The sequence below is a fragment of the Streptomyces sp. NPDC057445 genome (assembly GCF_042802855.1).
GTDB lineage: Bacteria > Actinomycetota > Actinomycetes > Streptomycetales > Streptomycetaceae > Streptomyces.
In genome coordinates, this window is record NZ_JBHVDH010000035.1 from 1 (window position 1) to 44,470 (window position 44,470).

A 44,470-nucleotide genomic window follows, 5' to 3' on the forward strand; every position below is an offset into this window, starting at 1 on the left:
GGTACTGCAGGGGGGACCCTGTGGGAGAGTAGGACACCGCCGAACAATCATTCCAGGAAAGCCCCGGACCTTATGGTCCGGGGCTTTCCTGCGTTCAGGAGCGGAATCAGGGTCCAGGGCCCCTTTTCCGAAGCCGCCCTACAGTCGCCCCGCCGCCTTCAGGGCGAGGTAGGCATCTGCCAATGCGGGCGCCAGTTGTTCCGGCGTGGCGTCGACGACGGTCACGCCATGTTGCTGCAGCTGTTCGGCTGTGCGCCGCCGCTGGCTCTGCGCCTGTGTGCCGGCAGCAGCGGCGTACACCCCGTCCAGGGTGCCCCGGTCGTTGGTCATCTCCTCGACGTGAGGGTCGGCCACGGACGCCAGAAGGACTGTGTGGCGCTGGGTGAGCTGCGGGAGGACCGGCAACAGGCCGTCTTCGATCGGAGCAGCGTCAAGACTGGTCAGCAGGACCACGAGCGACCTGCGCGGGGCGTGCTTGAGCGCGGCTGCGCTGAGGCCGCGGGCGTCGGTCTCCACGAGTTCGGGTTCGAGCGGCGCGAGGGCGTTCACCATCGCGGGCAGCACCTCACCGGCGGCGCGGCCCTGGACCTGGGCCCGGGTGCGGCGGTCGTACGCCAGGAGGTCCACGCGGTCTCCCGCGCGCGTTGCGAGGGCGGTGAGAAGCAGTGCGGCGTCCATGGCGGCGTCCAGGCGCGGGACGTCGCCGACGCGGCCGGCGGAGGTGCGGCCCGTGTCGAGCACGATGAGGATGTGGCGGTCGCGCTCCGGCCGCCAGGTGCGCACCGCGACGGTGTTCTGGCGGGCAGTGGCCCGCCAGTCGATCGAACGGGTGTCGTCGCCGGGGACGTACTCACGGAGGCTGTCGAACTCGGTGCCCTGTCCGCGGATCAGCACGCTGGTCCGGCCGTCGAGCTCGCGCAACCGGGCAAGGCGGGACGGGAGATGCTTGCGGCTCGTGAACGGCGGCAGGACGCGCACGGTCCAGGGCACGGTGTGGTTGCCCTGGCGCGCGGCGAGGCCGAGGGGGCCGTACGAGCGGACGGTGATGCGCTCCGCGTGGCGGTCGCCGCGGCGGGTGGGGCGCAGCATGGTCGAGATGCGGCGGCGCTCGCCGGCCGGGACCGTCAGCTTGTGCCGGGAGGCGGCCTGTTCGGTGCCAGGGGCCCAGCTGCTGGGCGGCCAGGCGTCGCGGAGGTGGGCGCGCAGGCGGCGGCTCGAGGGGTTGGTGACTGTGAGCTGGACGTCCGCGCTGTCACCGAGTCGAACTGATGTATCACCGCTTCGGGTGAATCGGAGTCTGTGGACTGGTGCGGCCAGGGCGTAGTCGCACAGAATTGCTACGGAAAGGGGTGCGTTGACGGCAAGGATCCCCGCCCAGCTGGGCGCGAAGACGCCGACGGGGATAGCGCCGAGTGCGGCGAGGAGAGCGGTTCGTCCGGTGAGGGCCACGGTGCACAGCCTCAGCGAGGAACGGGGACGTGGGCCAGGATCGCGGTGATGACGGAGTCCGCGGTGACTCCTTCCATCTCCGCCTCTGGGCGCAGCTGGATGCGGTGCCGGAGGGTGGGAAGGGCCAGGGCTTTCACATCATCCGGGATGACGTAGTCACGGCCGGTGAGCCAGGCCCAGGCCCGTGCTGTGGAGAGCAGCGCGGTGGCGCCCCGGGGGGAGACGCCGAGCGTGAGTGAGGGGGATTCGCGGGTGGCACGGCAGATATCGACGACATAGCCGGCGATCTCGGGTGAGACCGAGGTCTTCGCGACGGCCGCGCGGGCGGCTTCCAGATCGGCCGGTCCGGCGACGGGACCGATTCCGGCGGCCCGCAGGTCACGCGGGTTGAAGCCCTCGGCGTGCCGGGTGAGCACGTTGATCTCGTCCTGACGTGAGGGCAGCGGCACCGTCAGCTTGAGGAGGAAGCGGTCGAGCTGGGCCTCGGGGAGGGGGTACGTGCCTTCGTACTCGACAGGGTTCTGTGTCGCCGCGACCAGGAACGGGTCCGGGAGAGGGCGGGGCGTGCCGTCGACCGTGACCTGACGCTCCTCCATGGCCTCGAGCAGCGACGACTGGGTCTTCGGGGGTGTCCGGTTGATCTCGTCGGCGAGCAGCAGGTTGGTGAACACAGGACCCGGCTGGAAGGAGAACTCCGCGGTCCGAGCGTCGTAGACAAGCGAGCCCGTGACATCGCTGGGCATGAGGTCCGGCGTGAACTGCACCCGCTTGGTGTCGAGTTCGAGGGATGCGGCGAGGGCACGGACGAGGAGCGTCTTGGCGACGCCGGGGACTCCCTCGAGGAGGACGTGACCACGGCAGAGGAGGGCGACGACGAGTCCGGTGACGGCGGAGTCCTGGCCGACCACGGCCTTCGCGATCTCGGTTCGCAGGGCCTCGAGGGAGGCGCGTGCGCTGTCCGAGTTCTCTGGGGTCTCGGGGGTCGGGGCGCTCATGAAGTGCGTACCTCTCTTTCGAGGGCGTCGAGTTGGTCAGCCAGGTGGACAAGCGAGGCGTCGTCGGCGGGTGCCGGGCCGAAGAGCAGGGTCCTGATGTCCCGGTCCCCCGCGTCGAGATGGGCGGACACGGCGTGAAGCAGGACATCGGGGGCGTGGGCGTCTGCCGGGGCGACGCCCAGGAGAGGGGCGAGCCGGGTGCGGGTTGCCGAGCGCAGGACGGAGGCGGCGCGATCGCGGGCGTTGGCCTTGCGATAGAGCCGTGCGCGGCCCTCGGTCGACTCGGAGGCGCGGATGGCGACGGGCAGCCGTTCGGCCACCAGCGGTCCGAGTCTGCGGGCGCGCCAGATGGCGGCGAGTGCCGCGGCGATGAGGAGTTGGAGGGTGCCCCACAGCCAGCCGGAGGGGATCAGCCCGCCGACGCTGCTCGCGCCGCTCTCGTCATCGCCGCCCTCCGGCACGGCCGAGTCATCACTGAGCGAAGGGAGGTACCAGACGAGATGCGGCCGGGATCCGAGAAGTTGAAGCGCGAGGGAGGCGTTGCCCTGCTCCGCGAGGCGCTCGTTGTAGAGGATGTCGGGGGAGCCGAGCAGGACGGTGTCGCCGTCACCCGGGTCGTCGATCCTGACCAGGGTGGGCAGGCCGCCGCTGGGGTAGCAGGCCTCGGCGGGCGTGGTGAGGTCGTCCGTGGTGTAGCGCTCGCCGCCGATGTCTGTCCTGCCCGCGCGCTGTGCGGCGGGGAAGCCGCACTCTGGGGCGCGAGCGGAGACCGAGGTGCGCGACTCCGCCCGTACGCCGGGTGCGAGGACACCGACGGAGGGCGGCCCCGCGGCGACCAGGACCGTGCGGCCGCCCGAGGGGGCCATGGCCGTGCGCAGGGCCTCCTGCTGGCGGTTGGTCAGCAGGTCGGGCGTGACCACAAGGAGGGTGGTGTCGGGGCCGGTGGCGGCGGTGGCCTCGTCGAGGGTGGTGACCACATGTGTGTCGACGCCCTGGGCCTTGAGCAGTTCGGCCACGGCGCGGCTGCCGGCGCGGTCCGCGGAGCGGGGATCGAGGCGCCCGTGCTGTTCGCCGGATTGAAGGGCCGCGATGGCGATCCCGGCGGCCACGAGGATGACGAGTACGAGCAGCACACCTCGGCTGCGCGTCCAGATCTGCCGGGAGGTCAGGGACGTCGACGTGGTGCCGGCCGTGGCCGCGGTCATTCGGCTGCTCCTCGGGCCACGGCGTCGAGTTGGGGCTTGGCGCGTTCCAGTCGGCTGTCGAGGTCTTTGAGGTGCAGATACATCTGTTGGTCGGCCGGGCGTCCCCCGTATGTGACGTCGTCGAAGGTCCGCGCCGCGGTGCGGAGTGCGTCGGCGTGGTCGGGGAGGGGCCGGCCGGCCTCCGCGGCGGCCTCGTCGGCGGTGCGTCCGGGGCGCGGGTCGAGGAGGGCCCGCTCCTCCAGGGAGCGGACGACAGCGCGCATCCGCTCCTGGACCGCCTGGTCGAAACGCCCGGCGGAGGCGTGCGCTTCGGCGTCGGCGCGGTGTTCCGCGGCGCTGCGGGGGCCCTTGTCGAAGAGTGCGTCGCCGCTCGTGGGGGTGCGCCGTGGGGTGCCCAGCCGCCACCAGAGCGCGGTGGCCAGGGCGATGACGATCAGAACGATGACGACGAGTCCGAGTGCTCCGCCAGGTGTTGCCCCGGACGCGCTGCTGAAGATGCCGTCGACCCATTCCCAGAAGCGGTCCAGAGCCCGCTGGAGGAGATTCGGATCGTTCTCGTGGTACATCGGCCGGGACAGTTCCCGCTCGGCCGCCTCCCGGGCGGGGACGCGCGGGATGTCCACCGGTACGTCTGGTTCGTCGGCGTATGCACGGCTCAGTGACCGCGCTGTGATGATGCCCCCCGTGATGGACACGGCATCAGCCCCTGGAGGTGTCGTCGCCGGGTGCTGGGGGGCCGTAGCCGGGGATGCCGGCGGCCCGGGCGAGCTCGAGGTCGAGGGCCTCCCGGCGGATGCGCTGGTCCACGTAGAGGAGGACCGTGACCCCCGCCGAGATCGGGTACGTGATGGACGAGGCGATCACCGCGCCGATACCGGTGATGATCAGGAAGGGCCAGCCGAACGCGGGGTTGTCGCCGCTGAGCAGGCCGCTGAGGCCGCCGCTGTCGGCTATGAGGGCGAGCAGGCTGAACGGGACCGCAATGATCATCGAGACGATGGAGGTGATCACCAGCACCAGGACAAGGATCCCGAAGGTCCGCCACCAGGCGCCGCGGACCAGCTTGGCGGAGCGGCGGAGAGACTGCGCGATGCTCTGACGCTCCAGCATCAGCGCCGGCGAGGAAAGGGCATAGCGGACCCAGAGCCAGACAGCTACGAGGACCCCGGCGAAGCCGCCCAGTATCCGGAGAGCGGCGGAGTCGAACAACACCCCGGGGAGTACGCCCACGACGATCACACCCGCGCACATCAGCACGATCAGCACGGTCAGCCCCAGCAGATGGAGAAGCCGTGGCCGGGCCTCGCTCCAGGCCTCGGAGAGGTTGACCTGGCGTCCCAGCACGGAGCGGCTGATCACGATCGTGAGCAGCGCGGTGATGAAGAGGGTGGCGATCAGTGCGATGGCCACGGCGGGGAGCGCGGCGATCATGCTCGACTGCGTCGATTCGACGACCTGGCGGATGGCCTCCTCGGGGGTGGCGTCCGGGTTCGCGGCCGGGGGCGGCGGGACCAGGTAGCGCTGGATGAGGATGTCGGCGATCTGGGAGATGACGGAGAACGTGATCGTGATGCCGAGCACCGTGCGCCAGTGGGCGCGCAGCGTCGACACGGCGCCGTCCAGGATCTCGCCGACGCCGAGCGGGCGGAGTGGGATGACCCCGGGCTTCGCGGCGGGCGGCGGACCACCCCAGCCGTCGCGCACCGGACCGCCCCAGCCCGGCCGGGCTGGAGGTACGGGCGCGCCCCCGGGCGCGGTGGGCGGTGTCCAGCGACCTGCGGGCGGCTGCTGCTCGGACCACTTCGAGGCGGGCCCGGCCGCGTCGGCGGGCTCGTCGGGCCGCGGCGCTCCGGAGCCCTGGCCGTCGGAGGGCGCGGATCCGGGCGAGGCCCAGCCCGGAGTGTCGTTCACAGTGGTCCACCTCGTGGATTGCTCTCGCGGCCGGCTCGGCAAGCCGGTGCTGTCTCGGGGCCTGGCCGCACGGCGTTGCGGAAGGCTGGCAGCCATCGTGCCACGCGTCGCGTGCCGGTGGGCCTGGCGTTTGATCTCCTTCTCGGCTTCATTGTGGCTGCCGCAGCGGGCAGACTGGGCGGATGGATGATCAGCACCTTCAGGCTCCGTCCGGTCCAAGGCCCGCGTTGTTGCCGTCGCTGCGCTGGGACGACCGGCCCGAAGGCCCCGTACTGGTAGTTCTCGATCAGACCCGGCTCCCCGCGGAGGAGGTCGAGCTGGTCTGTACGGACGTCCCGGCGCTGGTCCAGGCGATCCGGACGCTCGCCGTCCGCGGGGCGCCACTGCTCGGGATCGCGGGCGCCTACGGCGTGGCGCTGGCCGCCGCGCGGGGGTACGACCTCGCCGAGGCGGTGGACCTGCTGGAGGGAGCGAGGCCCACCGCGGTGAATCTCGGATACGGGGTCCGGCTGGCGGCCGGCGCGTACCGGGAGGCGGTCGGCGGCGGTGCGGGTCCGGTAGAGGCGGCAGGCGCCGCGCTCGCCGCGGCGAAGGAGCTGCACCGGGAGGACGCCGAGGCCAGCGCGCGGATGGCGGGCCATGGGCTCGCGCTGCTCGACGAGCTGCTGCCCGGCGGCGGTCACCGGATACTGACGCACTGCAACACGGGGCGGCTGGTCTCGGGCGGCGAGGGAACCGCGTTCGCGGTGGCGCTCGCCGCGCACCGTGCGGGCAGGCTGCGCGAGCTGTGGGTGGACGAGACGCGCCCGTTGCTGCAGGGTGCCCGGCTCACCGCGTACGAGGCGGCCGGGAGCGGAATGCCGTACACCTTGCTCACGGACAATGCAGCGGGTTCGCTGTTCGCGGCGGGGCAGGTGGATGCGGTATTGATCGGGGCGGACCGGATAGCGGCGGACGGCTCCGTGGCGAACAAGGTGGGGAGCTATCCGCTCGCGGTGCTTGCCAAGTACCACCATGTGCCGTTCATAGTCGTGGCGCCGACCACCACGGTGGATCTGCGGAGCGAGGACGGGGCGTCGATCGTCGTGGAGCAGAGGTCGGACCAGGAGGTGACGGAGATGAATGTGCCGCAGCCCGCGGTGCCAGGAGCCGGACCGGCGATCGGGATGCCGGTGGCGCCGCCCGGAACACGGGCGTACAACCCCGCGTTCGATGTCACGCCCCCCGAGCTCGTCACCGCGATCGTCACCGAAGAAGGGACGATTTCCCCGGTCACGGGGGCAGCGATAGTGGATCTGTGTGCCAGCTCACGCCAGGTAACGATTAGCTAATGGGATGATGTCGATTATGAAGGGACGCGTCCTTGTCGTCGATGACGACACCGCACTGGCCGAGATGCTCGGGATTGTGCTGCGTGGTGAAGGGTTCGAGCCGTCGTTCGTAGCGGACGGCGACAAGGCACTTGCCGCATTCCGGGAGGCCAAGCCGGACCTGGTGCTGCTGGATCTCATGCTGCCCGGCCGGGACGGCATCGAGGTGTGCCGGCTCATCAGGGCCGAGTCGGGTGTGCCGATCGTCATGCTCACGGCCAAGAGCGACACCGTCGACGTGGTCGTCGGTCTCGAGTCCGGAGCTGACGACTACATCGTCAAGCCGTTCAAGCCGAAGGAGCTGGTGGCCCGTATCAGGGCACGACTGCGCAGGTCGGAGGAGCCGGCTCCGGAGCAGCTGGCGATCGGGGACCTGGTCATCGACGTGGCGGGCCACTCCGTGAAGCGGGACGGTCAGTCGATCGCGCTGACCCCGCTGGAGTTCGATCTGCTTGTCGCGCTCGCACGTAAGCCGTGGCAGGTGTTCACCCGCGAGGTGCTGCTCGAGCAGGTCTGGGGCTACCGCCACGCCGCCGACACCCGGCTGGTGAACGTCCATGTGCAGCGGCTCCGCTCCAAGGTCGAGAAGGACCCCGAGCGGCCGGAGATCGTCGTGACCGTCCGTGGTGTCGGTTACAAGGCCGGACCGAGCTGACATGGCCGTGGGCAGTGCTGCTCCGAAACCCGGGGGGCCGGGAGTCCGTACGGGGCGGGCTGCCGGACCTGGGCGTGAGCCTTCGCGCGTAGGCAGGGTGTTCCAGGACGGGGCGCCGGGTGGTCCGGTGCTCCGGCTCGTCGTGCGCTGGGTCCGCCGGCCGCTGCTGCCCGCCGTGCGGCTGTGGCGGCGGAACATCCAGCTGCGGGTGGTCGTCAGCACGCTGCTGATGTCGCTCGGTGTGGTGCTGCTGCTCGGGCTCGTCGTCATCGGCCAGGTCCGCAACGGGCTGCTGGACGCCAAGGAGCAGGCGGCTCAGAGCCAGGCCGCCGGCGGATTCGTGGCGGCCCAGGACAAGGCGAGCGGACGGGTCGCCAACGGCGGGCCGGACGGGGACGCGACCGACGGCAGGCCCGGCCGGGGTGCCGTCAACTGGCGGTCCGAGCTGGTGAAGCAGCTGGCCAGTGGCGGCCAGGGCGCCTACCACGTCGTGGCGCTGAGCCCGGACTCGGAGGACGCCGGGACGAGCCGGGGCCCCCGGGCGTCCGGCAACGTGGACGTGACGAGCATTCCCGAGACACTGCGCAGTTCCGTCGCGCAGGGAACGGGGACGTTCCAGACCTACGTCAAGATCAAGTACTCGCCCCCGAAGGAGCCGGAGGCCGGGCTGGTCGTCGGCAAGCGCCTCAACGACGTCGCGGGCAACGCCTACGAGCTGTACTACCTCTTCCCGCTGACGCAGGAGGAGGAGTCGCTGAGCCTGGTCAAGGGAACGCTGGCGACGGCAGGACTGTTCGTGGTCGTTCTCCTCGGGGCGATCGCGTGGCTGGTGGTGCGCCAGGTCGTCACGCCTGTACGGATGGCCGCAGGGATCGCCGAGCGGCTCTCGGCAGGGCGGCTCCAGGAACGGATGAAGGTCACCGGCGAGGACGACATCGCCAGGCTGGGTGAGGCCTTCAACAAGATGGCGCAGAATCTTCAGCACAAGATCCAGCAGCTGGAGGAGCTCTCCAGGATGCAGCGGCGGTTCGTCTCCGATGTCTCGCACGAGCTGCGTACCCCTCTGACGACCGTACGGATGGCGGCCGACGTCATCCACGAGGCGCGGAGCGACTTCGATCCGGTGACCGCGCGCTCCGCGGAACTGCTCGGGGACCAGCTGGACCGGTTCGAGTCACTGCTCGCGGACCTGCTGGAGATCAGCCGGTTCGACGCCGGTGCGGCGGCCCTGGAAGCAGAGCCGATAGATCTGCGTGAGGTGGTACGCCGGGTGATCGGCGGGGCGGAGCCGCTGGCCGAGCGCAAGGGCACCCGGATCCGGGTGGTCGGCGACGAGCAGCCCGTGGTCGCAGAGGCCGACGCCCGGCGCATCGAGCGGGTCCTGCGCAATCTGGTCGTCAACGCCGTCGAGCACGGTGACGGACGCGACGTGGTCGTACGGCTGGCGTCGGCAGGGGGAGCCGTGGCGGTGTCCGTGCGGGACTACGGCGTGGGGCTGAAGCCCGGGGAGGCCACACGGGTGTTCAACCGCTTCTGGCGGGCCGACCCGGCGCGTGCGCGCACCACCGGCGGGACGGGCCTCGGCCTGTCCATCGCCGTCGAGGACGCACGGCTGCACGGCGGCTGGCTCCAGGCATGGGGCGAGCCGGGCGGTGGTTCCCAGTTCCGTCTCACTCTGCCGCGCACCGCCGACGAGCCGCTGCGTGGATCACCGATACCCCTGGAGCCCGAGGACTCCCGTAGCGCACGTGAGCGTGCCGCGGCCGACCAGGCGAACGAGAATGCCCTGCGGCTGGCGACCGTGCCGAAGCAGCCGGGCGCGGACCGGTCACCGATACAGATGCCCGCACGGCCCTCTGTGCCGTCGCACGCCCCGCCCGGGGCGGCGGTGGACCCGGCGGCCCTGCCGGGCAGCGGCGCCCGTGTCGTGGCACGCCAGGCCGGGGAGCGGCTGGGTGCCGGCGAGGCGGCGGGGCGCATCTCGGAGCAGGAGGACACGACTCGTGGGCGCTGAGCGTCGTGGTTACGGCCGTGGGCGCGCGGCGCGGGCGTTCGTGCTGCCCGTCTGCGCGCTGATGCTCCTGGCCGGGTGCGCGTCGATGCCGGATTCCGGGGACGTCGAGCAGGTGAAGGCGACCAAGGGCGCGGACTCGCAGGTGCGGGTTCTCGCGGTGCCACCTCGCGAGGGCGCCGTGCCGGAAGAGATCGTCGTCGGCTTCCTGGAGGCCATGACCAGTGACGACCCCACCTTTGCGACCGCGCGCAAATACCTGACGAAGCATGCTGCCAAGGAGTGGAAGCCGGAGCAGCTCACCACGGTGTTGACCGAGGCGCCCGACCTGGGGCCTGCGGCCTCGGGGGAGAACGAGAACAGCCGCAGCTACCCGCTTTCCGGTGAGCTGATCGCGACGGTGGACAGGCACGCCTATCAGGCGGTGGCACCCACCCAGTACAGCGGGGGGCTGCGTCTGGTCCGGCAGAGCGGACCGGACGGCAAGGGCAAGGAGTGGCGCATCGACTCCGCCCCGCAGGGCCTTGTACTCGGCGAGAGCGACTTCCAGCGCAACTACGTGTCGGTCAACAAGTACTACTTCGCCTCCGGTCAGTCGGTGGTGGCGGACCCGGTCTACATCCGGCAGCGGCAGGATCCGGTGACCAGGATGGACCCGGCCGCGCAGGCGGTGTCGGCGCTCTTCGACGGGCCGACGAACTGGCTCAGGCCGGCCGTCGGCTCGCCGTTCCCCGCGGGTACGGCGCTGAGGAAGGGCACCACGTCCCTGACGCCGGACGATCAGAACGTTCTGAAGGTGCCGCTCAACGGCAAGGCGTCCAACGTCGGGCGGACCGCGTGCCAGAGGATGGCGACTCTGGTGCTGCTCACCTTGCGTGAGCTGACATCGCCCCGTGTGGAGCAGGCGCAGCTGCAGCGCGCCGACGGTTCCCCGCTGTGTGTGCTCAGCGCCGACCAGGCGGAGGCTTCCGCTCCGGTGCGTGCGTCGGCGAGCCCCGACAATGTGTACTTCGTGGACGGCAACGGCCGGATGTCGGTGGTGGGTGCGGAGGCCAAGACCGTGGACAAGACCACGGTGCGCGGGCCGTTCGGCACCGGCGAGCTGCGTCTGGGTACGGTCGCGGTCGCACGCAACGCACAGCGAGCCGCAGCCGTCACCAACGACGGCCAGCACCTCTACACCTCGTCGATCATGTCCGACGAGGAACTCGCCGCCCCCTTGGTGAACAGCGCTGCCAGGAAGCCCGAGGACCGGCTGTCCGCGCCCAGTTGGGACCGGAACGACCTGTGGGTGGCGGATCGCGACCCGGCCCGGCCGAAGCTGATGCGCCTCGCGGGCGGCAAGGGCGACCCCCAGACCGTCGAGGTCGACGGGCTCGACGGGGCCCGGATCGAGTCGCTGAGGGTGTCCGCCGACGGCGTGCGGATAGCGCTGCTGCTGTCCAAGGACGGCAGGAGCTCGCTGAAGATCGGCCGGATCGAGCGGCATGCGAACGCAGAGGGGGCCGTCACGGTCTCGGTGGTTGAGCTGCAGTCCGCGGCGCCCCGCCTGGAGTCGGTGACCGCGGTGTCCTGGGCAGGGCCGAGCCGCCTCGTCGTCGTCGGCAAGGAAGCGGGCGGCGTGCAGCAGGTGCGCTACATCGCCACCGACGGGTCCCTGTCACCGGTCGGCGGCCTGCCGGGCCTGAACAAGGTGACCGCAGTTGCCGCCACGGAGGACCACGAGGAGCGGCCGCTGGTGGCCGTCTCCGACGACGGGCTGGTGCGGCTCGCGCCGTCGGCGAACTGGCAGACGATGATCGACAAGGGTTCCTCCCCCGTCTATCCGGGATAGCACCGGCTCGGTACAGCTCCCGAACCGGGAACAACAGGCGCCCGGGGGCTTTTCCACAGGGGTGGCGGGGCGCCTTCGGCAGCGGCACAGTGGTGCTCATGCGGGGCTGGTGGCACGAGATCGCCGGGCTGGTGCTGCCGGTCGCCTGCGGCGGTTGCGGAGAGCCACGTACCCGCCTGTGCGAGGACTGCGGGTGGCAGCTCGCAGGGCGACGGGCGCGGCGCGTGCGGCCGTGTCCGGAGCCGGCGGAGCTGCCCGTGGTGTTCGCGGCGGCGCGCTACGAGGACGCGGTACGGGCCGTGCTGCTGGCGCACAAGGAACGAGGCGCGCTGGGGCTGGCCAGGCCCCTCGGCGGGGCGCTGGCCGGTGCCGTGCGGGCGGCGGTGCCGGAGGCCGATCAGGCCCGAGCCGCGCAGCCGCTGATGCTCGTGCCCGTGCCGTCGGCGCGGAGCGCGGTGCGGGCCCGTGGCCACGACGCGACACGGCGTGTCGCGGTGGCCGCTGCCGGGATCCTGCGGCGCTCCGGAGTGCCCGCCGGTGCGCTGCCGGTGCTGCGGCAGTGCCGGCCGGTGGCGGACCAGTCGGGGCTCACGGCCCGCGAGCGGCAGGCGAACATGGCAGGAGCTCTCATGGTGCCGGCCGGTGCCGGGCGGCTGCTGAAGGACCGCAGAGTGGTGCTCGTGGACGACGTGATGACGACCGGTGCCTCGCTCGCGGAGGCGGCCCGGGCACTGCGTGCCGCGACCGCGGCCGATTTCCGCGGCCATGCCCCGCTCAGCGCCGCCGTGGTCGCCGCACCGCCCTTGTCGTTCGGGGCGGATCGGAACTGACGCGGAGGCCGCAACGTTGCAGGTAGTGAGGGAGGGAGTTCACCTGAACGGACGTACGCGCTGGTAGCGGGTGCCGACAACGGCCGTGGCGAGCTATGTTCGGGTTGTGAGGAATGGTGAACTCTGGTCTTCAAGGAATACATGGCCGGGTTAAGGCCAGGTGTTCATGAAGCAACCCGAAACCTCGAAATTGGTGGGGTGGGGATCTCGCCGATGGGGGAGGAGGAGGTGAAAGTCGCCAAGTCCGAGGCTCCGGTGCACACCGGGGCCTGGTGCAAAAGGGAGACGCTCCGCTGAGCGGGCGGAGCAATCCGGGAACGGAGTTCTGCGTGGACATCGTCGTCAAGGGCCGCAAGACCGAGGTGCCCGAGCGGTTCCGCAAGCACGTGGCCGAGAAGCTGAAGCTGGACAAGATCCAGAAGCTCGACGGCAAGGTGATCAGCCTCGACGTCGAGGTGTCCAAGGAGCACAACCCGCGGCAGGCAGACCGTTCCGACCGCGTGGAGATCACACTTCTTTCGCGTGGCCCGGTGATCCGGGCCGAAGCAGCGGCCGCCGACCCCTACGCGGCGCTCGACCTGGCCACGGCGAAGCTGGAGGCGCGGCTGCGCAAGCAGCACGACAAGCGCCACAACCGCCGGGGCAACGGCCGGCTGTCGGCGGCGGAGGTCGCCGACGTCGTACCTGGCGTGGCTCAGTTGAACGGAAACGGTGAGCCCGTATCCGATGAAGCTTCCGATGCCGTTCCCACCACCAGGATCGGCTCGCTCGAAGTGCAGGGCGAAGGACCGCTGGTGGTCCGCGAGAAGAACCATGTCGCCGCCCCGATGACGCTCGACCAGGCTCTCTACGAGATGGAGTTGGTCGGGCACGACTTCTATCTGTTCGTCGACTCCGAGACCAAGGAGCCCAGTGTCGTCTACCGGCGGCACGCCTATGACTACGGCGTCATCCACCTGCAGACCGACCCGCTCGCCGGGCGTGAGTCGGGCGGTGCCGGTGGTGCGCTCGGCGGCTGATCCCGCCCCCCCCGTGGTGCCCCTGGAGCGCCCTCTGCGCCCCCAGGGGCACCTCTGTGCGCCCACAGGAACACCACGCCGTCCTGTGGGCATGAAATCATGGCGATCCGAGCCAACCGGTGCACTGTCGACTGCGGTTGGCAGACCGCAGATGACCAGGGCCATGGCCTCAGGGGGAGGAACGATGGCGGACAGCTTCGGGCCGGTGCAGGACACGGACGACACCGAGAGCACGGACGGCGTGGAGACGGATGTCTCCCGGAAGGAGCCGATCCGGGTGCTCGTGGTGGACGACCACGCCCTCTTCCGACGCGGGCTGGAGATCGTCCTCGCGCAGGAGGAGGACATCCAGGTCGTCGGCGAGGCGGGCGACGGCGCGGAGGCCGTCGACAAGGCCGCGGATCTGCTGCCGGACATCGTGCTGATGGACGTACGGATGCCGAAGCGCGGCGGCATCGAAGCGTGCACCTCCATCAAGGAGGTGGCCCCGAGCGCGAAGATCATCATGCTGACGATCAGTGACGAGGAGGCCGACCTCTACGACGCGATCAAGGCCGGTGCGACGGGATATCTCCTCAAGGAGATCTCCACGGACGAAGTCGCCACCGCGATCCGGGCCGTGGCCGACGGACAGTCGCAGATCAGCCCCTCCATGGCGTCGAAGCTGCTCACAGAGTTCAAGTCGATGATCCAGCGCACCGACGAGCGCCGGCTCGTGCCCGCACCCCGGCTGACCGACCGGGAGCTGGAAGTCCTCAAGCTGGTCGCCACGGGAATGAACAACCGCGACATCGCCAAGGAGTTGTTCATCTCCGAGAACACGGTGAAGAACCACGTGCGCAACATCCTGGAGAAGCTCCAGCTCCACTCACGGATGGAAGCGGTGGTGTACGCGATGCGGGAGAAGATCCTCGAGATCCGGTAGGCCCCGATCGGCCGCTCCCTCTCCCGAGGCGCTCCCGCACCCGCGACGCCCGGGTCAGCCGAGGGCTGCCACCAGGGACGCGGTGAGCTCGGGGCGGTCGACGCGCTCGACGCGGACCGAGTCACAGCCCACCCATTCGGCAGCCTCGCGCAGAGCCTGCGCCATCGGCCCTACCGCCTTGGAGGAGTCCAGTGAGACCTGCCGGGCGACCAGGGTCGTGCCCTCGCGGGCTGGATCGACCCGGCCGATGAGCCGGCCGCCCGAGAGCAGCGGCATGGCGAAGTAGCCGTACACGCGCTTCGCTTTGGGGACGTACGCCTCCAGTCGGTGAGTGAAGCCGAAGATCCGCTCCGTGCGGGCACGCTCCCAGATCAGCGAGTCGAACGGGGACAGCAGCGTCGTGCGGTGACGGCCGCGCGGCTCGCTCGCCAGGGCCTCCGGGTCCGCCCAGGCCGCCTTGTCCCAGCCCTCGACACGGACGGGCACGAGGCCCGACTCCGCCACCACGCTGTCGAACTGCTCGCCCTTGAGCCGGTGGTAGTCCGCGATGTCCGCGCGCGTGCCCACTCCGAGGGCCTGCCCGGCCAGCCGCACCAGCCGCCGAAGGCACTCGCGGTCGTCGAGCTCGTCATGGAGGAACTCGTCCGGGACCGCCCGCTCGGCGAGGTCGTACACCCGCTTCCAGCTGCGCCGTTCGGTGCACACCACCTCGCCGTGCATCAGGGCCCGCTCGACGGCGACCTTCGATGCGGACCAGTCCCACCACTCCCCGCCGTTGTTGGCGCCGCCCAGCTCGGTGGCGGTGAGCGGTCCTTCGGCACTCAGCTGCTTGATCACCGCGTCGTACGCGCCGTCCGGCAGGTCGTGGGACCAGTGCGGACGGGATCGGTAGGCACGGCGGCGGAAGGCGAAGTGCGGCCACTCCTCGACGGGGAGGATGCAAGCCGCGTGCGACCAGTACTCGAAGGCATGCCCTTCGGTCCAGTAGGCGTCCTCGACGCTCCTGCGGCCCACAGCGCCGAGCCGTGCATACGGGATCAGCTCGTGCGAGCGCGCCAGCACCGAGATCGTGTCCAGCTGGACCGCGCCGAGGTGGCGCAGCACACCGCGTACGCCGCCGCGTCGATCGGGGGCTCCGAGGAAACCCTGGGCACGCAGCGCTATGCGGCGGGCCTCGTCGGCGGACAGTTCGGCGGCGGGCGGCACAGTGGTCATGTTCCGCACCTTAGAGGGCGGCACTGACAGCCGGCCCCGCGTTCGGAGATCACCGCCGTTTGCCGCCTCGCGCCTTCCCCACGGGTCCGGCTGCGCTCACACCTTCGCGGGCAGATACGGAACCACGGACGCCAGCCCCAGATCCGAAGGAAGCAGCGAGGCGACCCAGCAGTCCCGCAGTGTCCCCCGGGCGTGAATGCCCGCCCGCTGGACGCCCTCGACCGTGAAACCGGCCTTCTCGGCGACCGCCCGCGACCCCCTGTTGCCCACCTCGGCGCGCCATTCCAGCCGGGTGCACGCCAGTTCCGTGAAGGCCCAGCGCGCCAGCCCCAGCACGATCTCCGTCGCATAGCCGTGGCCCCGGTGCTGCTTGGCCGTCCAGAAGCCGATCTCCCAGCCGCCCTCGCGCGGATGGTGAAGGCTCGTCGAGGCCAGGACCGGCCCACCGCCCAGGGGCCGGACGCAGAAGGTGTACGCCGTGTCGGTGCGCCATCCGTCCGGCACCGTCAGGCCGACGAACTCCTCCGCGTGCTCACGTTCGTACGGTACGGGGACGGCAGGAATCCAGCGCTGGATGTCGGGGTCCTGACACGCCGCGCGGACCTCTTCGGCGTCGTCCGGCGTGAACGTGCGCAGTTCCAGTCGCTCGGTGGCGAGAGTGATGGGCTCCATGAAGGGATTCTGGTGACTCTGCGTCGGTGGTGCGAACACTTTTCGGAAGCAGCGGCACCTTCCGCGCCTCCCGACCGTTGTCCTTGATACGCGGCAGTCGGTCTCGATGCGTGGCGGCCGTCCTCGGCGCGGGGCGCCCCTACGGGGGAGGACCTCCCGGCGTGGCGGGGTCCTCGCTTACGATGGCCGTTGCGGTGGGGTCCACCTGCCGTGCCCGCGCCAGTGTCCACCACACGACCAGTGCCAGGCCCGACCGGCAAGGAGACCCGCCTCAGTGTCCGTCTTCAACAAGCTCATGCGTGCAGGCGAAGGCAAGATCCTGCGCAAACTGCAACGCATCGCGGACCAGGTCAACTCCATCGAAGAGGACTTCGTCAACCTCTCCGACGCCGAGTTGCGGGCGCTCACCGATGAGTACAAGGAGCGCTACGCCAACGGCGAGAGTCTGGACGACCTGCTCCCCGAGGCCTTCGCGACCGTCCGCGAGGCCGCCAAGCGTGTCCTCGGCCAGCGGCACTACGACGTCCAGCTCATGGGCGGGGCCGCGCTGCACCTCGGCTATGTGGCCGAGATGAAGACCGGTGAGGGCAAGACCCTCGTCGGCACGCTCCCGGCGTACCTCAACGCGCTTTCCGGCAAGGGCGTCCACCTGATCACGGTCAACGACTACCTGGCCGAGCGTGACTCGGAGATGATGGGCCGGGTTCACAAGTTCCTCGGTCTGGACGTCGGCTGCATCCTGGCCAACATGTCGCCCGCGCAGCGCCGCGAGCAGTACGCCTGCGACATCACGTACGGCACGAACAACGAGTTCGGCTTCGACTATCTGCGCGACAACATGGCCTGGTCCCAGGACGAGCTCGTCCAGCGCGGTCACAACTTCGCCATCGTCGACGAGGTCGACTCCATCCTGGTCGACGAGGCCCGTACGCCACTGATCATCTCCGGTCCCGCCGACCAGGCGACCAAGTGGTACGGCGACTTCGCCAAGCTGGTGACGCGCCTCACCAAGGGTGAGCCCGGCAATCCGCTGAAGGGCATCGAGGAGACCGGCGACTACGAGGTCGACGAGAAGAAGCGGACCGTCGCCATCCATGAGAGCGGCGTCTCCAAGGTCGAGGACTGGCTGGGCATCGACAACCTCTACGAGTCGGTGAACACCCCGCTCGTGGGCTACCTGAACAACGCCATCAAGGCCAAGGAACTCTTCAAGAAGGACAAGGACTACGTCGTCATCGACGGCGAAGTCATGATCGTCGACGAGCACACCGGCCGTATCCTCGCCGGCCGCCGCTACAACGAGGGCATGCACCAGGCGATCGAGGCGAAGGAAGGGGTGGACATCAAGGACGAGAACCAGACGCTCGCCACGATCACCCTCCAGAACTTCTTCCTTCTCTACGGCAAGCTGTCCGGAATGACCGGTACGGCCATGACCGAGGCCGCCGAGTTCCACCAGATCTACAAGCTCGGCGTCGTCCCGATCCCGACGAACAGGCCGATGGTCCGCAAGGACCAGTCGGACCTGATCTACCGGACCGAGGTCGCCAAGTTCGAGGCCGTCGTCGACGACATCGCGGAGAAGCACGAGAAGGGCCAGCCGATCCTCGTCGGTACGACGTCGGTCGAGAAGTCCGAGTACCTCTCGCAGCAGCTGAGCAAGCGGGGCATCCAGCACGAGGTGCTCAACGCCAAGCAGCACGACCGTGAGGCGATCATCGTCGCCCAGGCCGGCCGCAAGGGCGCGGTCACGGTCGCCACGAACATGGCCGGCCGTGGTACCGACATCAAGCTCGGCGGCAACCCGGACGACCTCGCCGAGGCGGAGCTGCGCCAGCGTGGCCTGGACCCGGTCGAGCACGTCGAGGAGTGGGCCGCGGCGCTCCCCTCCGCCCTGGAGAAGGCCGAGCAGGCCGTCAAGGCGGAGTTCGAGGAGGTCAAGGCGCTCGGCGGCCTCTATGTGCTGGGCACGGAGCGGCACGAGTCGCGGCGTATCGACAACCAGCTGCGTGGTCGCTCCGGCCGTCAGGGCGACCCGGGTGAGTCCCGCTTCTACCTGTCGCTCGGCGACGACCTGATGCGCCTGTTCAAGGCGCAGATGGTCGAGCGCGTCATGGCCATGGCCAACGTCCCGGACGATGTGCCGATCGAGAACAAGATGGTGACGCGCGCGATCGCGTCCGCCCAGTCGCAGGTCGAGCAGCAGAACTTCGAGACGCGGAAGAACGTCCTGAAGTACGACGACGTGCTCAACCGCCAGCGCAAGGTCATCTATGCCGAGCGCCGCCGCGTCCTGGAGGGCGAGGACCTGCACGAGCAGATCCGCCACTTCATGGACGACACGATCGACGCCTACATCCAGGCCGAGACCGCCGAGGGCTTCGCCGAGGAGTGGGACCTGGACCGGCTGTGGGGCGCCTTCAAGCAGCTCTACCCGGTGAAGGCGACGATCGAGGAGCTGGAGGACGCGGCCGGCGACCGCGTGGGGATCACCGCGGAGTTCATCGCGGAGACCATCAAGGACGACGTCCACGAGCAGTACGACGAGCGGGAGAAGCAGCTCGGCTCGGACATCATGCGTGAGCTGGAGCGCCGTGTGGTGCTGTCCGTCCTCGACCGCAAGTGGCGCGAGCACCTGTACGAGATGGACTACCTCCAGGAGGGCATCGGCCTGCGGGCGATGGCCCAGAAGGACCCGCTGGTCGAGTACCAGCGCGAGGGCTTCGACATGTTCACCGCGATGATGGAGGGCATCAAGGAGGAGTCCGTCGGCTATCTGTTCAACCTGGAGGTCCAGGTCGAGCAGCAGGTCGAGGAGATCCCGGTCCAGGACGTGGCCGAGAAGACCTCCCTGTCCAAGGAGGACGCTGTGCCTGCCGGTGCGGGCCGTCCGGAGATCCGGGCCAAGGGACTGGACGCGCCGCAGCGCCCGGACCGGCTGCACTTCTCCGCGCCGACGGTCGACGGTGAGGGCGGTGTCGTGGAAGGCGACTTCGCGAACGGCGAGGGACCGGCGCGGTCCGAGTCGGACGGGATGACCCGCGCGGAGCGCCGCAAGGCGCAGAAGAGCGCGGGTGGGCGTCGCCGCAAGAAGTAGGCAGCAGCCCGCCGCGGCGGGCGGAGCGGAGCATACGGCCGTGGGCCGGACACAGGGGTGTCCGGGCCACGGCCGTTTCTGTGGGTCCGTGTGCGCGGGCGGTGCGGGGTGTGGTTGTCGTGGTTGGCCGGTGCGGGTCGCTGCGCGGTGCCGGGTGTGGTTGTCGTGGTTGGCCTGTGCCGTGACTGCGGCCGGGGGGTCCGTCCTCAATCTCCCCCAGACTTCGTCCGGGGGGACCCCCAACGGGCTGGGTTGTCGGGGTCGGCCGGTACCGGGTGGTGGGCGTTGGGGGCCGTTCCGGGGCTCGCATCCGGGACGGCATGATTTACGGCGCGCTGACCGGCACCTCGATGGCGACGCCCGCGCCGCGCCACAAATCACGCTTTGGTGTCCCGGACACGACCCCTCCACGGCCCCCCTCGGGCCCGGGGGTGGGGGCCGGTCGCCGTGGTCGCGTGTCTGTGCCCCCCTCCGGGGAGCAGTCGGCAACGCTGCCGGGGCGGGGCCGTGCAGGGTCGGCCCCGCAGGGGACGGCGGGACTACTGGCTGCCTACGAGGTCGGCGGTACGCCGCCGTCCCCGAGGAGTCGAGCCCGGAGGGGCCCCGCCCCACCCCAAACGACAGCCCCCGCATTGAGCCCGTCCGGCGCTTGAGGACGGACACCCCGGCCGCAGTCACGGCTCCGGCCCACCACGACACCCGCACCCGCACCGCGCAGCGCAGCGCACCCGCACCGGCCAACCCCGACAACCACACCCGGCACCGCGCAGCACACCCGCACCGCCCGCCCAGCGGGCAAGCCGCGTGGCGTCACGCGTTCACCGCGATGCGTTCGCCGCCGAGTTCCACAGCCGCGCACCGCCAGCGCAGGTCGGCGCCCTGTTCGAGCCGGAAGGCCATCGCGTGGACGCGCTCACCGGCGCCGATACGGGCGAAGGCCTCGATGACTCCGGGCCGGGGGACGTACTCGTCGCAGTGGCGGACCACCGGCCGGGGACCGTTCGCGGCCAGGGGCGCGCCCGGGGCGAGGCGGATCAGGTGCTCGTAGGCGTCTCCGACGGTGTGGCCGAGCATCCAGTGGACCGGTCGCGTGCCGCTGAGGACCGAGACAAGGCGCTCGGCGAACCAGTAGCGGGGAAGGCGGGACCTGCCGCCGGCGGGCGGTACGGCCGGGCGCGGTGCGCGGCCCGGACCGCGGCTGTCGTGGCGCCCGCCGGGCTTCGTGCGTGTGCGTGCCGGGGTGTGGTCCATGGCTGTCGCCCCTTTCAGTACCCACAAGTAACTTCCGGTGCGGATCTTGTACGGCAGGGGCGCAGGGGTCGCAACGGCGGCCGGGCCGCCGGGGGTGGCCACCGGAAATCACCTATCCGGGTGACCGGAGGCCTCGGGTGACCTGGGAACGTCGTGGTCGCAGGCGCGCCGGAACGCCGCCCGAAAGGGCCTGCGGGGGCAGCCTGATGGGGTACTCCGCACGTATCCTTAAGTGCTCACCCGACGACGAAAGCGACCAGCCATGCGCGTCTATGTACCCCTGACCCTTTCCGGTCTCGCAGAGGCGTACAAGGCGGGCGAGCTGGGCCCCGGGCCGCTCACCGCGTATGCCGTGACGCCCGCGCTGCGCGAGTGGTACGTGTCCGACGACATCGAGGAGCTCGAGTACGCCGCGCTGAGCAGGGCCGCGGCGGGATCGCTCCGGCTGCTCGCCGGGGACCCGGAAGCGGCCAGGCGGCGGGTCGTCGTCGCCGTCGACGTGCCGGACGGGGCCGCGGTCGCCGATCCCGGCCAGGGGCTCGGGGCCGCCTCGCTCGGCGAGGTGCGGATCGCCTCTGCGGTGCCGCTGGCCAAGGCGGCATCGGTGCACGTGGACGCCGACGAGGCCCATGCCGATGTGTCCGCCGCCGCGGACGCGCTGGGCGCGGCGGATCACGGGGACGACGACGCGCAGTTCATCGTGGACGGTGCGGAGGATCATGAGCTGCTGTGGTTCGGGGTCCAGGAGATCGCCGGGCTCATCGACTGACCACCCGTTCGCTCTCGTGACGGCTGGCTGTCGTACCCGGGCGGTACCGTTTCCCGGCATGGGGAAGTACACGGGCGCGGGAAAGCGCGCCGCGCATCTGGTCTGGGACTGGAACGGGACGCTGCTCGACGACATCCACGCGGTCATCGAGGCGACGAACGCGTCCTTCGCAGAGATAGGCCTGGAGCCGATCACCCTCGAGAGGTACCGGGACCTGTACTGCGTGCCGGTGCCGCTCTTCTACGAGCGGCTCATGGGCCGGATGCCCTCGGACGAGGAGTGGGTGGTGATGGACGCCGTCTTCCACAAGCACTACTGGCAGCGCGCGGAGACCTGTGTGCTCACGGCGGGCGCCGCGGAGCTGCTCATCGAGCGGCAGTCCTCGGGGCGTACACAGTCCCTGCTGTCGCTGGCACCGCATGAGCAGCTGGTGCCGATCGTCCGGCGGCACGGCATCGAGGAGCGATTCCTTCGGGTCGACGGCCGCATCGGGGGCTCGCACGTGGGCAAGACGGAGCACATGGTGCGCCATCTCTCCGCGCTGGAAGACGTGCCGCCGGAGCGCATCGTGGTGATCGGTGACGCGGTGGACGACGCGGTGGCGGCGGCGCATGTGGGGGCGAAAGCCGTGCTCTACACCGGGGGGTCGCACAGCAGGGCCAGCCTGGAGTCGGCGGGCGTTCCGGTGGTGGACACCCTCGCGGAAGCGGTGACGGTCGCGGAGGAGCTGGCCGCGTAGCTCCCTGCGGTGGCTCAGGGCCTGCCCTGGGCGACACGGCGGGGAGACGGGGGCGCGGGGCGCCCCCGCCCCGGATCAGCTCAGCGGGGCCTTCGTCCGCAGCACCTTGAGGAACTCACGCATCCAGGCCGGGTGGTCCGGCCACGCGCGGGAGGAGACCAGGGTGCCGTCGACGACCGCTTCCGCGTCACGGAACGAGGCGCCGGCGGCCTGCATGTCGAGTTCGAGGGCCGGGTAGGCCGTGACCCTTCGCCCCGTGAGGCTGCCGATCGCGGCCGTCAGGAGGGGGCCGTGGCAGATCTGGGCCACGGGCTTGTCCGCGTCGAAGAAGGACTTGAGGATCTTCCGGAGTTCCGGGTCGTTGCGGAGGTACTCGGGCGCCCGGCCGCCCGGGATGACGATCGCGGCGTACTCGCCCGGGTCGACCTCCGAGAAGGCCAGGTCGGCGGGCCAGGTGTAGCCCGGCTTCTCCGTGTACGTGTCGAAGCCCGGCTCGAAGTCGTGCACCACGAACTGCAGCTTCTTGCGCGTGGGGGCGGCGATGTGGACCTCGTACCCCTCCTCGCGGAGCCGCTGGTACGGATACATGACTTCGAGGGACTCGGCCGCGTCGCCGGTGACGATCAGGATCTTCACAGTCATGGCTACTGCTCCCCGGTGTCGATCTGTCGATGTGCCGTCGTTTGATGCCGTGTGATGCCGTTTTCCGGCGCTTGAGCTCACTTGACGGCGCTTGTGGGTGAATGCCGGTCTTCGCCCCACGGGGCAAACCTGCCTCGCCCGGCACCGATTTGCCAAGAGGTCATGTGTCGCTGTCCAGAGTGTCAAACTTCCGGCCCCGCTTTTGTACACATACGGCTCATGACGGGGCCGGGGTGCGGGGCGATAGCCTTGACCCGTGATCAGCGCGATATGCCGTGGGGGCAGTGAAGCCCCCGGCCCGCGCCCGGGACGCCACAGCGGCCGGGTGCGAGCTGATCTTCCCTGCGGGCCGCGGCGGCGCGCCGCCCCGCATCGCCCCCCGGGCCCGCTGCGGGAATTGGCCGATTGCGGCCCGGGCATCTCTTACCACGGCATAGCGTCGACACCGACCGGACACCCCGCGTCGTGGCGTTGTGCCATCTTTTTCACCTACGTCACGCAACGGCGCGCGACAGGAGCCAGAGGACATGCAGACCAAGCTGGACGAAGCCAAGGCCGAGCTGCTCGAGAGGGCCGCCCGGGTAGCTGAGCACAGCCCGGGCGGGGGGCAACTTCCGACTGGGTCCGACGGCGGGGAGCGTCCTGACCAGGACACCCTCCGCGCATATCTCCAGCGCTACTACCTGCACACCGCCCCCGAGGACCTCACCGACCGCGACCCCGTCGACGTCTTCGGCGCAGCTCTCTCGCACTACCGGCTGGCGGGGAACCGCCCGCAGGGCACGGCCAACGTCCGGGTGCACACCCCGACCGTCGAGGAGAACGGCTGGATGTCCAGCCACTCCGTCGTCGAGGTCGTCACCGACGACATGCCCTTCCTGGTCGACTCGGTCACCAACGAGCTCACCCGCCAGGGCCGCGGCATCCATGTGGTGATCCACCCGCAGGTCGTCGTCCGCCGTGACGTCACGGGCAAGCTCATCGAGGTGCTCGGCAAGGAGCCGAACGGCGCCGCGCTGCCGCACGACGCCTTCACCGAGTCCTGGATCCATGTCGAGACCGACCGCGAGACCGACCGCGCCGATCTGAAGCAGATCACCTCCGACCTGCTGCGTGTCCTGTCCGACGTCCGCGAGGCCGTCGAGGACTGGGAGAAGATGCGCGACGCCGCGCTGCGCATGGCCGAGGAACTGCCCGCCGAGCCCACCGCGGACGACATCCGCGGCGAGGACGTGGACGAGGCCCGCGAGTTGCTCCGCTGGCTCGCCGACGACCACTTCACCTTCCTCGGCTTCCGTGAGTACACCCTGGTCGACGGCGACGCGCTGTCCGCCGTCCCCGGCACCGGTCTCGGCATCCTCCGCTCCGACCCGCACCACAGCGGCGACGACGCACACGGCCACCCGGTCAGCCCCTCGTTCAACCGGCTGCCTGCCGACGCCCGGGCCAAGGCCCGCGAGCACAAGCTGCTGATCCTCACCAAGGCCAACAGCCGCGCGACCGTCCACCGCCCCTCCTACCTCGACTACGTCGGAGTGAAGAAGTTCGACGCCGAGGGCAACGTCATCGGTGAGCGGCGCTTCCTGGGCCTGTTCTCCTCCGCCGCCTACACCGAGTCGGTGCGTCGCGTCCCGGTCATCCGGCGCAAGGTCACCGAGGTCCTCGACCAGGCCGGCTTCTCACCGAACAGCCACGACGGCCGCGATCTGCTGCAGATCCTGGAGACGTACCCCCGCGACGAGCTGTTCCAGACCCCGCCGGACCAGCTGCGCGAGATCGTCACCAGCGTCCTCTACCTCCAGGAGCGCCGCCGGCTGCGGCTGTACCTGCGCCAGGAGGAGTACGGCCGCTACTACTCGGCCCTCGTCTACCTGCCGCGTGACCGCTTCAACACGACCGTCCGCGAGCGGCTGACCGGCATCCTCAAGGAGGAGCTCGGCGGCACCAGCGTCGACTTCACCCTCATGAGCACGGAGTCGGTGCTCACCCGGCTGCACTTCGTCGTGCGCGTCGCGCCCGGCGCCGAGCTGTCCCACCTCACCGAAGCCGACAAGGACCGTATCGAGGCCCGGCTCGTCGAGGCCGCCCGTTCCTGGGACGACGGCTTCGCCGAGGCACTCAACGCAGACACCGGCGAGGAGCGTGCGGCCGAGCTGCTGCGGAAGTACTCCAGCGGCTTCCCCGAGGGCTACAAGGCCGACCACTCGCCGCGCGCCGCCGTCGCCGACCTGGCCCACCTCGAGCAGCTCACCAGCTCCGGCAAGGACTTCTCGCTCTCCCTCTACGAGCCGGTGGGTGCCGCGCCCGGCGAGCGCCGCTTCAAGATCTACCGGATCGGCGAGCAGGTCTCCCTCTCCGCCGTGCTCCCGGTGCTGAACCGCCTCGGTGTCGAGGTCATCGACGAGCGTCCGTACGAGCTGCGCTGCACGGACCGTACGCACGCGTGGGTCTACGACTTCGGTCTGCGCATGCCCACCGCCGGCGGCAACGGCGGCGACTACATCGGCGACGACGCCCGTGAGCGGTTCCAGGACGCATTCTCCGCCGTGTGGACCGGCGCGGCGGAGAACGACAGGTTCAACTCGCTCGTGCTGAGCGCCGGACTCACCTGGCGCGAGGCCGTGGTGCTGCGCGCGTACGCCAAGTACCTGCGGCAGGCCGGTTCGACCTTCAGCCAGGACTACATGGAGGACACCCTCCTCAACAACGTCCACACCACGCGGCTGCTGATCAACCTCTTCGAGGCCCGCATGGCCCCGGACCGCCAGCGCGCCGGCTCCGAGCTGACCGACGCGCTCATGGAGGAGCTGGACGCCGCGCTCGACCAGGTCGCCTCCCTCGACGAGGACCGGATCCTCCGTTCCTTCCTGACCGTCATCAAGGCGACGCTGCGCACCAACTTCTTCCAGGAGGCGGCGGGCGGCGAGTGGCACGGCTATGTGTCGATGAAGTTCGACCCGAAGGCCATCCCGGATCTGCCGGCGCCCCGCCCTGCCTACGAGATCTGGGTGTACTCGCCCCGGGTCGAGGGCGTGCACCTGCGCTTCGGCAAGGTCGCGCGCGGCGGTCTGCGCTGGTCCGACCGCCGTGAGGACTTCCGTACGGAGATCCTCGGCCTGGTCAAGGCGCAGATGGTGAAGAACACCGTCATCGTGCCCGTCGGCGCCAAGGGCGGCTTCGTCGCCAAGCACCTCCCGGACCCGTCCGTGGACCGCGACGCCTGGCTCGCCGAGGGCATCGCCTGCTACAAGACCTTCATCTCCGCGCTCCTCGACATCACCGACAACATGGTGGCCGGCGAGGTCGTACCGCCGTTCGACGTGGTGCGCCACGACGGCGACGACACGTACTTGGTCGTCGCCGCCGACAAGGGCACCGCGACGTTCTCGGACATCGCCAACGAGGTCGCCGTCGCGTACAACTTCTGGCTCGGCGACGCCTTCGCCTCCGGTGGCTCCGCGGGCTACGACCACAAGGGCATGGGCATCACGGCACGCGGCGCGTGGGAGTCCGTCAAGCGGCACTTCCGCGAGCTCGGCCACGACACCCAGACCGAGGACTTCACGGTCGTCGGCGTCGGCGACATGTCCGGCGACGTGTTCGGCAACGGCATGCTGCTCTCCGAGCACATCCGGCTCGTCGCGGCCTTCGACCACCGCCACATCTTCATCGACCCGAATCCGGACAGCGCCGTCTCCTACGCCGAGCGCCGCCGCCTCTTCGAGCTGCCCCGTTCGTCCTGGGCCGACTACAACAAGGAACTGCTGTCGTCGGGCGGTGGTGTCCACCCCCGTACCGCCAAGTCGATCCCCGTCAACGCGCATGTGCGCGAGGCCCTCGGCATCGAGGAGGGCGTCACCAAGCTCACCCCGGCCGAGCTGATGAAGGCGATCCTCCAGGCGCCGGTGGACCTGCTGTGGAACGGTGGCATCGGCACGTACGTCAAGGCCTCCACCGAGTCCAACGCCGACGTCGGCGACAAGGCCAACGACGCCATCCGCGTCAACGGCAACGAGCTGCGGGCCAATGTCGTCGGTGAGGGCGGCAACCTCGGCCTGACCCAGCTGGGCCGCATCGAGTTCGCCCGGGGCGGCGGCAGGATCAACACCGACGCCATCGACAACAGCGCGGGTGTGGACACCTCCGACCACGAGGTGAACATCAAGATCCTGCTGAACGGGCTCGTCGCGGAGGGCGACATGACCGTCAAGCAGCGCAACAAGCTCCTCGCCGAGATGACCGACGAGGTCGGCAAGCTGGTGCTGCGCAACAACTACGCGCAGAACGTGGCACTGGCCAACGCCGTCGCCCAGTCGCCGAGCCTCCTGCACGCCCACCAGCGCTTCATGCGCAGGCTGGGCAGGGAGGGCGCGCTGGACCGGTCGCTGGAGTTCCTGCCGAACGACCGGCAGATCCGCGAGCTGCTCAACAACAAGCAGGGCCTGTCGCAGCCCGAACTGGCCGTTCTGCTCGCCTACACCAAGATCACGGTGGCTGAGGAGCTGATCGGAACCTCGCTGCCGGACGACGTGTATCTGCGCGGTCTGCTGCACGCGTACTTCCCGAAGCCGCTGCGGGAGAAGTTCCCCGAGGCGGTCGACACCCACGCGCTGCGCCGTGAGATCGTCACCACGGTCCTGGTCAACGACACCGTCAACACGGGTGGTTCGACGTTCCTGCACCGGCTTCGCGAGGAGACGGGCGCATCGATCGAGGAGATCGTCCGGGCCCAGACCGCCGCCCGCGCGATCTTCGGTCTCGGCGAGGTGTGGGACGCCGTCGAGGCGCTCGACAACGAGGTCTCGGCCGATGTCCAGACCCGGATGCGGCTGCACTCGCGCCGTCTCGTCGAGCGCGGCACGCGCTGGCTGCTCGGCAACCGGCCGCAGCCGCTGGAGCTGACGGAGACGATTGAGTTCTTCGCGACGGGCGTCGAGCGGGTCTGGGCCGAGCTGCCGAAGATGCTGCGCGGTGCCGACCTGGAGTGGTACCAGGGGCTCCTCGAGGAGTTCATGGCCGCGGGCGTTCCGGAGGGTCTGGCCATGCGTGTCGCCGGCTTCTCGTCCGCCTTCCCGACGCTCGACATCGTCGCGATCGCCGACCGCACCGGCAAGGACCCGCTGGCCGTCGCCGAGATCTACTACGACCTGGCCGACCGGCTGCGGATCACCGAGCTGATGGACCGGATCATCGAGCTGCCGCGGGCCGACCGCTGGCAGTCCATGGCCCGCGCCTCCATCCGCGAGGACCTGTACGCGGCGCACGCCATGCTCACCGCCGATGTGCTCGCCGTCGGCAACGGCGCCTCGACGCCGGAGCAGCGCTTCAAGGCGTGGGAGCAGAAGAACGCGGCGATCCTGGGACGGGCGCGTTCGACGCTGGAGGAGATCCAGGGCTCGGACACGTTCGACCTGGCGAACCTGTCGGTGGCGATGCGGACGATGCGGCAGCTGCTGCGCGCGCACACCTGAGTGGATGAGTGAAGGGGGCGCCCGCCGTGTCGGTGGGCGCCCCCTTCGGCATGCTGCCTGTCGTACCGCCGCGGTCATGACGTCGTTCTCGCGCCGGCCGGTTTCCGCCGGCCGTCGCGCCCCGCTTCTGCGGCCGTCCACAGCCGGCGTGCCGACAGCAGAGCCGCGGCGAGCAGCAGAGCGTTCCGTACGACCATGAGCAGACAGCCCAGCGGGGTGCCCGCGAGGACGTCCTCGTACAGCACCGGATAGGCGAGCGAGCTCAGCGCGGTGGCGGGCAGCAGCAACAGCGCGACCGGGCGCTGGGTGGTGTGGCGGGAGGTGAGGCAGACCGCGGCCAGGCCGAGCAGCCAGATCAGGTACTGCGGGCTGATGACGCGGCTCGTGACGGTGAAGAGCAGTACGGCGCAGAGCGCGGCGTCGAAGGGAGTCGCGGTGGTCCAGCGCCGCGCGCGTACGCGCCAGAACAGCAGCCAGCAGAACGCGGCGGCGCTCAGCAGGAGGGAGAGCCGTGCCAGGCCCGTCACGTACGGGCCGACGAACTCGAAGGCGCCGTAGCGGTAGGCGACCGTGACCGGGCGGCCCGTCAGCCCCGCCAGGTGCAGCGCCGTGCCGCCCAGGGATTCGATCTGCAGGCCGCGGCCGCCCTGCTGCCGCAGGAAGTCCAGGGTGTGCGAGAACCCGAGGACCAGGACGGCGAGGAGGGCGGCGGCCGATGCCGCCGCCGAGGTCCATGCGGCGCGGGTGGCGGGGCCCCGGGGTGTGCCCAGCAGCGTCAGCGCGGGCCACACCTTGACCATGGCGCCGAGCCCTGCGAGCACGCCGGCCGTACGGGGGCGCCGGTGCCGCACGGCGAGCAGGGCGAGTACGGCCGGCGCGGTGACCTGGACGTCGTACCGGGCGAGCGGAATGTGCAGCAGCAGGGGCAGGCCGCCGGTCCAGAGCCAGGCGCCGGTCCGGCCAGCGCGCGCGAGCGCGAGCGTGACGGCCGCGTCGGCGAGGAGGGTCAGTGCGACGAAGGCCTCGAAGTAGCTGAGCCAGGGCAGGAGGGCCGGCGAGAGGAACACCGCCCCCGCGCCGGGCGGGTACTGCCATGTGACGTCGTCCCGTGGGAACGACCCCCGGGCGAGTACCTCGTACCAGCGGGCGTAGAGGACGTGCACCTCGCGGGCGACCCCGCCGACCCCGAGGTCGTCGCGCACGAGGAGTACGAGCATTCCGAGGGGTCGCGACCCAGACGGCGGCGAGGGCGGGACGGAGCCCGCCGAGTGCCGGACGGACCCGCGGAAGCTGCCGGTGGTGGTGCACGGGGACGCGGGTGGGGGCCTGCTGGGTCGTCATCGCCCCGCACCCTAGTCCGCTGTGCGGTGAATTGCCGTTATTTGGCCTTGGTGAAGGCCTCGTACGCCGCGACGACCTCCTTGGCGGGGCCGTCCATCCGCAGTGTCCCGGACTCCAGCCAGATCGCGCGGTCGCAGGTCTGCGTGATGGTCGAATTGCTGTGGCTGACCAGGAAGACCGTGCCCGCCTCCTCGCGCAGCTCGGTGATCCGCTCCTGGCTGCGCCGCTGGAACCTGGCGTCGCCGGTCGCCAGTGCCTCGTCGATGAGCAGGACGTCATGGCTCTTCGCGGCGGCGATGGAGAAGCGGAGCCTGGCCCCCATGCCGGAGGAGTACGTGCGCATCGGCAGCGAGATGAAGTCGTCCTTCTCGTTGATGCCGGAGAAGTCGACGATCTCCTGGTAGCGGTCGTGGACCTCGTCGCGGGTCATGCCCATCGCCAGTCCGCCCAGGATCACATTGCGCTCGCCGGTCAGATCGCCCATGAGGGCGGCGTTCACGCCGAGGAGGGACGGCTGGCCCTGGGTGTAGATCCTGCCCTTGGCGGTGGGGAGCAGGCCCGCGATCGCCTTCAGCAGCGTGGACTTGCCCGAGCCGTTCGAGCCGATCAGTCCGATCGCCTCGCCCTTGTACGCGGCGAAGCTGACGCCCTTGACGGCATGGACCTCACGGCCGCCGCCGCCCTTGTCCGTCTTGCGGGACAGGATCCGGCTCAGTGCGGCGGTGGCGGCGCCACGGCCGGTCTTCGCGCCGTTGACCTGGTAGGTGATGTGGACGCCGTCGACGACGACGGTGGGGGTCTGCTCAGCCACGTCCGTACTGCTCCTCAGCCTTCCAGAAGTACAGGAATCCGCCCGCTCCGAAGAGCACGGCCCAGCCGAGGGCGACCGCCCACACATGGGGCGGCAGCTGGGTCGAGGTGAAGCTGTCTATGAGCGCGAAGCGCATGAGGTCGATGTAGACGGCGGCGGGGTTGCACTGAAGGGCCACGGCGACCGCGTGCGGCATGCCCTTGAGGTGTGCCGAGAGGCTGAACATCACCCCGGACGCGTACATCCACGTCCGCAGCAGGAACGGCATCAGCTGGGCGATGTCGGGGGTGCGGGCGGCGACGCGGGCAACGGCCATCGACAGGCCGGTGTTGAAGACGGCCTGGAGCAGCAGGGCCGGAACCGCCAGCAGCCAGGACGCGCTCGGGAACTGACCGAAGCACATCAGGATCGCGGCCAGCGCGCCCAGGGAGAAGAGCAGTTGCTGCAGCTGCTGGAGGGCGAGTGCCACGGGGAGCGCGGCGCGTGGGAAGTGCAGGGCCCGGACGAGCCCGATGTTGCCGGAGACGGCCCTGGTCCCGGCCATGATCGAGTTGGACGTGAAGGTCCAGATGAAGACACCGGTGACCAGGAACGGCACGAAGTCGGGGACGTGATGGCTGGTCTCGAGCAGCAGCCCGAAGATCAGGTAGTAGACCGCCGCGTTGAGCAGCGGGGTCATCAGCAGCCAGACCTGGCCGAGCTTCGCCTGGCTGTACTGCGCGGTGAGCCGGGCGGTCGCGAACGCGGTGATGAAGTGCCTGCGCGACCACAACTGGCGGACGTACTCGCCGAGCGAAGGGCGGGCACCGCTGACGGTCAGGCCGTGACGAGTGGCGAGCTCGGCAAGGCTTTCCGCCGGTGGTGCCGGCCTGGTGATCGTCTGACTGCTCACACTCGTCGCTTTCGCCGGAGGGCAGGAGGTCGCAGGCGACGGGACGGACCCGTATCGTCGCTACGGCGAGAGTAGGGCGGATCTACGTCGCAACGCAACCGTCTCGTCGTCACGGGTATGCTCCTGGACATGACCAGGGACCCGGGAACCCCACGACGCGCCCCCGCGGGAGCCGCAGTGCTCCGGGAGGACGTCACAGAAGCCATCCGCGCCGCCGTCTTCGAGGAACTGGCCGCGGTCGGCTTCGCCCGGATGTCGATCGAGGGCATCGCGCGACGGGCGGGTGTGGGCAAGACCGCCGTCTACCGGCGGTGGAAGTCCAAGCTGTCGCTCGTTCTGGACCTGGTATCGGCCTTCGCCGCGAAAGGGCTGCCCGCCCCGGCGACCGGTTCGCTGTACGGGGACGTCCGCGCGCTCCTCGAAGTCGCCTCGCACGCCCTGCGCCATCCGGTGGCGTCCCAGGTCATCCCCGACCTGCTGGTCGAGGCCGCCCGCCACCCGGAGATCTCCGACGCGATCAAGGCGGCCCTGCTCGACAGTCAGCAGGGCGTTGCCGCGCTGGTGGTGCGCGACGCGGTCGCGCGGGGCGAGCTGCCCGGTTCGGCCGACCCGGACCGTGCGCTCGACCTGATCGTCGGGCCGCTCTACTGGCGGCTGGTGGTCGTGCGCAGCGACCTGCCGAAGGGGTATCTGGACGACCTGGCGGCGTCGGCGGTGGCGGCGCTCACGCGGAGCTGACGTCCGCGGCTCAGGAGCAGGCCACCTGGGCGCGGCGGCCCCGTAACTCCGGCCGGACCCCGACGTCAATCTTCACGCGACCCGCAACTTCCCCAAGGGCAGGGCCCTTGGGTGGAGCGGACGCGGGCCCCGCCACCGGCCGGGTCCGCGCCGCCGACGGTGGCGACGAGGTGGGCGTCCGCGCGTTGCCCTACTTGACCGCTCCCGCCATGACACCCGACACGAACTGCCGCTGGAACGCGAAGAACACGGCGAGCGGAATCACCATCGAGACGAACGCGCCGGGCGCCAGGACGTCGATGTTGTTTCCGAACTGCCGTACCTGCTGCTGCAGCGCCACCGTGATCGGCGGCGACTCGGAGTCCGCGAAGATCAGCGCGACCAGCATGTCGTTCCAGACCCAGAGGAACTGGAAGATCCCGAGCGAGGCGATCGCAGGCCCGCCGAGCGGCAGTACCACCTTGGTGAACAGCCTGATCTCGCCCGCCCCGTCGAGGCGGGCGGCCTCGAGCAGTTCTCTCGGGATCTCCGCGAAGAAGTTCCTCAGGAGGAAGATCGCGAAGGGGAGGCCGAAGGCGACATGGAAGATCACGACTCCTGCCGTGGTCTCGAAGATCCCGACCGCGCCGAACAGCTTCGAGACGGGCACGAGAGCGACCTGGACCGGGACGACGAGCAGTCCGACGACGACCAGGAACCACCAGTCACGTCCCGGGAACTCCATCCAGGCGAACGCGTACCCCGCGAGCGAGCCGATCACCACCACCAGGACCGTGGCCGGAACGGTGATCAGGACCGTGGAGAGGAGCGAGTCCGTGATGGTCTCGTTCTGCAGCAGCCGGGAGTAGTTCTCCGTCGTGATCTGGGCGGGCGCGGTGAAGACCTCCCACCAGCCACTGGCGTTGATGTCGGCGGGTGAGCGGAGGGAGGACAGCAGCAGCCCGATGGCCGGCAGCAGCCAGAAGAGCCCGACAAGGACGAGGAAGACCCGCATGGCCCCGCCGCCGGCCCGGGCGGCGGAACGCGAGGCGAACGACTTCTTCGCCCTGACGGCGCTGTCGCTGCTCATCGGCGTGTTTCCCTTCGCATCCGCCGGACGTTGAAGAGCATCACCGGAATCACCAGAAGCAGCAGGAGGACGGCGATGGCGCTACCCACGCCCAGGTGGGCGTCGGTGCCGAACGACGAGCGGTAGAGCTGGAGCGCCAGCACATTCGCGTCGTCCTGTGCCGAGCCCGGCGCGATGATGAAGACCAGGTCGAAGATCTTCAGGACATTGATCATGAGCGTCACCAGGACGACCGCCAGGACCGGCGCGAGGAGCGGGACGGTCACCTTCCGGAAGACCTGCCACTCGTTGGCGCCGTCCACCCGGGCGGCCTCCAGCAGCTCGCGCGGCACGGCTGCCAGCCCCGCGGCGATCAGCACCATCGCGAAGCCCGCCCACATCCAGACGTAGGACCCGATGATGGCCGGGGTCACGAGCGAGGGGCCGAGCCAGTCGACTCCGTTGTACGGCTCGCGGAAGTTGCTCTCCGGCAGCCGGAGCCGGGCGCCGTCCGCCACGGCGGGCAGCGAGAACGTGCCGTCCGCGGCGGCCGTGGCGGTGGCGACGACCTTGCCGTCCTTCACCGCCTCGACCTTGATCCCCTTGAGGCCCAGTTCCGTGGCGTCGATGGCGTTGGGCTTTCCGCCGCCGCCCCGGGTGAAGTCCAGCCAGGCGGTACCCGTGATCCTGTCGGACCCGGTCGCGGGGGCCTTCGCGGGCTTCGCGTCGCCCGGCATCTTCGCGGGCGCCACCCCGACCAGGGGCAGCTGTACGGCGGTACCCGCGTGGACCGGCTCCTTGGTGATGAACGCTCCGCCGCCGGCCGCCTCGAGCGGATGGACGGGGAGCGGATGCGCCGTGGGGAAGCCGGCCGACTCGGCGAAGGTGTCGTGGACGCCCACCCAGACCGCGTTGGCGACGCCGCGCTCGGGGTCCTGCTCGTAGACCAGCCGGAAGATGATGCCCGCGGCGAGCATCGAGATCGCCATGGGCATGAAGACGATGAGTTTGAACGCCGTGCCCCAGCGGACCCGTTCGGTGAGCACGGCGAAGATCAGACCGAGGGCGGTGGCGACGGCAGGCGCGAAGACCACCCAGATCGCGTTGTTCTTGACGGCGGTGAGGATGGTGTCGTCGGTGAAGATCTCGACGTAGTTGTCCAGCCCGGCGAAGGAACTGCCGGACTTGTCGAAGAACGACCGGTACACCGAATACCCGATGGGGTAGACCACGAGCGCGCCGAGCAGCACGAGGGCGGGCAGCAGAAAGCCCACGGCGACGAACCGGCGGGTGCCGGTCACGCTCTTGCGTACGCCACCAGGGGCGGAGGGCGCCGGACCCTCCGCCACGCCGGCGGGCGCTCCGTTGGACGCTCCGGGGGCCTTCATCACGGCATCAGCTCTTGTACGCCTTGGCCGCGTCGGCCTCCAGCCGCGCCTGCGTGCCCGCGATGTCCTTCGGGTTCTTCAGGAAGTCCTGCAGCGCCTTCCACTCACCCTTGCCGGGCGTACCGCCGAACGACTGCGGCATCTGGTCCGACATGTCGAACCGGAAGTCGTCGCCCGCGGCGATCAGCGCCTTCGCGATGTCCCGCTGGACGTCGTTCGGATACGCGGACACGTCCAGGGACTTGTTGGGGGAGATGAATCCGCCGGACTCCGCCCAGATCTTCGCGGCGTCGGGCGAGGCCAGGAACGTCAGCAGTGCCTGCGCGCCCTTGGAGTCCTTGAGGGCGACGGCCGCGTCGCCGCCGGTCACCACCGGCGGCTGGGCGCCGACCGCGGGGAAGGGGAACACCTTGGCGTCCGTACCGATCTTGGCCTCTGTCCCCGCGATGTTGATCGTCACGAAGTCGCCCTCGAAAACCATCGCGGCCTTGGGCTGGTCACCGCCGGTGAAGGTCTGCGTGACGGACTTGGGGAACTCGGTCTGCAGCGCCCCGTCCGCGCCGCCCGCGATCAGGGAGGGCTTGCCGAACAGTTCCGCGAGGCTCGTCAGCGCCTGCTTGACGGAGGGATCGGTCCACTTGATCTCGTGCTTTGCCAGCTGGTCGTACTTCTCGGGCCCCGCCTGGGACAGATAGACGTTCTCGAACCAGTCCGTGAGCGTCCAGCCGTCCGCGCCGCCGACCGACACCGGAGTGACGCCGGATGCGGAGATCGTCTCGGCCGTCGTCAGGAAGTCCTTCCAGGTCTTGGGCTCGGTGGCGCCCGCGTTCTCGAAGACGGCGTTGTTGTACCAGATGAGGGACTTGTTGGCGGCCTTGAAGTAGACCCCGTAGGCGGTGCCGTCGACCGATCCGAGGTCCTGCCAGCCCTTGGCGTAGTTCTTCGCGAGCTCGGCCCTGGCCTCCGGTCCGGCGGGCTTGGCCCACTTCTGTGCCACGGCCTGCTGGATCGCGCCCACCTGGGGCAGCATCGCGACATCGGGCGGGCTGCCACCGGCGATCTTCGTGCCGAGGAAGTTGACGATCGGGTCCTGTGCGGGGACGAAGGTGACAGTGGCGCCGGTGCGCTTCTCGAACTCCTTCAGGACCTTGGTGAAGTTCTCCTGCTCAGGCCCTGTCCAGACGGCCGCGACCTCGATCTTCTCGCCGTTCAGCTTGGGCAGCCGGACGGACGGTGCGGAGTCGCTTCCGGTCGCCCTGTCCGGTGTGCCGCTGCCGCCGTCGTTGTCGCCGCCGCAGCCGGTGAGTGCCAGGACGCTCAGGGCGACGAGCGCCGTGGCGGCCCTGGAGGTCTTGGCGGTCCTTGCGGCCCCGCGCTTACGACCAGATGAGATTGTCCGAGTTGTGCGCATCACTGCCCCGTCTCTGCCGTGCGCCTTCGGAGGGCGCGGCGGCCGTGACGCAGGCAGCACCGCTTCCGTCCCGTGTCGTCAGGTCTACGCCCGGCGCACGGGGGAGGCAATAGCGCCCTCGCTGTCAACGCACCGATCGTGATCGGCTCGTGACGTGTGGTCAGCTCTTGGGGGAGTGGTGGCAGAGACCTGCGGGGTACGGCGTCAGGAACGCGACGGCGTCAGGGGCGGCAGGGGCACGGCGTCGACCGAGCGGGCCGCGCGGTCGAGGGCGCTGGCCAGCAGGGCCAGATCGGTGGGGCCGTTGCCCAGTTCGCGGACGGGGCGGCGGGCGGGCGGGTCACCCATCCGCTCCCACTCCAGCTCCACGACCGTGGGCCGCAGCGTTGCTGTTCGCGGGATGCGGCCGGTCACCCGGCCCGTCTGGAACGGCGTCACGCGCCCGTCCGGATGTCCGAGACGGCCGCGTCCCGGGGCCGGGTCGTCCGGGCCGGGAGACGCGGGAGGCGCGTCGAGCACCACGCGCAACCGGGAGCTGTGCGCCAGTTCCGTGTCCGCCGTCCGGTCGGGCCTGGCGGACGTCGCGACCAGGTGGACGCCGAGCCGCTCGCCGTCCCTGGCCACGGCCTCCAGCGCCCGTACGACGGAGCCGGCCGCGGGGCGTCCTGGGCTGCCGAGCGCGGGGGCGACCAGGGCGTCGTAGTCGTCGACGAGCACGACGAGCCTGGGCAGCGGGTGCGGTGCTTCCACCTTCGTACGCCCACCGGCGGGGCGGAGCCTGAGGGTGCCGCTGGGGAGTGAGTCGAGGTCGCCACGGGTCTCGCCCCGTGCCTCACCTCGTGAATCCCCCCGCGCCTCACCACGTGACTCGCCGCCCGTATCCGTACGAGCATCGGCACGCGACTCCGCCGGGCTCGGCGAGCGCTGACCCACCAGCCGCTCCGAGACCTCACGGCGCGTATGCCACTCGGTGAAGCTCTCCTGTCCCAGCAGCTCGGCCCGACGCTTCAGCTCCGCCCCGAGGGCCTGCGCGAACTCACGCATCCGGACCGGGTCCGACGCCACCAGATGCTCGGTGACATGCGGGAGTTCCGTACAGGCCGCCAGGCCCTCGCCCCGCTCGCCGCCCGCGCCGTCGACCAGCAGCAGACCGAGCCGGTCCGGCCGTCCGGCCGCGGCCAGCGACGCGGCGACCGCGCGGAGCAGTTCCGTACGGCCACTGCCCGCCGGCCCCTCTATCAGCAGATGAGGACCGTCCGTGCTCAGGTCCACACCGAGCGGACCGCGCGGACCGGCGCCGAGCACCGCCGTGCCGTCAGAGGCGGAGGCCCAACGGGTCATCAGTGACGCGGGCGTGGCACGGGCCAGCCCCAGCTCGTCCAGCAGTCGTGCCGACCGGGGCAGGGGCGCGGCCACCGACCGGCCCCCTGGGCCTGCACCGGCGCCGTCCGTGTCCGCCGCGCGCAGCGGCGCGAGCGCCCGGCCGAACCGCTCGGCCCAGGCCGTGGAGACCGCGTCCACCGCGGCGACCGTGCCGTGACCGGCGGGCTGCCCCGCGACCGTGCGCAGCAGCCGCAGAGCCGTCGCCACATCGCCGCTCAGCAGCGCGACGGCCCCGCACTCGCGGAACGCGAGCGACGCCGCGCACGCCTCCTCGTACGTCGCCGCGACCGGGGAGAGCGGCGAGGCCGCAGGGGTCTCTGCCAGACAGACGACATGGATGCCCCCGGCCGCGCCCGCCTCGGCCAGTCGCGCGGTGGTCTCGCGCAGCGCCGCGGAGCCCGGGTCGCCGTCCATGACCAGCACCGTGCGCGGTCCCGTGTGGCGCGCGGCCGCTGCCTCGACGTCCCGGCGGTCGGCGCTCGGCCAGCCGGGGCCGAGCGGGCTGTCGTCCAGTCGCCGGGTCAGCTCGGCAGCCCGGGCGGTCGCCTGGTCCCGGTCGTACGCCATGAGAAGCCGGCAGTCCTGCCCGTGAGCGGGCCGAAGATGCGGCAGCCAGCCGAGCCAGCCCCAGTCGCGCCTGCGCTCGTCCAGGGGCCTGGCGCGGTCCGTGCTGATCAGCACGATCTCCAGACCGGTGGGCGAGTGCAGCGCGGCGAGCTGCGCCAGAACGGATCTGGCGAGTCCGGTGAGCCGGGACCGCGGTCCGGCGAGACCGAGCGATCCGGCCTCGCGCAGGCCGACGGTGACGGGCACGGAGGGGGTGTCCGCGCGGTCCGCGGTCCCGAGCCGGACGACGAGCTCTTCCGGGTGCCCGGGACCTCGCTCCCAGAGCCGCGGCCCGGGCCCGAGTGCGGTGAGCAGCACGGCGGCCGGGTCCGGCCACGTCTCGACGAGGGGCGCCGCGGCCGGCACCACGGGCTCCCCGTGCTCCGTCGTGTCCTCGTGGACGGCGTCCCCCCGCCCTCCGGCAAGCCGCCGCGCCCAGGCACCTATGCCGCGCCTGCGCGATCCCGTCTCGCCACGTACGCGGCGGCGCTGCGCCTCGTCGTGCCCGAGCGCAGGCTCACCGTCCTCGGCCCCGCGGCCCGTACCGTCGCCCGCCTCGCGAAGGGCTCCGCGAAGAGCTCCGCCGTGCGTGGCTCCTGGGCCGCTCGCCGCGAGGTCCTCGCTGCCTATGCCTGCCCGGACGGTGTCGCCGTGCACCGCGTCGGTGTCACCGGCGAGGCCCCGGTGCGTCCGTTCGCCCCTGCCCGCCGGTCGGCCACCGCCGTACGTGGCATCCGTGGCATCGGTGCCGCCGGTGAGGCTTCCGCCCGCCCCGTCGCCGGGCGGGCGGAGCGCATCGTCGCGTCGCGCGGCTCCGGCGCCGCGTCCGCCGAAGCTCGTGGGCGCCCGGCCGGCGCCCGAACGCTGTGCCTCGGATTCGTCGGAGGCATCCCGGCCGGCCCGACCTCGGCCGGTCATCTGCCGGTCCGCCCCCGACGAGCGGTCCGTGCCACCGGACGCCCCGGGGCCGGCTGCGTCGGGCGCCGTGCCGTCGGCCGCGTACCCGGCCGCCTCGCGTCCCTGTCCCGCCCGCCGGTCTGCCGCGCCCGGGCCGGGCGTCCGCCGGTCGGGCCCATGGACGCCTCGGCCGTACGTCCCGTGGTCGCTGCCCTGCCCATCCGTGGCCGCCGCCGCGCGCCCTTCCGCGCCGCCGGAGGCTTCCGCAGCGCGCCCTGTCACGTTTCCCCGGACTCGCCGGTCGGCGGCCGTCAGCCCGTCGTCATCCCGGGCCCACGAGGGAACCGCCCGGCCGCCCGGGGCCGTGCGTCCGTCCTCGTGGCCGTACGGGCCGGCATCCGGCTCGTCCGCCGCCTGACCGCGAGCATGGTCCGCCGTGCCCGCCGGGTCCGGTGCGGGGGCGCTGCGCACCCGCAGATGCCCCTCGCCGTCAGGGGTGGTCGCCAGCCGGGCCGGAGCCACCGGCGGAGCCAGTCGCAGGGTGGACTCGCCGAGGCGGAGGAGCGCGCCCGGGTGGAGGCGGACCGGCCGGGGGCCGACTTCCGTGCCGTCCAGGGTGGTGCCGTTCGTGGAGCCGAGGTCCGCGACCGTGACCAGGCCGTCGTCCGTGACGGTCACCGCGCAGTGGAGCCGCGAGACATCGGGGTCGTCGAGCGGCACGTCCGCATCGGCCGCGCGTCCGATGCGGATCTGGCCGCCGTGCAGCAGATGGACACCGCCCGCGTCGGGCCCCGCGACCACATGGAGCTGCGCCTGCGACGTGGCCTCGCCGTGGCCGTCGTCGTCAGAGGGGACCTGGAGCGACAGCACCGCGCCGTCCACCAGCGGGGGCTCGCCCAGCGCGCACCGCTGGGCGTCCAGCCGCTCGCGCCCCGCGTACAGCACGACCGTCCCGGCGGCGTCCGGCCCCGACACGGCCGCGGCGAGCCCGGAGGCCACCGCCGCGAGTGCCGTACCGGCCGGGGCCGTGACCAGTACGTCGCGCACACGCCCCGCGGCGCCGGACGCGGACTGCGTGGACTGGCCGCTGCGCGGCGCGAGCACGGTCAGCCGGATCTGCATCGCCGTCAGAGGTCCCTTCTGCGCGGGGTGCCCGGCAGGGGAGCCGCCCTGTGATTCCCCCCACCCGGCAGGTCGGCACGGCCGCGCAGGACTCTCCCCGCCCCAACACATCCGTGCTGGGGGCATCCTCGCACCTGCCACCGACAACACGCCCGCCACCCACCCTCAAGTGATCTTGATTGGTCGGCTCTGGACGTAAAAATGCCTGGTTGGGATCGCCTCTGCCGTCCTCGACACGGCTGGCCGGCAACCATCCGCCCCTCAGCCGCGTCTTAGGGGCCCACCGACCATGTCCACTGCACACGCCGGTGACCCGATCGGCGGCACTACAGTGGGTCGGACACCCGGTCGGGTCCATACATGAACCGGGGACCTGTGGAGGGACCCACCCCGGGCACCGCCCGGAACCACCTGTACCACGATCAGCAGGGAGCACATGACGTGCGGCCGGTAGGCAGCAAGTACCTGCTCGAGGAACCGCTCGGCCGCGGTGCCACGGGCACCGTCTGGCGAGCCCGCCAGCGGGAGACCGCCGGTGCCGAGGCAGCCGTCCCCGGCCAGCCGGGCGAGACCGTCGCGATCAAGGTCCTCAAGGAGGAGCTGGCGAACGACGCGGACGTGGTGATGCGCTTCCTGCGTGAGCGCTCCGTCCTGCTCCGCCTGACCCACCCGAACATCGTCCGCACCCGCGACCTGGTCGTCGAGGGCGATCTGCTCGCCCTGGTGATGGACCTCGTCGACGGTCCTGACCTGCACCGCTACCTCCGGGACAACGGCCCGTTCACACCCGTCGCGGCCTCTCTCCTCACGGCCCAGATCGCGGACGCGCTCGCCGCCAGCCACGCCGACGGCGTGGTCCACCGCGACCTCAAGCCCGCGAACGTCCTGCTCGCCGAGCGCGCCGGCGAGATGCACCCGATGCTCACCGACTTCGGTATCGCGCGCCTCGCGGACTCCCCGGGCCTGACCCGCACGCACGAGTTCGTCGGCACCCCCGCTTACGTGGCCCCGGAGTCCGCCGAGGGCCGCCCGCAGACGTCTGCCGTCGACATCTACGGCGCCGGAATCCTTCTGTACGAGCTGGTCACCGGCCGTCCGCCGTTCGCGGGCGGCACGGCCCTGGAGGTGCTGCACCGGCACCTCAGCGAGGAGCCCCGCCGCCCGTCCACCGTCCCCGGTCCGCTGTGGACGGTGATAGAGCGCTGCCTGCGCAAGGAGCCGGGCGAGCGGCCGAGCGCCGAGAACCTCGCCCGCGGCCTGCGCACCGTGGCCGCCGGGGTCGGCATCCACTCCACGCCCGCCCAGATCGAGGCCGCAGAGGGCGTCGGCGCACTGCTCGCGCCCGACCCGTCACCGGCGACCGTCCCGGGCATGCCGGGCGCGGCCGACCCCACCCAGGTGCTGTCGGCGAACGCGTCGTCCTCGTACGACCCGAACGCCGCGACCAGCGTGATGCCGCAGACCGGCGGCCACGCGGGTGCCGCGGACCCGACGAGCGTGCTGCCGCGCGGCGCCGCCGCCGACCCGACCGCCGTCATGCCGCCCGTGCCTCCGCGCCCGGACGGACCGCCGCGTCCCGGGCCCGACGATCCTCACCCCTGGCAGTCCCAGCTCCAGGCGGCCCGGGACCGCAACGAGCAGACCCAGGTCCAGTACCTGGACCCCGGCCAGGACCCCCTGCGCCGCCGCCCGCAGCGCCGGCCGGCGCCCCAGCCCGCCCCGCAGCACCAGCAGCGGCCTCAGCAGCGCCCGCAGCAGCCGCAGCCGCAGCGCCGGCAGCAGTACGCGCCGCCGCCGCAGCAGTACGCCCCGCAGCCCCCGCAGCGGCAGCAGTACGCGCCCCCGCAACCGCCGCCGCAGCAGCCCGCCCCGCGCCCGCCGCGCCAGCCCCGCCAGCGCAGCGCCAACCCGATGCGGATCCCTGGCCTCGGCTGCCTCAAGGGCTGCCTGTTCATGGTGCTGATCCTGGTCGGCGCTGGCTGGCTGGCCTGGGAGTTGTTCCTTCAGGACTGGGTCGCCCAGGGGAGGAGCTACTGGGACGTCATCGGCGACGGGATCACGAGCGCGACGAAGTTCGTCGAGGAGCTCTTCGCCTCGGACGCGGGGACCGGCACGGGCACAGGTACGGGCACCGGCCAGTAGCCGACGAGCGCCCTGCAATGAGCGATCGCCCTGTCGCTATGTCGACTTCTGCGGGGGAAATAGCCCCGCAGAAGTGACGGTTGGCGCCATCCGGGGCACTCAACCCCCCGACGGCCGCGTACTTTATGGGCAACGCCAGCCGCTGAGGGAGCAGTCTTGGCACGGAATATCGGCAGCCGGTACACCGCCCACCAGATCCTCGGGAGGGGCAGCGCCGGCACGGTGTGGCTCGGCGAGGGGCCCGAGGGGCCTGTCGCCATCAAGTTGTTGCGCGAGGACCTCGCGTCCGACCAGGAGCTCGTCGGGCGCTTCGTCCAGGAGCGCACCGCCCTGCTCGGACTCGACCACCCCCGGGTCGTCGGCGTCCGTGACCTGGTCGTGGACGGCAACGACCTCGCCCTGGTGATGGACCTGGTCCGCGGCACCGATCTGCGCACCCGCCTCGACCGCGAGCGCCGGCTCGCCCCCGAGGCCGCGGTCGCGATCATCGCCGATGTCGCCGAGGGCCTCTCCGCGGCCCACGCCGCCGGAGTAGTGCACCGCGACGTCAAGCCGGAGAACATCCTGCTCGACATGGAGGGCCCCCTCGGCCCCGGCGGCGCACACCCCGCACTGCTCACCGACTTCGGCGTCGCCAAGCTGATCGACACCCCGCGCCGCACCAAGGCCACCAAGATCATCGGGACGCCGGACTATCTGGCCCCGGAGATCGTCGAGGGCCTGCCGCCACGCGCCGCCGTCGACATCTACGCCCTGGCCACGGTCCTCTACGAGCTGCTCGCCGGGTTCACCCCCTTCGGCGGCGGCCACCCCGGCGCGGTCCTGCGCCGCCATGTGACCGAGACCGTCGTCCCCCTGCCCGGTATCCCGGACGAGCTGTGGCAGCTGATCGTCCAGTGCCTGGCCAAGGCGCCCGCGTCCCGGCTCCGCGCCTCCGAGCTCGCCGCCCGCCTCCACGACCTGCTGGCGCTGCTGCGCGGCATGCCCCCGCTCGAGGTGGACGAGCCGGACGCGGAGCCCGCGTCCGAGGCCTACGAGGAGCACGACCACGCGACCCTGCCCAGCTCGCCCCGCAGGGCCGCCGTCCCGCTCGTGCCAGGCTCGGCCACCGACTCCAACCGGGACACCCACACCTCCATGCGCGTTCCCGGCCCCGACGAGCTCGCGGGCGGCGCCCGCGGCACGGCCCGCGCCCCCCGCACCCCGGGCCAGCGCCGTCCCGGCTCCGCCCGCCACAAGGCGGAAGCGGTGCGCAGGCGCCGGATCACGCTCGGTGTGGCGGGCCTCGCCCTGGCGGCCGCGGCCGGGGTGGGCGGCTGGCTGGCCACGGCCGGTGACGACGAGGGCGTACCGCCTCAGGACTCCAAGCAGTCGGCCCCCTCACAGCCGTAGGGCCCGGCCTCAGGATCGGGCCCCGGCGGATCCCGGGCGTGGACGGGCGGGACTGTATGCCTCGGCCAGCCGTTACGCTGGACCCGTGGCAGTCGTCGATGTATCCGAAGAGCTGAAGTCCCTCTCCTCGACCATGGGGTCGATCGAGGCCGTCCTCGACCTGGACAGGCTGAGGGCAGATATCGCCGTGCTCGAGGAGCAGGCGGCGGCGCCGTCCCTGTGGGACGACCCCGATGCGGCGCAGAAGATCACCAGCAAGCTCTCGCACCTGCAGGCCGAGGTCCGCAAGGCTGAGGCGCTGCGCGGGCGGATCGACGACCTCGAGGTCCTGTTCGAGCTCGCCGAGGCCGAGGACGACCCGGACACGCGTCTGGAGGCCGAGGCCGAGCTGGAGTCCGTCCGGAAGGCGCTGGACGAGATGGAGGTCCGCACCCTCCTCTCCGGCGAGTACGACGAGCGCGAGGCGCTCGTCAACATCCGGGCCGAGGCCGGTGGCGTCGACGCCGCCGACTTCGCCGAGCAGCTGCAGCGCATGTACATGCGCTGGGCCGAGCGGCACAACTACGGCACCGAGATCTACGAGACGTCGTACGCGGAAGAGGCCGGCATCAAGTCGACCACCTTCGTGATCAAGGCGCCGTACGCCTACGGCACCCTCTCGGTCGAGCAGGGCACGCACCGCCTCGTCCGTATCTCCCCCTTCGACAACCAGGGCCGCCGCCAGACGTCCTTCGCGGGCGTCGAGGTCCTCCCGGTCGTCGAGCAGTCCGACCACGTCGAGATCGACGAGACCGAGCTGCGCGTGGACGTCTACCGCGCGTCCGGCCCGGGCGGCCAGGGTGTCAACACGACGGACTCCGCGGTCCGCATCACCCACATCCCGACCGGCATCGTGGTCTCCTGCCAGAACGAGCGCTCCCAGATCCAGAACAAGGCGAGCGCGATGAACGTCCTCCAGGCGAAGCTCCTCGAGCGCCGCCGCCAGGAGGAGCAGGCCAAGATGGACGCCCTCAAGGGCGACGGCGGCAACTCCTGGGGCAACCAGATGCGTTCGTACGTCCTCCACCCGTACCAGATGGTCAAGGACCTGCGGACGGAGTTCGAGGTCGGCAACCCGCAGTCGGTGCTGGACGGCGAGATCGACGGCTTCCTGGAGGCCGGAATCCGCTGGCGCAAGCAGCAGGAGAAGTAGCTTCACCCGGTACGACAGTGGCGCCGGGCCCTCGACAGGGCCCGGCG

General features: G+C 71.0%; 31 protein-coding genes. 15 read left to right on the plus strand and 16 right to left on the minus strand.

Translation table 11 applies throughout. The annotated features are described in order from the left end of the window. Nucleotides 1–138: 138 nt before the first annotated feature. The 5 genes from ACFU5O_RS35750 to ACFU5O_RS35770 are packed head-to-tail and all read right to left on the minus strand — an operon-like array spanning nt 139 to nt 5,560. Nucleotides 139–1,449 carry a DUF58 domain-containing protein gene (locus ACFU5O_RS35750; protein WP_384246794.1) on the minus strand — a complete coding sequence of 437 codons (1,311 nt, stop codon included), beginning with the start codon at nt 1,447–1,449 and terminating at the stop codon, nt 139–141. A gap of 11 nt (nt 1,450–1,460) precedes the next feature. After that, nucleotides 1,461–2,444 carry an AAA family ATPase gene (locus tag ACFU5O_RS35755; protein ID WP_384246795.1) on the minus strand — a complete coding sequence of 328 codons (984 nt, stop codon included), beginning with the start codon at nt 2,442–2,444 and terminating at the stop codon, nt 1,461–1,463. Further along, entirely contained in the window at nt 2,441–3,649 is a 1,209-nt protein-coding gene (locus ACFU5O_RS35760) for a DUF4350 domain-containing protein (protein ID WP_384246796.1), read from the minus strand. The genes ACFU5O_RS35755 and ACFU5O_RS35760 overlap by 4 nt, the downstream gene beginning before the upstream one ends. Next, nucleotides 3,646–4,344 (minus strand): DUF4129 domain-containing protein, encoded by a 699-nt coding sequence (locus ACFU5O_RS35765; RefSeq protein WP_384246798.1) that lies wholly within the window; start codon nt 4,342–4,344, stop codon nt 3,646–3,648. The genes ACFU5O_RS35760 and ACFU5O_RS35765 overlap by 4 nt, the downstream gene beginning before the upstream one ends. A gap of 4 nt (nt 4,345–4,348) precedes the next feature. Beyond that, nucleotides 4,349–5,560 (minus strand): glycerophosphoryl diester phosphodiesterase membrane domain-containing protein, encoded by a 1,212-nt coding sequence (locus tag ACFU5O_RS35770; protein ID WP_384246799.1) that lies wholly within the window; start codon nt 5,558–5,560, stop codon nt 4,349–4,351. Between the two features lie 182 nt (nt 5,561–5,742). On the opposite strand from ACFU5O_RS35770, the gene mtnA reads away from it, so the two are divergent. From mtnA to ACFU5O_RS35805, 7 genes are all read left to right on the plus strand, one after another. After that, nucleotides 5,743–6,891 carry an S-methyl-5-thioribose-1-phosphate isomerase gene (mtnA, locus tag ACFU5O_RS35775; RefSeq protein ID WP_384246801.1) on the plus strand — a complete coding sequence of 383 codons (1,149 nt, stop codon included), beginning with the start codon at nt 5,743–5,745 and terminating at the stop codon, nt 6,889–6,891. Between the two features lie 4 nt (nt 6,892–6,895). Beyond that, nucleotides 6,896–7,585 (plus strand): MtrAB system response regulator MtrA, encoded by a 690-nt coding sequence (mtrA, locus tag ACFU5O_RS35780; protein WP_205375139.1) that lies wholly within the window; start codon nt 6,896–6,898, stop codon nt 7,583–7,585. Between the two features lies 1 nt (nt 7,586). Continuing rightward, nucleotides 7,587–9,599: an MtrAB system histidine kinase MtrB gene (gene mtrB / locus ACFU5O_RS35785; RefSeq protein ID WP_384246802.1), complete on the plus strand. Its 2,013-nt coding sequence runs from the start codon at nt 7,587–7,589 to the stop codon at nt 9,597–9,599. Then, the gene (locus ACFU5O_RS35790) at nt 9,589–11,430 is read left to right on the plus strand and encodes an LpqB family beta-propeller domain-containing protein (RefSeq protein WP_384246804.1); all 1,842 of its coding nucleotides are present in this window, start codon (nt 9,589–9,591) and stop codon (nt 11,428–11,430) included. The genes mtrB and ACFU5O_RS35790 overlap by 11 nt, the downstream gene beginning before the upstream one ends. A 98-nt stretch (nt 11,431–11,528) precedes the next feature. Then, nucleotides 11,529–12,260, plus strand: a complete 732-nt coding sequence (locus ACFU5O_RS35795; protein WP_384246805.1) for a ComF family protein — start codon at nt 11,529–11,531, stop codon at nt 12,258–12,260. Nucleotides 12,261–12,589: 329 nt separating this feature from the next. Next, nucleotides 12,590–13,279, plus strand: coding sequence for a ribosome hibernation-promoting factor, HPF/YfiA family (hpf, locus tag ACFU5O_RS35800; RefSeq protein WP_384246806.1), 690 nt, complete (start codon nt 12,590–12,592; stop codon nt 13,277–13,279). Nucleotides 13,280–13,463: 184 nt separating this feature from the next. Then, on the plus strand, nt 13,464–14,204 hold the full coding sequence (locus ACFU5O_RS35805; RefSeq protein WP_384246807.1) for a response regulator: 741 nt from the start codon (nt 13,464–13,466) through the stop codon (nt 14,202–14,204). 54 nt (nt 14,205–14,258) lie between these two features. Here the strand turns inward: ACFU5O_RS35805 and ACFU5O_RS35810 are convergent, their stop codons facing one another. Together ACFU5O_RS35810 and ACFU5O_RS35815 are read right to left on the minus strand one after the other, a co-directional pair. After that, entirely contained in the window at nt 14,259–15,419 is a 1,161-nt protein-coding gene (locus tag ACFU5O_RS35810) for a winged helix-turn-helix domain-containing protein (RefSeq protein ID WP_384246808.1), read from the minus strand. Nucleotides 15,420–15,515: 96 nt separating this feature from the next. After that, nucleotides 15,516–16,091, minus strand: a complete 576-nt coding sequence (locus tag ACFU5O_RS35815) for a GNAT family N-acetyltransferase (protein WP_384246809.1) — start codon at nt 16,089–16,091, stop codon at nt 15,516–15,518. Nucleotides 16,092–16,365: 274 nt separating this feature from the next. Between ACFU5O_RS35815 and secA the strand changes: the two genes are divergently transcribed. Further along, nucleotides 16,366–19,188 (plus strand): preprotein translocase subunit SecA, encoded by a 2,823-nt coding sequence (gene secA / locus ACFU5O_RS35820; RefSeq protein WP_384246810.1) that lies wholly within the window; start codon nt 16,366–16,368, stop codon nt 19,186–19,188. An 810-nt stretch (nt 19,189–19,998) separates the two neighbouring features. Here secA and ACFU5O_RS35825 read toward each other — a convergent pair. Next, nucleotides 19,999–20,439, minus strand: a complete 441-nt coding sequence (locus ACFU5O_RS35825) for an Rv3235 family protein (RefSeq protein ID WP_384246811.1) — start codon at nt 20,437–20,439, stop codon at nt 19,999–20,001. 262 nt (nt 20,440–20,701) lie between these two features. On the opposite strand from ACFU5O_RS35825, the gene ACFU5O_RS35830 reads away from it, so the two are divergent. Together ACFU5O_RS35830 and ACFU5O_RS35835 are read left to right on the plus strand one after the other, a co-directional pair. Then, nucleotides 20,702–21,208, plus strand: coding sequence for a DUF6912 family protein (locus ACFU5O_RS35830; protein WP_384246812.1), 507 nt, complete (start codon nt 20,702–20,704; stop codon nt 21,206–21,208). Between the two features lie 58 nt (nt 21,209–21,266). Next, complete coding sequence (locus ACFU5O_RS35835) at nt 21,267–21,947, plus strand: HAD family hydrolase (protein WP_384246813.1); 681 nt, start codon at nt 21,267–21,269, stop codon at nt 21,945–21,947. A 75-nt stretch (nt 21,948–22,022) separates the two neighbouring features. Here ACFU5O_RS35835 and ACFU5O_RS35840 read toward each other — a convergent pair whose 3' ends face one another. Further along, complete coding sequence (locus ACFU5O_RS35840) at nt 22,023–22,589, minus strand: DJ-1/PfpI family protein (RefSeq protein WP_384246815.1); 567 nt, start codon at nt 22,587–22,589, stop codon at nt 22,023–22,025. Between the two features lie 527 nt (nt 22,590–23,116). On the opposite strand from ACFU5O_RS35840, the gene ACFU5O_RS35845 reads away from it, so the two are divergent. Next, nucleotides 23,117–28,060 carry an NAD-glutamate dehydrogenase gene (locus tag ACFU5O_RS35845; protein WP_384246818.1) on the plus strand — a complete coding sequence of 1,648 codons (4,944 nt, stop codon included), beginning with the start codon at nt 23,117–23,119 and terminating at the stop codon, nt 28,058–28,060. Between the two features lie 74 nt (nt 28,061–28,134). Here ACFU5O_RS35845 and ACFU5O_RS35850 read toward each other — a convergent pair whose 3' ends face one another. The 3 genes from ACFU5O_RS35850 to ACFU5O_RS35860 form a co-directional block, all read right to left on the minus strand. Beyond that, entirely contained in the window at nt 28,135–29,262 is a 1,128-nt protein-coding gene (locus ACFU5O_RS35850) for a glycosyltransferase 87 family protein (RefSeq protein WP_384246820.1), read from the minus strand. A 176-nt stretch (nt 29,263–29,438) separates the two neighbouring features. Then, nucleotides 29,439–30,212 (minus strand): ABC transporter ATP-binding protein, encoded by a 774-nt coding sequence (locus ACFU5O_RS35855; RefSeq protein ID WP_384246823.1) that lies wholly within the window; start codon nt 30,210–30,212, stop codon nt 29,439–29,441. Further along, the gene (locus ACFU5O_RS35860) at nt 30,205–31,104 is read right to left on the minus strand and encodes an ABC transporter permease (protein WP_384246826.1); all 900 of its coding nucleotides are present in this window, start codon (nt 31,102–31,104) and stop codon (nt 30,205–30,207) included. Before ACFU5O_RS35860 ends, ACFU5O_RS35855 begins: the two co-directional genes overlap by 8 nt. 129 nt (nt 31,105–31,233) lie before the next feature. Between ACFU5O_RS35860 and ACFU5O_RS35865 the strand changes: the two genes are divergently transcribed. Beyond that, nucleotides 31,234–31,842, plus strand: a complete 609-nt coding sequence (locus ACFU5O_RS35865; protein WP_384246829.1) for a TetR/AcrR family transcriptional regulator — start codon at nt 31,234–31,236, stop codon at nt 31,840–31,842. A 190-nt stretch (nt 31,843–32,032) separates the two neighbouring features. On the opposite strand, the gene ACFU5O_RS35870 is transcribed toward ACFU5O_RS35865, so the two are convergent. From ACFU5O_RS35870 to ACFU5O_RS35885, 4 genes are all read right to left on the minus strand, one after another. After that, complete coding sequence (locus ACFU5O_RS35870) at nt 32,033–32,911, minus strand: carbohydrate ABC transporter permease (protein WP_384246831.1); 879 nt, start codon at nt 32,909–32,911, stop codon at nt 32,033–32,035. Then, nucleotides 32,908–34,278, minus strand: coding sequence for a carbohydrate ABC transporter permease (locus ACFU5O_RS35875; protein WP_384246833.1), 1,371 nt, complete (start codon nt 34,276–34,278; stop codon nt 32,908–32,910). Before ACFU5O_RS35875 ends, ACFU5O_RS35870 begins: the two co-directional genes overlap by 4 nt. A 7-nt stretch (nt 34,279–34,285) precedes the next feature. Next, a complete protein-coding gene (locus ACFU5O_RS35880; protein WP_384246836.1) occupies nt 34,286–35,689 on the minus strand; it encodes an ABC transporter substrate-binding protein in 1,404 nt (467 codons plus the stop codon). Between the two features lie 204 nt (nt 35,690–35,893). Then, nucleotides 35,894–39,697 carry an FHA domain-containing protein gene (locus ACFU5O_RS35885; protein WP_384246838.1) on the minus strand — a complete coding sequence of 1,268 codons (3,804 nt, stop codon included), beginning with the start codon at nt 39,695–39,697 and terminating at the stop codon, nt 35,894–35,896. Nucleotides 39,698–40,138: 441 nt separating this feature from the next. On the opposite strand from ACFU5O_RS35885, the gene ACFU5O_RS35890 reads away from it, so the two are divergent. From ACFU5O_RS35890 to prfB, 3 genes are all read left to right on the plus strand, one after another. Next, nucleotides 40,139–41,839: a serine/threonine-protein kinase gene (locus ACFU5O_RS35890; protein ID WP_384246845.1), complete on the plus strand. Its 1,701-nt coding sequence runs from the start codon at nt 40,139–40,141 to the stop codon at nt 41,837–41,839. A 156-nt stretch (nt 41,840–41,995) separates the two neighbouring features. Beyond that, on the plus strand, nt 41,996–43,231 hold the full coding sequence (locus ACFU5O_RS35895) for a serine/threonine-protein kinase (RefSeq protein WP_384246840.1): 1,236 nt from the start codon (nt 41,996–41,998) through the stop codon (nt 43,229–43,231). 85 nt (nt 43,232–43,316) lie between these two features. Continuing rightward, nucleotides 43,317–44,423, plus strand: coding sequence for a peptide chain release factor 2 (gene prfB, locus ACFU5O_RS35900; RefSeq protein ID WP_384246843.1), 1,107 nt, complete (start codon nt 43,317–43,319; stop codon nt 44,421–44,423). The last annotated feature ends 47 nt before the right edge of the window (nt 44,424–44,470 follow it).

Bases quoted from the DNA above. Each gene is read 5' to 3' on its own strand.
- mtnA (WP_384246801.1), top strand. From the start codon at position 5,743: ATGGATGATCAGCACCTTCAGGCTCCGTCCGGTCCAAGGCCCGCGTTG.
- ACFU5O_RS35880 (WP_384246836.1), bottom strand. From the start codon at position 35,689: ATGCGCACAACTCGGACAATCTCATCTGGTCGTAAGCGCGGGGCCGCA.
- ACFU5O_RS35865 (WP_384246829.1), top strand. From the start codon at position 31,234: ATGACCAGGGACCCGGGAACCCCACGACGCGCCCCCGCGGGAGCCGCA.
- ACFU5O_RS35815 (WP_384246809.1), bottom strand. From the start codon at position 16,091: ATGGAGCCCATCACTCTCGCCACCGAGCGACTGGAACTGCGCACGTTC.
- ACFU5O_RS35825 (WP_384246811.1), bottom strand. From the start codon at position 20,439: ATGGACCACACCCCGGCACGCACACGCACGAAGCCCGGCGGGCGCCAC.
- ACFU5O_RS35875 (WP_384246833.1), bottom strand. From the start codon at position 34,278: ATGAAGGCCCCCGGAGCGTCCAACGGAGCGCCCGCCGGCGTGGCGGAG.
- ACFU5O_RS35845 (WP_384246818.1), top strand. From the start codon at position 23,117: ATGCAGACCAAGCTGGACGAAGCCAAGGCCGAGCTGCTCGAGAGGGCC.
- ACFU5O_RS35805 (WP_384246807.1), top strand. From the start codon at position 13,464: ATGGCGGACAGCTTCGGGCCGGTGCAGGACACGGACGACACCGAGAGC.
- ACFU5O_RS35835 (WP_384246813.1), top strand. From the start codon at position 21,267: ATGGGGAAGTACACGGGCGCGGGAAAGCGCGCCGCGCATCTGGTCTGG.
- ACFU5O_RS35755 (WP_384246795.1), bottom strand. From the start codon at position 2,444: ATGAGCGCCCCGACCCCCGAGACCCCAGAGAACTCGGACAGCGCACGC.
- mtrA (WP_205375139.1), top strand. From the start codon at position 6,896: ATGATGTCGATTATGAAGGGACGCGTCCTTGTCGTCGATGACGACACC.
- mtrB (WP_384246802.1), top strand. From the start codon at position 7,587: ATGGCCGTGGGCAGTGCTGCTCCGAAACCCGGGGGGCCGGGAGTCCGT.
- ACFU5O_RS35810 (WP_384246808.1), bottom strand. From the start codon at position 15,419: ATGACCACTGTGCCGCCCGCCGCCGAACTGTCCGCCGACGAGGCCCGC.
- ACFU5O_RS35840 (WP_384246815.1), bottom strand. From the start codon at position 22,589: ATGACTGTGAAGATCCTGATCGTCACCGGCGACGCGGCCGAGTCCCTC.
- ACFU5O_RS35830 (WP_384246812.1), top strand. From the start codon at position 20,702: ATGCGCGTCTATGTACCCCTGACCCTTTCCGGTCTCGCAGAGGCGTAC.
- ACFU5O_RS35795 (WP_384246805.1), top strand. From the start codon at position 11,529: ATGCGGGGCTGGTGGCACGAGATCGCCGGGCTGGTGCTGCCGGTCGCC.
- ACFU5O_RS35885 (WP_384246838.1), bottom strand. From the start codon at position 39,697: ATGCAGATCCGGCTGACCGTGCTCGCGCCGCGCAGCGGCCAGTCCACG.
- ACFU5O_RS35760 (WP_384246796.1), bottom strand. From the start codon at position 3,649: ATGACCGCGGCCACGGCCGGCACCACGTCGACGTCCCTGACCTCCCGG.
- ACFU5O_RS35870 (WP_384246831.1), bottom strand. From the start codon at position 32,911: ATGAGCAGCGACAGCGCCGTCAGGGCGAAGAAGTCGTTCGCCTCGCGT.